At 61.0% G+C, this 51,630-nt stretch carries 46 protein-coding genes; 25 read left to right on the forward strand and 21 right to left on the reverse strand.

The features are described 5' to 3' along the window. Window positions 1–153 precede the first annotated feature (153 nt). The 5 genes from FBY04_RS29440 to FBY04_RS29460 all read right to left on the reverse strand — a co-directional run bounded on the left by FBY04_RS29440 (window position 154) and on the right by FBY04_RS29460 (window position 5,576). On the reverse strand, window positions 154–1,155 hold the full coding sequence (locus FBY04_RS29440) for a lysylphosphatidylglycerol synthase domain-containing protein (RefSeq protein ID WP_145318885.1): 1,002 nt from the start codon (window positions 1,153–1,155) through the stop codon (window positions 154–156). Beyond that, window positions 1,142–2,437 carry a cardiolipin synthase ClsB gene (gene clsB / locus FBY04_RS29445; RefSeq protein ID WP_084319656.1) on the reverse strand — a complete coding sequence of 432 codons (1,296 nt, stop codon included), beginning with the start codon at window positions 2,435–2,437 and terminating at the stop codon, window positions 1,142–1,144. The genes FBY04_RS29440 and clsB overlap by 14 nt, the downstream gene beginning before the upstream one ends. Beyond that, window positions 2,434–3,231: an endonuclease/exonuclease/phosphatase family protein gene (locus tag FBY04_RS29450; RefSeq protein WP_145318888.1), complete on the reverse strand. Its 798-nt coding sequence runs from the start codon at window positions 3,229–3,231 to the stop codon at window positions 2,434–2,436. Before FBY04_RS29450 ends, clsB begins: the two co-directional genes overlap by 4 nt. Beyond that, the gene (locus tag FBY04_RS29455; protein WP_145318891.1) at window positions 3,228–4,154 is read right to left on the reverse strand and encodes a DUF72 domain-containing protein; all 927 of its coding nucleotides are present in this window, start codon (window positions 4,152–4,154) and stop codon (window positions 3,228–3,230) included. The genes FBY04_RS29450 and FBY04_RS29455 overlap by 4 nt, the downstream gene beginning before the upstream one ends. A gap of 210 nt (window positions 4,155–4,364) precedes the next feature. Next, window positions 4,365–5,576: an MFS transporter gene (locus FBY04_RS29460; protein WP_017341055.1), complete on the reverse strand. Its 1,212-nt coding sequence runs from the start codon at window positions 5,574–5,576 to the stop codon at window positions 4,365–4,367. A 309-nt stretch (window positions 5,577–5,885) separates the two neighbouring features. Between FBY04_RS29460 and FBY04_RS29465 the strand changes: the two genes are divergently transcribed. Next, window positions 5,886–8,003, forward strand: a complete 2,118-nt coding sequence (locus FBY04_RS29465) for a mechanosensitive ion channel family protein (RefSeq protein WP_145318894.1) — start codon at window positions 5,886–5,888, stop codon at window positions 8,001–8,003. Between the two features lie 136 nt (window positions 8,004–8,139). On the opposite strand, the gene FBY04_RS29470 is transcribed toward FBY04_RS29465, so the two are convergent. Further along, window positions 8,140–12,444, reverse strand: coding sequence for a DEAD/DEAH box helicase (locus FBY04_RS29470; RefSeq protein ID WP_145318897.1), 4,305 nt, complete (start codon window positions 12,442–12,444; stop codon window positions 8,140–8,142). A 308-nt stretch (window positions 12,445–12,752) separates the two neighbouring features. Here FBY04_RS29470 and FBY04_RS29475 point away from each other — a divergent pair, with 308 nt between their 5' ends. Together FBY04_RS29475 and FBY04_RS29480 are read left to right on the forward strand one after the other, a co-directional pair. Next, window positions 12,753–13,637: a sugar nucleotide-binding protein gene (locus tag FBY04_RS29475; RefSeq protein ID WP_084319662.1), complete on the forward strand. Its 885-nt coding sequence runs from the start codon at window positions 12,753–12,755 to the stop codon at window positions 13,635–13,637. Further along, a complete protein-coding gene (locus FBY04_RS29480) occupies window positions 13,630–14,562 on the forward strand; it encodes an NAD-dependent epimerase/dehydratase family protein (protein ID WP_084319663.1) in 933 nt (310 codons plus the stop codon). The genes FBY04_RS29475 and FBY04_RS29480 overlap by 8 nt, the downstream gene beginning before the upstream one ends. A gap of 86 nt (window positions 14,563–14,648) precedes the next feature. Here FBY04_RS29480 and FBY04_RS29485 read toward each other — a convergent pair whose 3' ends face one another. The 5 genes from FBY04_RS29485 to FBY04_RS29505 form a co-directional block, all read right to left on the reverse strand. Continuing rightward, window positions 14,649–15,347, reverse strand: coding sequence for an OmpW family protein (locus tag FBY04_RS29485; RefSeq protein ID WP_145318900.1), 699 nt, complete (start codon window positions 15,345–15,347; stop codon window positions 14,649–14,651). Window positions 15,348–15,568: 221 nt separating this feature from the next. Continuing rightward, complete coding sequence (locus FBY04_RS29490; RefSeq protein ID WP_084319665.1) at window positions 15,569–16,087, reverse strand: DUF3299 domain-containing protein; 519 nt, start codon at window positions 16,085–16,087, stop codon at window positions 15,569–15,571. 11 nt (window positions 16,088–16,098) lie between these two features. After that, on the reverse strand, window positions 16,099–17,364 hold the full coding sequence (locus FBY04_RS29495) for an ABC transporter permease (RefSeq protein ID WP_145318903.1): 1,266 nt from the start codon (window positions 17,362–17,364) through the stop codon (window positions 16,099–16,101). Window position 17,365: 1 nt separating this feature from the next. Next, window positions 17,366–18,076 (reverse strand): ABC transporter ATP-binding protein, encoded by a 711-nt coding sequence (locus FBY04_RS29500; RefSeq protein ID WP_084319667.1) that lies wholly within the window; start codon window positions 18,074–18,076, stop codon window positions 17,366–17,368. Window positions 18,077–18,206: 130 nt separating this feature from the next. Then, window positions 18,207–18,785, reverse strand: coding sequence for a DUF2796 domain-containing protein (locus tag FBY04_RS29505; RefSeq protein WP_145318906.1), 579 nt, complete (start codon window positions 18,783–18,785; stop codon window positions 18,207–18,209). A gap of 134 nt (window positions 18,786–18,919) precedes the next feature. On the opposite strand from FBY04_RS29505, the gene FBY04_RS29510 reads away from it, so the two are divergent. Further along, on the forward strand, window positions 18,920–19,264 hold the full coding sequence (locus FBY04_RS29510; RefSeq protein ID WP_084319669.1) for a hypothetical protein: 345 nt from the start codon (window positions 18,920–18,922) through the stop codon (window positions 19,262–19,264). A gap of 110 nt (window positions 19,265–19,374) precedes the next feature. Here the strand turns inward: FBY04_RS29510 and trxA are convergent, their stop codons facing one another. From trxA to FBY04_RS29525, 3 genes are all read right to left on the reverse strand, one after another. Next, a complete protein-coding gene (gene trxA / locus FBY04_RS29515) occupies window positions 19,375–20,247 on the reverse strand; it encodes a thioredoxin (RefSeq protein WP_084319670.1) in 873 nt (290 codons plus the stop codon). 198 nt (window positions 20,248–20,445) lie between these two features. After that, on the reverse strand, window positions 20,446–21,102 hold the full coding sequence (locus FBY04_RS29520; protein ID WP_145318908.1) for a methyltransferase: 657 nt from the start codon (window positions 21,100–21,102) through the stop codon (window positions 20,446–20,448). Then, window positions 21,099–21,563 carry a YbaY family lipoprotein gene (locus tag FBY04_RS29525; RefSeq protein WP_084319736.1) on the reverse strand — a complete coding sequence of 155 codons (465 nt, stop codon included), beginning with the start codon at window positions 21,561–21,563 and terminating at the stop codon, window positions 21,099–21,101. Before FBY04_RS29525 ends, FBY04_RS29520 begins: the two co-directional genes overlap by 4 nt. A 128-nt stretch (window positions 21,564–21,691) precedes the next feature. Between FBY04_RS29525 and nrdR the strand changes: the two genes are divergently transcribed. From nrdR to FBY04_RS29585, 12 genes are all read left to right on the forward strand, one after another. After that, window positions 21,692–22,156, forward strand: coding sequence for a transcriptional regulator NrdR (gene nrdR, locus FBY04_RS29530; protein WP_003228656.1), 465 nt, complete (start codon window positions 21,692–21,694; stop codon window positions 22,154–22,156). After that, the gene (gene ribD / locus FBY04_RS29535; protein ID WP_084319672.1) at window positions 22,153–23,286 is read left to right on the forward strand and encodes a bifunctional diaminohydroxyphosphoribosylaminopyrimidine deaminase/5-amino-6-(5-phosphoribosylamino)uracil reductase RibD; all 1,134 of its coding nucleotides are present in this window, start codon (window positions 22,153–22,155) and stop codon (window positions 23,284–23,286) included. Before nrdR ends, ribD begins: the two co-directional genes overlap by 4 nt. Before the next feature lie 45 nt (window positions 23,287–23,331). Continuing rightward, window positions 23,332–23,994, forward strand: a complete 663-nt coding sequence (locus tag FBY04_RS29540; protein ID WP_084319673.1) for a riboflavin synthase — start codon at window positions 23,332–23,334, stop codon at window positions 23,992–23,994. Window positions 23,995–24,010: 16 nt separating this feature from the next. Then, window positions 24,011–25,102, forward strand: coding sequence for a bifunctional 3,4-dihydroxy-2-butanone-4-phosphate synthase/GTP cyclohydrolase II (ribBA, locus tag FBY04_RS29545; RefSeq protein WP_017341037.1), 1,092 nt, complete (start codon window positions 24,011–24,013; stop codon window positions 25,100–25,102). Between the two features lie 91 nt (window positions 25,103–25,193). Then, window positions 25,194–25,670 (forward strand): 6,7-dimethyl-8-ribityllumazine synthase, encoded by a 477-nt coding sequence (gene ribE, locus FBY04_RS29550; RefSeq protein WP_003228649.1) that lies wholly within the window; start codon window positions 25,194–25,196, stop codon window positions 25,668–25,670. After that, on the forward strand, window positions 25,667–26,167 hold the full coding sequence (gene nusB / locus FBY04_RS29555) for a transcription antitermination factor NusB (RefSeq protein ID WP_145318911.1): 501 nt from the start codon (window positions 25,667–25,669) through the stop codon (window positions 26,165–26,167). The genes ribE and nusB overlap by 4 nt, the downstream gene beginning before the upstream one ends. 27 nt (window positions 26,168–26,194) lie before the next feature. Beyond that, on the forward strand, window positions 26,195–27,160 hold the full coding sequence (thiL, locus tag FBY04_RS29560) for a thiamine-phosphate kinase (protein WP_084319674.1): 966 nt from the start codon (window positions 26,195–26,197) through the stop codon (window positions 27,158–27,160). Then, entirely contained in the window at window positions 27,157–27,660 is a 504-nt protein-coding gene (locus tag FBY04_RS29565; RefSeq protein ID WP_145318914.1) for a phosphatidylglycerophosphatase A, read from the forward strand. Before thiL ends, FBY04_RS29565 begins: the two co-directional genes overlap by 4 nt. Before the next feature lie 24 nt (window positions 27,661–27,684). Then, window positions 27,685–28,422, forward strand: a complete 738-nt coding sequence (locus FBY04_RS29570) for an ABC transporter substrate-binding protein (protein WP_145318917.1) — start codon at window positions 27,685–27,687, stop codon at window positions 28,420–28,422. A 252-nt stretch (window positions 28,423–28,674) separates the two neighbouring features. Continuing rightward, entirely contained in the window at window positions 28,675–29,292 is a 618-nt protein-coding gene (ribA, locus tag FBY04_RS29575) for a GTP cyclohydrolase II (RefSeq protein WP_008033730.1), read from the forward strand. Next, entirely contained in the window at window positions 29,289–29,708 is a 420-nt protein-coding gene (locus tag FBY04_RS29580; protein WP_084319676.1) for an MFS transporter, read from the forward strand. Before ribA ends, FBY04_RS29580 begins: the two co-directional genes overlap by 4 nt. After that, entirely contained in the window at window positions 29,708–30,508 is an 801-nt protein-coding gene (locus tag FBY04_RS29585; RefSeq protein WP_145318920.1) for a cobalamin-binding protein, read from the forward strand. Before FBY04_RS29580 ends, FBY04_RS29585 begins: the two co-directional genes overlap by 1 nt. A gap of 138 nt (window positions 30,509–30,646) precedes the next feature. Here the strand turns inward: FBY04_RS29585 and FBY04_RS29590 are convergent, their stop codons facing one another. From FBY04_RS29590 to FBY04_RS29605, 4 genes are all read right to left on the reverse strand, one after another. After that, window positions 30,647–32,530: a TonB-dependent receptor domain-containing protein gene (locus FBY04_RS29590; RefSeq protein WP_145318923.1), complete on the reverse strand. Its 1,884-nt coding sequence runs from the start codon at window positions 32,528–32,530 to the stop codon at window positions 30,647–30,649. Between the two features lie 116 nt (window positions 32,531–32,646). After that, window positions 32,647–34,545, reverse strand: a complete 1,899-nt coding sequence (gene dxs / locus FBY04_RS29595) for a 1-deoxy-D-xylulose-5-phosphate synthase (RefSeq protein WP_084319678.1) — start codon at window positions 34,543–34,545, stop codon at window positions 32,647–32,649. A 91-nt stretch (window positions 34,546–34,636) separates the two neighbouring features. Then, window positions 34,637–35,524 (reverse strand): (2E,6E)-farnesyl diphosphate synthase, encoded by an 888-nt coding sequence (gene ispA / locus FBY04_RS29600; RefSeq protein WP_145318926.1) that lies wholly within the window; start codon window positions 35,522–35,524, stop codon window positions 34,637–34,639. Then, entirely contained in the window at window positions 35,521–35,763 is a 243-nt protein-coding gene (locus FBY04_RS29605) for an exodeoxyribonuclease VII small subunit (protein ID WP_007970180.1), read from the reverse strand. The genes ispA and FBY04_RS29605 overlap by 4 nt, the downstream gene beginning before the upstream one ends. A gap of 890 nt (window positions 35,764–36,653) precedes the next feature. Between FBY04_RS29605 and FBY04_RS29610 the strand changes: the two genes are divergently transcribed. The 8 genes from FBY04_RS29610 (at window position 36,654) to FBY04_RS29645 (ending at window position 48,461) form a co-directional block, all read left to right on the forward strand. Continuing rightward, window positions 36,654–37,445, forward strand: coding sequence for a YfaP family protein (locus tag FBY04_RS29610; RefSeq protein WP_145318928.1), 792 nt, complete (start codon window positions 36,654–36,656; stop codon window positions 37,443–37,445). A gap of 35 nt (window positions 37,446–37,480) precedes the next feature. Continuing rightward, window positions 37,481–39,193, forward strand: coding sequence for a DUF2138 domain-containing protein (locus FBY04_RS29615; RefSeq protein WP_145318931.1), 1,713 nt, complete (start codon window positions 37,481–37,483; stop codon window positions 39,191–39,193). Continuing rightward, a complete protein-coding gene (locus tag FBY04_RS29620) occupies window positions 39,178–39,828 on the forward strand; it encodes a DUF1175 domain-containing protein (RefSeq protein WP_084319682.1) in 651 nt (216 codons plus the stop codon). The genes FBY04_RS29615 and FBY04_RS29620 overlap by 16 nt, the downstream gene beginning before the upstream one ends. Continuing rightward, window positions 39,825–44,390 (forward strand): alpha-2-macroglobulin, encoded by a 4,566-nt coding sequence (locus tag FBY04_RS29625; protein WP_145318934.1) that lies wholly within the window; start codon window positions 39,825–39,827, stop codon window positions 44,388–44,390. The genes FBY04_RS29620 and FBY04_RS29625 overlap by 4 nt, the downstream gene beginning before the upstream one ends. Window position 44,391: 1 nt before the next feature. Beyond that, window positions 44,392–46,011, forward strand: coding sequence for a DUF2300 domain-containing protein (locus tag FBY04_RS29630; RefSeq protein WP_145318938.1), 1,620 nt, complete (start codon window positions 44,392–44,394; stop codon window positions 46,009–46,011). A gap of 3 nt (window positions 46,012–46,014) precedes the next feature. Next, entirely contained in the window at window positions 46,015–46,830 is an 816-nt protein-coding gene (locus FBY04_RS29635) for a YfaP family protein (protein WP_145318940.1), read from the forward strand. A gap of 364 nt (window positions 46,831–47,194) precedes the next feature. Next, entirely contained in the window at window positions 47,195–47,473 is a 279-nt protein-coding gene (locus FBY04_RS29640) for a hypothetical protein (protein ID WP_145318943.1), read from the forward strand. A gap of 493 nt (window positions 47,474–47,966) precedes the next feature. Then, window positions 47,967–48,461, forward strand: a complete 495-nt coding sequence (locus tag FBY04_RS29645) for a GNAT family N-acetyltransferase (protein WP_144929823.1) — start codon at window positions 47,967–47,969, stop codon at window positions 48,459–48,461. Window positions 48,462–48,535: 74 nt separating this feature from the next. Here FBY04_RS29645 and FBY04_RS29650 read toward each other — a convergent pair whose 3' ends face one another. The 3 genes from FBY04_RS29650 to FBY04_RS29660 all read right to left on the reverse strand — a co-directional run bounded on the left by FBY04_RS29650 (window position 48,536) and on the right by FBY04_RS29660 (window position 50,774). Beyond that, entirely contained in the window at window positions 48,536–50,062 is a 1,527-nt protein-coding gene (locus FBY04_RS29650; RefSeq protein WP_145318946.1) for an IS66 family transposase, read from the reverse strand. A gap of 61 nt (window positions 50,063–50,123) precedes the next feature. Then, window positions 50,124–50,459 carry an IS66 family insertion sequence element accessory protein TnpB gene (gene tnpB, locus FBY04_RS32920; RefSeq protein WP_178112095.1) on the reverse strand — a complete coding sequence of 112 codons (336 nt, stop codon included), beginning with the start codon at window positions 50,457–50,459 and terminating at the stop codon, window positions 50,124–50,126. Between the two features lie 105 nt (window positions 50,460–50,564). Further along, entirely contained in the window at window positions 50,565–50,774 is a 210-nt protein-coding gene (locus tag FBY04_RS29660) for a transposase (protein ID WP_144929826.1), read from the reverse strand. 414 nt (window positions 50,775–51,188) lie between these two features. Between FBY04_RS29660 and FBY04_RS29665 the strand changes: the two genes are divergently transcribed. After that, window positions 51,189–51,539: an inovirus-type Gp2 protein gene (locus FBY04_RS29665; protein ID WP_145318949.1), complete on the forward strand. Its 351-nt coding sequence runs from the start codon at window positions 51,189–51,191 to the stop codon at window positions 51,537–51,539. The last annotated feature ends 91 nt before the right edge of the window (window positions 51,540–51,630 follow it).

Genomic DNA, 51,630 nt, shown 5'->3' on the forward strand with positions numbered 1-51,630 from the left:
ATGCGAATATTACTGATCAGACTGAATGCCATGCTGAGAGACGGCACCGAATGGCGGTGACGAATGGCAGGGTGAAGACAGTTGCTCCCACATTGCAATGCGGTCTAATGTGGGCGCGGGCTTGCTCGCGATAGCGTTTTCAAAGGCACCCAATCACTTGGGCTTTTTCGCAATCCGCAGCGACTTGGCCTTGGCCTCGACAATCAGATACATCACCAACGTAATCAGCAACGGCAAGATAAAATAAATCGCCCGATACGCCAGCAACCCCGCCACCAGGCTCCCCCGTGACACTTCATGCTGCAGCAATGCCACAAACACCGCTTCCAGCACCCCGAGCCCTGCCGGAATGTGGGTGATGACCCCGGCGATGGCGCTGATCAGCAACACCCCGAGTACCAGCGGATAATCCAGTTTGCTCGGCAGCAAGGTGAAAATCACCGCCGCCATCAGCGACCAGTTCAGTGCGCCGAGACACAGTTGCAGGATCGCCATGCGCAAGGAAGGCAGGTTGATTTCCACGCCCCGAATGGCCCACTCGCGCCGCGTGGAAAACCGACACGCCGCCAGATAACCCGCGCTCACCAGCAATAATAAAATCCCCACACCTTGTAGCGCGTCAGTGCTGAGTTTCCAACCGGGCGGCATGCGCACCAGGCCGCTGCTGAACACCGCGCCGGCAATCACCATGTAGCCGAACCAGTTCGTCGCCAGGCTCAGGCCGAGGATTTTCGCGATGTTGCTTTTGCTCACGCCGAGTCGCGAATACAGACGATAACGCATGGCGATGCCACCGACCCAGGCGCTGAGATTGAGGTTGAACGCGTAGCTGATGATGCCCACCGGCAGGATCTGCTTCCAGGTCAGGTCCTGACGAATGTAGGTGCGGCCGATCAGGTCGAAGCAGGCGTACACCAGAAAACTCACCAGCGTCAGCCCGGAGGCAATGATCAGCGTGCGCACCTTGAAGTCGGCAAGGTTGTCGAACACCTCGCTCCATTCGATGCGCTGGGCCAGCATCGTGAAGAGCACGATCAGCGCCAGGAAAAACACCATCGTCAGCGGTTTTTTCCAGCGGCTCCAGCGTGATTTTTTTATCGAGGCGGGTGTCGGGCTGTCGGCGTGAGGCGCCGGGTGCGCTTCAACGCGGTTCATGATGGTCGCCTCCATCGAGGTGGGTGAAGGGTTTCAGGCGCGGCTTGTGTGCCGGCAGCCAGCCGGCCCACGCCGGGAAGTGCCGCAGAAAGTGAAACACCAGGAAACCGACGGTCATGTGCCAGACCCGTCCGCGCGGGGATTTGTCCGCACACATGGCTTTGCAGTGGTTGTTGCTCAGCGTTTCGAGGCGTTCGAACAAGTCGCGGTTGAAGGCACGATCGCGGATCAGCACATTGGCTTCCAGGTTCATCGACAGGCTCAGCGGGTCGAGGTTGCTCGACCCGACGGTGCTCCAGTCCTCGTCCACCAGCGCGACTTTGCCGTGCAGCGGGCGCTCGCAATATTCATGAATCTGCACTCCGGCCTTGAGCAGGTAGTCATAAGTCATGCGCGCTGCCAGTTTGGCCACCATCATGTCCGGCTGACCTTGCAGAATCAGCCGCACCTCGACGCCACGGCGGGCGGCGTTGCGTATCTCGCGCAGCAGGCGATACCCGGGAAAGAAGTAAGCATTGGCGATGACTACGCGACGCTGGGCGCTGCGCAGGACTTGTCGATAAACCTCTTCGATATCGGTCTGGTGATCGCCGTTGTCGCGGTACACCAAGCGAACCTGGCCATCGTGATCGCTGAAAGCCAGTTCCGAACGCCGCTGCCGCCTTCGTTGCCACCAGTATTTGGCCCGCGCCGGACGACCACTTTGCAGCAGGGCGAAGTGATGAATGTCGGCCACCGCCGGGCCTTGCACTTCAACCGAGTAATCCTGCTTGGCCTCGGGGCCGAAGTCGGCCAGATGGTCAGCGGAAAAGTTGATCCCGCCGATGAACGCGATCGTGCCGTCGACCACCACGATCTTGCGGTGCAGGCGCCGAAACCAATTGGTGCGAATGCCGAGCCGTTTCGGCGCCGGGTCAAATATCTGAATGCGCACGCCGGCCTCGCTCAATGCGGCGAGATAGCCGGTGGTCAACTCGCCGCAGCCAAAACCGTCGAGGCTGGCGGTGACCCGCACGCCGCGTTGCGCCGCTTCGATCAGCACTTGCTGCAGTTCGTTGCCAACCTTGTCCTCGAACACGATGAAGGTTTCCAGGAGGATTTCAGTCTTGGCCTGGCGCATGGCCTCGAACACCCTCGGAAAATATGCTTCGCCATTCTCCAGCAGTTCCACCAGGTTGTTGCCCTGCCAGCCGTACTGGACGTCGACCGCGCCGGGCTCACGGATCGGCGGGTTGGTGGACACGTGTTCCACGGTGCTTTTCTCCATCGGAGCGCTGCTCATAGCTCGATCTCCACCGATAGCGGTGCGTGGTCGGAAAGGTGCGACCAAGGCCGCGTCGCCAGGACTTTCGGGTGACTGGCCTTGAGGTTGCGCACGTAGATGCGGTCCAGGCGCAAGGCCGGCAAGCGGGCCGGAAAACTGCGCGCCGGTTTGCCGTGGTGTTCGGCAAACACCTCGCGCAAACCACAAGGCTTGAGCAGTGCATCGGCGCGCTGGCGCCAGTCGTTGAAGTCGCCGGCGACGATCACCGGTGCAGCGCTCGGTAACTCTTCGAGACGCTGGGCCAGCAGCTTCAGCTGTTCATTGCGATGGGTTTCGCGCAGCCCCAGATGGACGCAAATGGCGTGCACTTCCGGGCCGTCGCCGGGCAGGCGCAATACGCAATGCAGGATGCCGCGGTTCTCGTGTCCGCTGATGGACACGTCGAGATTGTCGTGGCGAATGATCTGGAATTTCGACAGCAGCGCATTGCCGTGATCGCCCTCCGGGTACACCGCGTTGCGTCCGTAGGCGAATTGCGGCCACAGCGTGTCGGCGAGAAACTCGTACTGCGGCATCGTCGGCCAGTTGCTATAGCGCCGAGGGTGATGTTCGTGGGTACCGTGGACTTCCTGTAAAAACACCACGTCGGCGGATACGCTGCGCACCGCTTCACGCAGTTCCGGCAGGATAAAACGCCGGTTGAGCGCGGTAAAACCCTTGTGCGTGTTGACCGTCAGCACAGTGAAACGGCGCGCAGCGGCCATGGCTGGCGGTTGATCATCGGCGGCATTGAACGGCTCGGGCCCATTCATGGCAGCACCCCTTCGGCAGCAGGCACGCCGGGGGTGGTGGCGAGGCGCTTGTCGAGATGAAAATATTCGAGCAAGCGACGGGCATCGAAGGGTGCGCGGACCTTGATGTCATTGTCGAAATAGCAAAACACTTCCCGGGATTTGCGCGCCTTGGGCTTTTGCCGCGGTGCGATCAGTTGCGGGTCCGAGGGTTGTCGGCCGTGGTTCCAGGCGTCGATCCGTTCGCCCCAGCGTTCCAGCGCTTGGGCGGTGTAACCGCTGGCATAGAGTTCTTCGGCACCGTGCAGGCGCAGGTAGACGAAGTCGGCGGTGATGTCTTCGCGATACGGCCATTTTCCGGCGGTGTCAGCGATCACCAGGGCGACGTTGTGGCGTTTGAGCAGGCGCACAAACGCCGGGTCGACGAACGTGTCGTTTCTGATCTCGACGGCATGACGCAGTGGCTTTTTCTTGTACGCCTTCATGCTGGCGTGACCCTTCACATGCGAATCATGCTGGCGGGCGAGGCTGGCCGCTTCTTCAGTGTCGCGGGGCAATTGTTCTAGAAAGTGTTCGAACAGCTCGGCGTCGAATTTGAAGCTGGGCGGGAATTGCCAGAGGACAGGGCCGAGTTTTTCCTTGAGTTCCAATACCCCTGAGGCAAAGAAATTCGCCAGGGGTTTGTGGATATCCCGCAGGCGTTTGATGTGGGTGATGAAGCGCGGGGCTTTGATGCTGAAGACGAAGTCTGCCGGGGTTTCGTCGTACCACTCAGCGTAACGTTCGGGCCGTTGCAGGGCGTAAAACGATCCATTGATTTCGATGCTGTTGACCGCCCGTGACGCGAACTGCAATTCGCGCTTCTGGGTCAGCCCCTTCGGGTAGAAATCCCCCCGCCAGGGTGTGTAGCGCCAGCCTGAAATACCAATGTGGATCGCCGCCATATCGCCTCCCGCCTGATGGTCCCCGGTTGCCCCTGTCTTTTGATGACTGCGGGGCAAGCGAGAAAGTTTCGACGGGGCTACGGACGGTGCACAGCTTGAATAGACACACAGACCTGTAGGAGCCGGCTTGCTGGCGATAGCGATGGCACATTCAACACCTATGTGACTGACACACCGCTATCGCCAGCAAGCCGGCTCCTGCAGGGGGACTCAGTGGCCGGCGACGACGCGGGTCGAGCCTTCAGCCGGCTCGGCGTACACCGGGCCCAGACGATCAAGACGACCGCTCCACGCGGTCAGCGCCAGCGCCACCAGCACCACCAGACCACCAATCCACGCGGTGTGGATCAGGCCCATGTGAGCGACGATCAAACCACCGCCCCACGCGCCACCGGCAATGCCGAGGTTGAACGCGGCGATGTTCAGCCCCGACGCTACGTCCACCGCCTGCGGCGTGTGATGTTCGGCCTGACGCACCACATACACCTGCAAGCCCGGCACGTTGCCGAAAGCAACCGCGCCCCAGACCAGCACGGTGGCCAGCGCCAACCATGGGTTACCGGCGGTGAAGGTCAGCACGAACAACACGGCGGCGAGCAGGGCGAAGATGATTTTCAGGGCGCTGATCGGACCGCGTTTGTCGGCCAGTTTACCGCCCCAGATGTTGCCGACCGCCACCGAGATGCCATAGACCAGCAACACCAGGCTGACAGTGCTGGCGCTGAAACCGGAGATGTCCTGAAGAATCGGCGCCAGGAACGTAAACGCAATGAACGAGCCGCCGTAACCGACCGCTGTCATCGCATACACCAGCAGCAGACGCGGTTGCTTGAGCACCTGCAATTGCTGCAATAGCGAAGCCGGTTTGCTGTGGGCGATGTTCTTCGGCACGTAGAGCAGGCTGCCGATGAAGGCGATCACACCCAGTGCAGAGACGGCGAGGAAGGTTTCACGCCAGCCGAAATGCTGACCGATGAACGTCCCCAGCGGCACGCCGGTGACCAGCGCGACCGTCAGGCCGGTGAACATGATCGCAATCGCGCTGGCGGCTTTTTCCTTCGGCACCAGGCTGGTGGCGATGGTCGAGCCGATCGAGAAAAACACCCCGTGGGCCAGGCCAGTGACGATTCGCGCAATGATCAGCGATTCGTAACTCGGCGCTTTCCAGGCCAGCAGGTTGCCGAGGGTGAACAGCACCATCAGCGACAACAACAGCAGTTTGCGCGGGACTTTGCCGGTGAGGGCGGTCAGCACCGGGGCGCCGATGGCAACGCCCAGGGCGTAGAGGCTGACCAGCAGGCCGGCGGACGGCAGGCTGACGCCGAGGTCGGCGCCTATCGTGGGTAACAGGCCAACGATGACGAACTCGGTCGTCCCGATGGCAAAGGCGCTGAGGGTCAGCGCGAGCAAGGCAATGGGCATGGCTGCAACTCCGGTGGATTGATTGATGGAGCGCAGTGTCCGGGTTTGGGTTGTGCGGAAAAATAGAGGGGTGGGCATTTGATATTTGCCTTAGGCGCAAATATCGCCTCCGAGCGAACACGCAGTCCTTTGTAGGAGCCGGCTTGCTGGCGAAGGTGGCCACAAATGCACCGCCCTTCTTGAGGGACTCATCGCCAGCAAGCCGGCTCCTACAAGGTTGAGTGTCAGAGGAAATCGGGGTGAAAACCGAACTTGCCGGGCATTTGCCAATCAGTTCCTTACAGACCCTTTTCAAGGAGCTCCCCCGTTTTGCTCAAGTTCAAGACCGCAATATTGCTGGGAGCGTTGCTGTTTCTGGGCAGCAACGAACTGGAAGCCGCCACTGTGCCGGGACTTCCCGCCGCAGCCGAAGAGCCGGCAAAACCTGAACCGCTGGTCCAGGGCGGTTTGCTCGGGGCGATCAGTTCCAGCATCGACGACGTACAGGACAAGCTCGACCTCAACGAAAACCTGGTCGACGCCTGGCGCATACGGGCGGATCGGGCGGCGGATGAAGTCGACAAACTGGTGAATCAGCCTTCGTCTCGATCACCGATGAGCGTGGTCGGCGATTTCCTGTTGTTGTCCGGCGTCTGGCTCGGTGTGTTCGCCTTGCTCACAGTGCTCGGTGCACTGCTGGACAAACGCTTGAGTGAAGGGCGTTTTTTCCGAAAACGGCAGCGCAGCCAGGACCTGCTCGGCTACCTGCTGCCGTACACGATTCCCGCGTTGATCTGCCTGCCGCTGACGTTATACGTCAGCCATTTTCTGCCGAACTCGGTGGGCCGCGCGCTGGCCTTGTGTTTTGCCTACGCCACCAGCAGCGGCATTTTCTCCACCTCGATGTTCTTGTGCGTGATCGTCATGTTCAACACCGGGCACAAGCGCCGGGCGGTGCAGATCATTCGTGATTACTGCCCCAAACCGCTGTTTCTGATCGGCTTCCTTGCGGCGCTCAGTGACGCCTTGACCAGCCCGCAGATCGCCCGGCAACTGGGTGGCAACATCACCAGCAGCATCGCCGTGTTTACCGGCCTGTTTGCTTCAATCATCTTTGGATTACTGGTGATCCGCCTGAGGCGTCCGGTGGCGCATCTGATCCGCAACCGGGCGCTGGCGCAGCGCTTGAAACAGCCTTCATTGCAGGAATCCCTGCGGATTTTTTCAGGGCTATGGTACTGGCCGATTCTGCTGATGGTGATGGTCTCGGCGATCAACCTGATCGGCGTCGGCGAGGACAATCAGAAAGCCCTGCGCTGTGCGTTGTTCACCACCATTCTGCTGATCGCCACGGTGTTCCTCAGCACGATTTTCCAGCACCTGTTCAAGTCCGGAAAAGCCCAGGCGATCCAGCGCAGCAGTGCCTACAAGGAGCGCTTTCTCAGCTTGCTGCATGCGCTGTTGCGGATTGTCATGGCCGTGGCGTTCATCGAAATCCTCGGGCGGATCTGGGGCGTGTCACTGTTCGAGTTCGCCGAGCGCAACTCGGTGGGCCGGGCGATCAGTGAATCGCTGAGCAGCATGGGCCTGATCTTCCTGGTGACCTGGTTGCTGTGGGTGGTGCTCGATACGGCGATTCAGGAGGCACTGAAGCCGCCGATCAATAAACGCACGACACAGCCCAGTACGCGGGTAAAAACCATTCTGCCGCTGCTGCGCAACGCGATCAAAATCATCCTCGTGGTGATCTGCGCAATCACTACCATGGCCAACCTCGGGATCAACGTCGCACCGCTGTTGGCGGGTGCCGGGGTGGTCGGCCTGGCCATCGGTTTCGGCTCGCAGCAATTGGTGCAGGACGTGATCACCGGCCTGTTCATCATCATTGAAGACACGCTGTCGATTGGTGATTGGGTGGTGCTCGATTCCGGGCATGCCGGCACCGTCGAAGGCCTGACCATCCGCACCTTGCGTCTGCGCGACGGCAAAGGGTTTGTGCACTCGGTGCCGTTCGGGCAGATCAAAGCTGTGACAAACCAGTCGCGGCAATTCGCCTATGCGTTTTTCTCGGTGCAGTTCACCTACGACACCGACGTGGACAAGGCCATCGAGCTGATCCGCGAGGCGGGAGAGTCGATCCGTGAGGACGCGTTTCTCAAGTACAACCTGCAAGGGCCGCTGGATGTGTTTGGTGTCGACAAAATGGACCTCAACGGCGTGGTGCTGACGGCGCAGTTCCGTACGGTGTCGGGTGGGCAGTATGCGGTGAGCCGGGCATTTAACCAGCGCTTGAAAAAGCTTGTGGATAACAGCCCGTGGGTGCATTTCGCGCAGACTTATCCACAGCAGGTTTTGATGCCGCAGCGGGTGATGGGTGAGCCGGAAGATGACGGGGCGGTGCCAGAAAATTCGCCGGTGTTGCTGCCGGATCAGCCGCGGACTCAATGATTTTGTGTTGAAGCTGCCAGCCTCTTCGCGAGCAAGCCCGCTCCCACATTTGATCTCCCGTGGACACAAAATTCGTGTACGACAGAGATCAAATGTGGGAGCGGGCTTGCTCGCGAAGAGGCCGGCCCAGACAACATCAATGTCGGGTCAGTTTGGCGCGTATTTCGATCGTCGATTCCAACCAGAAAACCTGCTTGCCCGCGATCTCGGCAGCCGCCGGAAGACCATCGCGATACACCAGCCGATTACTCGCCAACGCCGGTACTTTCGCGCCGGGTAACAGCGTGCCCGCCAGGTTCAGCGGATCAACCCCGCACACCGCGATCAGACTCCCGTCATGCGCCCGGCGCCGCACTTCCCGCAGCAACGGAATCGCCTCGGGCAAGGCAAACTGCTCACCGGCCAGACCACTGACGAACCGCCCGCCGCGAATCTCGCCGCGGGCCTCCAGCCGATGGAATGTGCGCAGCAATTCGCGCCAGCTCGGCAACCAGTCCGCTTCGCGCTCCAGCAGGCGCCAGAACACCACGCCGTAGCGGCGCAGCAAGGTCATCGCGATGTGTTCCAGCGTTTCGTTCGGTGTGGGTGCCGGACGTTTGTTATCCCCCACCGGCGCGGGTGGTCCGCGTCGAAGCAAGGCCCAGCGCCCGGCATCGTCCATGCCGCCGATAAACGCCCCGCGTCCGCGTCGGCTGCTGCGGGCCTGGCGTTTACTCGCCGGCGTGATCAGCGCCCGCAAACCGGCAAAGCTGTCCGCGTTCACCAGCCCGGCGCCGACCAGTTCCTGCAAGGCGATTTCCAGCTCCGAGCGCAGCAGGTGAGCCTCGTGAATCAGCTCATCGAAAAACAGTGCGCCGTGCTGACTGAGGGCTTCGTAGACCTTTTGCGTTTTCGGCGACAGTTCACTGACCGATGTCTGCTCAGTCAGACTGCTCCACAACCCAACCTGACTGCGCGGCAGCAGCACGATGGGCGTGCTGCGCAACGCGGTGCTGGCGCTTTTGCTGCGCGCAGTCAGGCGCGTCCAGACCAGTTTGCCGCTGCGGCACAGGTCATCCAGCCAGCTTGTCGAATAATCTTTGATCCGCGCTGGCAGAATGTCGCTGTCCCAGGCGGAAGCAGCGGCAGGGTAGCCTTCGAATTGACCGACAATCGCTGGCAACACGGCGTTGCCCTGGCCCTGGGTCGCCGCAGAAAGATGCTGCCAGTCGAACAGAAAACGCATGAAATCCTGCAGCGCCACCGGTTCGATTTCCCGCCGCAAGCGCTTGACCGTGTAGCGATGGATCCGTGCCAGCAGGTGCCGTTCGCACCATTCTTCCTGATCGGCGCCAGGGGTAAATCGCCCGCGCAACACATAACCTTCGCGTTCAAGTTGCGCCAGCGCCTGGGTGATGTGTATCGGCGGTAATCCCAGCGGTTCGGCAATCGCGTTCAGCGGCAACGGGCCAAACGCGCTGAGCCGCGCGCGGATGACTTCCAGCACCGCCTCGTCCGGCTCCCACGCCTCATCGAACCCCGGAAGCGCCTCCAGCGACGGGACTAATTTTGCCTGTGGATAAATCGCCCGCAGACACGTCAGTCGTTCAAGCGCCAGCCACAGGGATCGCTCGGCATCGACCTGCAAACGACTGGCGCGACCGCTCTCGGCAAGTGCGTTCAGCCAATCGGGCCACTGCGGATTGGCCTGCGCCTCGGCTTCGCTGATGCACGCCAGACTCATCAGGGCCTCATGCATTTCATCAAGGCCGGTCGGCGTCGGCCAGGCCTCATCGCGCACCGCTTGAATCGCCTCGGCATCCAGTGCGCCGAGGTCGTCGGTGGATTGCGGATCGGTCCAGCGCCGGTTGAGCACAGCCTGGGTGCGGCGCTCTTCCAGCGGCGCGTCATCAAGAAAGGTGTAAGGCCGGGCGCTGAGAATTTCTGCGGCCAGCGGCGATGGCGCCGGCAGATCGCGGCTGATCAGGCGAACGTCGCCGCTTTCCATGCGCCGCAACAAGGCCAGCCAGCCTTCGCAGTCCATGGCTTCGTGCAGGCAATCGTCGAGGGTCTGTTCCACCAGTGGATGCTCGGGAATCTCGCGCTCGCCGGCGAGGTTTTCCACGCAGGCGATCTGGTCGGGGAACACGCTGGCGATCAGGTCTTCGCTTTTCATCCGCTGAATCTGCGGCGCGACTTTGCGCCCGCCGGTGTAACGCGGCAACGCGAGCGCGACCCCGGCGTTCCAGCGCCAGCGCACGCCGAACAGCGGCGCATCGAGTAATGCCTGGATCAGCAGGTGCTCGGCGCTGTTGCTGTGCAGGTAGCGCCAGACCTCATCGAGCTCGAAACTGTGGCTGGTGGACAGCGAAAGGACAATCGCGTCTTCGCTGGCAGCGGCCTGCAATTCGAAATTGAAGGTGCGGCAGAATCGCTTGCGCAAGGCCAGGCCCCACGCACGGTTGATGCGGCTGCCGAACGGCGTGTGGATGATCAGTTGCGTGCCGCCGGACTCGTCGAAAAAACGCTCCATCAGCAGCGTGTCCTGCGACGGCAGGGCCCCCAGTGTCAGGCGCGCGCGGGCGAGGTAATCCACCAGTTGTTCGGCGCTGGCGAGGTTCAGGCCGAGGGTATCGGTCAGCCAGTCGAGGGCGGGCTGCAAATTGCCGGGCGTGGCGCCGAGCAGTTCATCGAGTTGTGCTTGCAGACGTGCCACGGCGAAGGACAATTCCGCGCTGCGCCCCGGCGCTTCACCCAGCCAGAATGGAATGGTCGGCGGCTGCCCGTGAGCGTCCTCGACCCGGACCTTGCCCGTGTCGACCCGCAGGATTCGGTACGACGTATTGCCCAACTGAAAGATATCGCCGGCGATGCTTTCCACGGCGAAGTCTTCGTTGACGCTGCCGATGTTCAGCCCTTGCGGTTCCAGCAGCACGCTGTAGTCGGCGTTGTCCGGAATGGTGCCGCCGCTGGTCACGGCGGTCAGTTTGCTGCCGCGGCGACCACGCAGCGTGCGCGTCACGGCGTCGCGGTGCAGGTAGGCGCTGCGGATGCCCTGGCGACTGTTGTAGCCTTCGGCGAGCATCTGCAGCAGTGCCTGATAATGCGTTTCGTCGAGTCCGGCGTAGGGCGAGGCTTTACGGAAAACCTCCAGTAGCGCTTGCTCCTGCCATTCCTGGCAACTGACCTCGGCGATGATCTGTTGGGCCAGCACGTCCAGCGGCGCCTGAGGAATCTGCAAGGTATCGAGTTCGCCCCGACGCACGCAGTCGAGCAGGGCGGTGCATTCGATCAGGTCATCGCGGGTGATGGCGAACAAGCGTCCCTTTGGCGTGCCGCCGACCTGGTGCCCGGAACGGCCGACCCGTTGCAGAAATCCGGCAATGGAGCGCGGCGAAGATATCTGGCAGACCAGATCGACGTCGCCGATGTCGATCCCCAATTCCAGCGACGCCGTGGCGATCAACACTTGCAGGTCGCCGCGCTTGAGCCGCTGTTCGGCGTCGAGGCGAAACTCCTTGGCCAGGCTGCCATGGTGGGCGGCAACCGCTTCCTTGCCGAGACGCTCGCTCAAATGCCGGCTCAGGCGTTCGGCCAAGCGTCGGGTGTTGACGAAAATCAGCGTGGTGCGGTGTTCGCGGGCGAGGACGGCGAGGCGGTCGTAGACCCGTTCCCAGACATCATTGGCCATGACGGCGGACAACGGCACCGGTGGTACTTCGATGCCCAGATCCCGTGGGCGGGCGTGGCCGATGTCGATGATCTCGCAGTCACGGTCACGACCGACCAAAAAGCGCGAGACGGCTTCGATCGGTTTTTGTGTGGCAGACAGGCCGATGCGCATCAACGGTGCTGCGCACAACGCCTGCAGGCGTTCCAGGCTCAGGGCCAGATGACTGCCGCGTTTGCTGGCGGCGATGGCGTGGATTTCGTCGACGATGACCGTGCGCGTGGTGCCGAGCATCTGCCGGCCGGAGTCGGAACCGAGCAGCACGTAAAGGGATTCCGGGGTGGTGACCAGAATGTGCGGCGCGGTTTTGCGCATCGCCGAGCGGTCTTTTTGCGGCGTATCGCCGGTGCGCACGGCAGTAGTGATCTGCAGCTCGGGCAAACCCATCACACGTAACTGTTCAGTGATGCCGGCCAGCGGGTTTTGCAGGTTGATCTGGATGTCGTTGGACAAGGCCTTGAGTGGCGAGACGTACACCACCAGCGTTTCGTCGGGCAAACCGCCTGCGGTTTCCAGGCCACGGTGAACCAGGTCGTCGATAACGGCGAGAAACGCGGTGAGGGTTTTGCCTGAACCGGTGGGCGCAGCGATCAGGGTCGAACGGTGCTGGCGGATCAGCGGCCACGCCCGGGCCTGGGCGGTGGTGGCCGTCGGGAAGGTGCTGCTGAACCAGGCGCTGACGGCGGGGTGGAAGCCTGTCAGTGCAGCGTCCGTGGGAATGGGCAGATTCATGGAACAATTTATGCGGGTGAGGGTGGGAAGATGCAAGTACCACTCAAGACCTTTGCCGATGCTGAGGGCCTCTTCGCGAGCAAACCCGTTCCCACGGGGATTTGTGTGCGCCGCAAATCCCCTGTGGGAGCGGGCTTGCTCGCGAAGGGGGTGGCACAGGCAGCGCACATCCAAGGTATCTACACTTTACGGATGACGGTTGCGCACTAAACCCGCAAAATGCAACGATTCCGGCATCTATCGACGGCATCGCCCGCGAGCGGTGTCGATAAAGCCATTGTTCCAATCAGACTGGGCCTGCTGACTCTATGCGAATGCGCCTTATGTTACTGGGCGGCGGAAATGCCCTTGGGCAGGCGCTGATTCGCCTCGGTGCGGAAGAAGACATCGGCTTCCTCGCCCCCCGCCCACCGCAAGACGGCTGGGATGCCGCGAGCCTGACGCAACTGCTCGACGACACTCGACCGGACGCGTTGATCAACCTCGCCTACTACTTCGACTGGTTTCAGGCGGAGACGGTCAGCGAGCTGCGTCTGGCCGGGCAGGAGCGCGCCATCGAGCGTCTGGCCGAACTGTGCCAGCACCACAACATCGTTCTGCTGCAACCCTCGAGCTATCGCGTGTTCGATGGCTCCCGGGCGACCGCTTACAGCGAAAAAGACGAGCCGGTGCCGCTGGGCCTGCGTGGTCAGGCCTTGTGGCGGATCGAGCAAAGCGTGCGCGCGACCTGCCCGCAGCATGTGCTGCTGCGGTTCGGCTGGCTGCTCGATGACAGCCCCGAAGGCACCCTCGGACGTTTCCTGTCCCGCGCAGAACAACCTGACGAGCTGCTGATGGCCGATGATCGCCGTGGCAACCCGACGCCGGTGGACGACGCCGCTCGGGTAATCATTTCCGTGCTCAAGCAACTCGATTGCGCGGCGCCGCTGTGGGGCACCTACCATTACGCCGGGCACGAAGCGACCACGCCGTTGGCGCTGGGGCAGGCCATTCTCACCGAAGCCCGCGCGCTGCATCCGCTGGCCATCGAAGCGCCGACCGCCCAGGCTCACGCCGCGCGCCCGGACGCTGCCGAAGAACCGCAACATGCGGTGCTGGCCTGCAAGAAAATCCTCCACACCTTCGGGATCAAGCCCCGCGCCTGGCGTGCTGCACTCCCGGGTTTACTGGACAGGTTCTATCGCCATGGCTGACGGCCCCGTTTTAATCACCGGCGGCGCCGGTTTCATTGGCTCGCACCTGACCGACGCCTTGCTCGCCAAGGGCCATACGGTGCGGATTCTCGATGACCTGTCCACCGGCAAGCGCAGCAACCTGCCGCTGGATAACCCTGGGGTCGAGCTGATGGTCGGCGACGTCGCCGATGCGGCACTGGTCGCCAAGGCGATGGCCGGTTGCAGTGCAGTCGCGCACCTGGCGGCAGTGGCTTCGGTGCAGGCCTCGGTTGACGATCCGGTGAAGACGCACCAGAGCAACTTCATCGGCTCGTTGAATGTCTGCGAAGCCATGCGCCAGACCGGCGTCAAGCGTGTGCTGTTTGCGTCCAGCGCAGCGGTCTATGGCAATAATGGTGAAGGCGAATCGATCAACGAAGACACGCCCAAGGCACCGTTGACACCCTACGCGTCGGACAAGTTGGCCAGTGAGCATTACTTCGATTTCTACCGTCGCCAGCATGGGCTGGAACCGGTGATTTTCCGCTTCTTCAACATCTTCGGCCCACGCCAGGATCCGTCCTCGCCGTACTCCGGGGTCATCAGCATTTTCAGTGAGCGGGCGCAGAAGGGCCTGCCGATCACGGTGTTCGGCGACGGTGAGCAGACGCGGGATTTCGTGTACGTCGAGGACCTGGTCCACGTGCTGGTGCAAGCCATCGAGAAACCGCAGGTTGAAAGCGGCGCGGTCAATGTCGGCTGGAACCAGGCAACCACGCTCAAGCAAATGCTGGAAGCGCTGAAAGTGGTCGTCGGCGAGCTGCCGTCGGTGAACTACGGCCCGGCGCGTTCCGGTGATATCCGCCATTCGCGGGCGAACAACCAGCGGTTGCTGGAGCGTTTTACTTGCCCGACGCAGACACCGATGAGTGTCGGCCTGGCACGGTTGTTGGGACTTCTGTAGGCGCGAGCAAGCCCGCTCCCACAGGTGACCGGGTCGTTCAGATGAACGCGGTCTAATGTGGGAGCGGGCTTGCTCGCGAAGGCGGCTTAGAACTTGTAACCCAGACCCACCATGTAGATGAACGGATCGACATCCACATTGACCTTGGCCCGAGTGCCAGGGGCAACGGCGTTGTTTTCCACGGTCGCCTGGGTATCGATGTCGATATAGCGCACCTGGCCGTTGAGCATGATGTTGTCGGTAATCATGTAATCAGCACCGACCTGGAACGCCATGCCCCAGGAGCTTTTCGCCTTGAAGTTGCTGAAGCCGTTGGCCTCGGCTTCGCTGCCGACGTGTTCGTCGTAGATCCAGGTGTAGTTGATACCGGCGCCCACGTACGGCTGGAATGCGGACTTCGCGTCCAGTGGGTAGTACACGACGCTCAGGGTCGGCGGCAGGTGTTTCAGGGTGCCGAGTTTGCCGTTGGCCGCGCCCAGGGCAGTGCCTTTGATTTTCACGTCATGCTCGAACGGCGAGGCGGCGAGCAGCTCGATACCCCAGTGGCTGTCGAGCATGTAGGCGAAGTTCAGACCCAGTTGAGTGTCGCTGCTCATGGTGGCTTTGCCACCCAGATCGGCGCCGGCCAACGGGCCTTGATCGACCTTGACGCTGGAACTGTCGGCTTTCGGGTTGACGGTGATCGCACCGGCGCGAACGATGATGTCGCCTGCCTCGTGGGCGTAGGCGAGCGGGGCTGCGAGCGCGAGGGCAAACAGCGAAGCGCTGAGCAAAGACTTGTGCATGTGGGCTCCAAAGGACGTTGAAAATGTTCGATGTCCAATGGTACGGAGCCGTCTGGTACGGTCTTTTGATTCAGCTCAATGAAACGGTGATGGCCCCGATTTTTGCGGAACCTTTGCTGGCCCCTTCGCGAGCAAGCCCGCTCCCACAGGGATCACTTAAATCCTGTGGGAGCGGGCTTGCTCGCGAAGGCTATCTATCAAACACCCCATGACCACCGGATTCACTCCGGCAATTCATACACATAAATCTTGTCCGCCTCCATCTGATACCCCGCATCCGCCAACTCACTGGTCGACGCCTTGACCTGCAACGGCCCCTCGATCCAGTACGGCTGATACAGCTCATCGAGCTTCACGCCGACTTCGCTTTTCACATGCACGATCTGGTTCGACGGTGGTGGCGGCACATGGATGCAGGCGCCGAAATACGGCACCAGCAGAAACTCCGTGGTACGGCCTTCTTCACTCACTTCCAGCGGCACGATGTAGCCCGGCAGGCGAATGTTCTGACCGTCGAGGCTCTTCACCACCGGCGCATTGGGCATGTCCTGTTTGGCGGCGGGCGCCGACTCGGCGGACAACGCATTGCCCATCTGCGACAGGTCATGCAGGGGCGTCATGTTCGGCACTTCCGGCATGGCGTCCGGCGGAATCATTTCCGACCAGGTCAGCTCTTTCGGCTCGGCCGCCCACAACGGCAGGGCAACCAGCATCAACAGCGCAAGCAGAGCGCGGGGCATCGTTAACGTCCTCATAGTCGGATCGACAGGCCATCGGCCAGGGATTGGCGATACGCGCGCCAGGCCGGCACGCTGCCCATCAGCAGGGCGGCGATCAGGATGCCACCGAGCAGCGTCCATTCATATTCACTTGGCCACGCCAGCGGCAGATACAAGCCGTAATTGGCTTGCACATAACCCTGTGCGGCGGCGATGCACACGTAAAGCAGGGCTACGCCGACGATCACGCCCGACAGCGCCAGGGCGAACGCCTCCAGCACCAGCAACGTTGCGATGTGCCACGGCCGGGCACCCACCGAACGCAGAATCGCCATCTCGCGCCGACGTTCATTCAGGCTGGTGAGAATCGCCGTGAGCATGCCGATCAGCCCGGTCAGCACCACGAACAGCGAGACCACGAACAAGGCTTTTTCCGCCGTGCTCATCAAACTCCACAACTCTTGCAGCGCCACGCCCGGCAGGATCGCCAGCATCGGTTCACCGCGAAATTCGTTGATTTCGCGCTGCAGCGCAAAGGTCGAAATCTTGCTGTTGAGGCCGAGCATGAACGCGGTGATCGCTTGCGGCGTCAAGTCCATGTTGCGCGCCTGATCGGCACTGATCCGGCCTTGGCCCTGGGCGGGCACACCGTTGTGCCAGTCGATGTGAATCGCTTCCATGCCGCCGAGGCTGATGTGCAGCGTGCGGTCCACCGGGGTGCCGGTGCGTTTCAGAATGCCGACCACGGTGAACGGTTTGTCGTCGTGTTTGACCAGGCTGATCACCGCCACACCGTGGGCCAGCACCAGCTTGTCGCCGAGCTTGTAGTGCAGCGCATCGGCCACTTCGGCGCCGAGCACCACTTCGAACGGGTCGGTGGCGAAGGCGCGGCCTTCGGCCACTTCCAGGTGTTGTTGATGGTCGTACTGGTAATGCTCGAAGTACGCCTCGGTGGTGCCCATCACCCGATAACCGCGATGGGAATCGCCGAGGGACATCGGGATCGCCCACTTCACTTTCGGGTTGTTGGCGAAGTGTTCGAAGCTGTCCCAGCGGATGTTGTTGGTGGCGTTGCCGATGCGGAACACCGAGTACAGCAACAGGTTCACCGAGCCGGAGCGGGCGCCGACGATCAAATCGGTGCCGCTGATGGTGCTGGCGAAACTGGCCTTGGCTTCGGTGCGCACCCGTTCCACGGCCAACAGCAGGCAGACCGACAGGGCGATGGCGAACGCAGTGAGGATCGCGGTGAAGCGGCGGTTAGCCAGGCTGGCCATGGCTAGACGAAACAAATACATCTCAGACCTCGGACGGGGTGGCGGCGCGATTGAGATCGGCCAGCGACAGGTGGCGATCGAAGAGCGGCGCGAGGCTTTGGTCGTGGCTGACAAACAACAGGCTCGACCCGGCTTCACGGCATTCGGCGAACAGCAGGCGAATGAAGTTTTCGCGAGCGTCGTAATCCAGCGCGGAAGTCGGTTCGTCGGCGATCACCAGTTCCGGCTGACCGATCAAGGCACGGGCGGCGGCGACGCGTTGTTGCTGCCCGATGGACAGCGAATCGGCGCGGCGGCTGAGGATGCTTTCATCCTTCAGGCCCAAGTGGGCGAGGAGGGTGGCGGCCGCTTGATCGACGCTGCCGTGGCGCTGGATCGCCCTTTGAGCGCGCAGCTTGGAGAAGTGGCAGGGCAATTCAACGTTCTCGCGCACTGAGAGAAACGGCAGCAGGTTGAACTGCTGGAAGATGTAGCCGGTGTGATCGACCCGGAAGCGGTCACGCGCGCCGGCGCCGAGCTCGGTCAGTTCCTGGCCGAGCAGGCGAATGCTGCCGCGATCGGGTTTTTGCACGCCACCGAGCAGGCCGAGCAGGGTGGTCTTGCCGCTGCCGCTCGGGCCTTTGAGGAACAGGGTTTCACCGGGTTCCAGGCGGAAGGCCGGAATGTCCAGCAGTGGCGGGTGACCGGGCCAGCTGAAGCCCAGGTCGGACAGTTCGATGAGTGCTTGGGTCATGGCGCCGATTTCATGAGTGCTGATGACCTGTCGGAGCCGGCTTGCTGGCGATACATGCGCCGCGGTCCATGAATGAAACCGCGTTATCGTTCATCGCCAGCAAGCCGGCTCCTACAGGATCATGGTGGATTCAGAGTTTGAGGGCGGCAGCCTTGGCCGTCACTTCAACTCCTTGCTGCCCGCTCGGGCTGATCAGTTGTACCTGAATTTTCTGGGTCGCCGGGAAGGTGTTGAAAATGTTCGCCAGGTCCAGGTTTTTCAGCGCACCCGGGGCCGCGCAGGTGAATTGATAGTGCGCGTGGATTTCGCTGTGATCGTGATGATGTTCGTCTTTGGCATCGTCGTCGTGATCGTCATCGGCGTCTGGCTTGTCACCAAACAGCGGGCTTTCCAGTTCCTGGGTCGCCACCACACACCCTGCGGCTTTCGGCAGGTTGAACAGGGCCAGCGGTTTTTCCAGCTGCGCACGGACGGCGGCGACTTTGGCCTTGTCGGCATCGGTGGTGGCCGCGTGTTCGAAACCCACCAGGTTCATCGCCGGGCTTTCCAGTTCCAGCTCCAGAGTCTGGCCATCCAATGCCGCGTTCAGGCGACCGACGCCATGTTCGTGGGCGCCAAGGCTGCCGTGCTCATGGTCATGTTCATCAGCGGCGTGGGCGACAGCCAGCGGCAACAGGGCAAACGGCAAAGCGAGCAGCAGACGACGCATGGTGGGTCTCCGGAAGTAAAGTGAAGAGATTGTTATGTAATCTTATAACGTAAGTGCGGAGAGTTTGACCGCCCGCTTGGCGTTGCACAAGTCCCATGGGAGCATGTGGGTCAGAAATGTGCAGGAGCAGGCTTATGTTGCGGATACGCGGAACTGTCGGCGACTGGCCGGTAGATTTGACCCTGGAGATGGACGACGGTGACTGGGCACGGCTCGGCGCGCAGTTGCAGGTGGTCAAGCCCGAAGCCAGTGCGGTGCCGGCCAAACCGGTGAATCAGGACGATGCGCAGTGGCAGATCGCAAAGGATTTGTTGCGCAAGGCCGGGCAGTTGAGCGGGCCGGATTTGCTGGACCAACTGGAAGGACTGACCGGCAGCGCGGCGTCGGGCAAGCGCTTGTTGGTGCGCTTGCGCCATAGCGCCGAGGTGAAAGTGTCGAGCGGCGGGGATACGCCGCTCTACAGCTGGATCGAATCGTAAGCCCGAGGAGGGTCCCGATCCTGTAGGAGCCGGCTTGCTGGCGATGGCCGCGCCGCGGTGTCACTGATCAACCGCGTCTCGGCCATCGCCAGCAAGCCGGCTCCTACAGATCAATACAGCGCAGCAAACAACTTGCGGCGATACGTGGTCACCAGCGGGTGATCATTGCCCAGCAGTTCGAACACCTGCAGCAAGGTCTTGTGCGGCAAACCCTCGCTGTAGCTGCGGTTGCGGATGAACAGCTTGAGCAACGCGTCCAGCGCGGCATCGTACTGCTGACGGGCCAGTTGCTGGATCGCCAATTGATACACCGCTTCATCGTCCTGCGGATTCTTCGCCAGACGCGCCTTCAGGTCCGCGGCATCCGGCAGGTCCTTGGCCTGGCCGAGAAACTGGATCTGCGCTTTTGCGCCGGCCAGCGCAGCCTTGTGTTCATCGCTTTTCACCGCGTCGAGCACGGTCTGCGCTTCACCCAGCTCGCCGCGCTCCGTCAGGCAACGGGCATAGAGAATCAGCGCCTTGGCGTTGGTGTTGTCTTCACCCAGCAGCACTTTGAGAATGGCTTCGGCGTCGGCGAAACGACTCTCGTCGAACAGCGCCTGAGCCTGTTCGAACGGATCAGCCGCCGCCGGTGGCGGCATCTGTACGTGAGGCTCAAGCATCGCACGGACGGCGGATTCCGGCTGCGCACCGGCAAAGCCATCCACCGGCTGGCCATCCTTGAACAACACCACGGTCGGCAGGCTGCGAATGCCGAAGCGGGCAACGATGTCCTGTTCGAGGTCGCAGTTGACCTTGGCCAACAGCAACTCACCCTGATAGCTCTCGGCAATGGTCTGCAGCATCGGCATCAGCACTTTGCAGGGCGCACACCATTCGGCCCAGAAATCCACCAGCACCGGTTTGTGGAAAGAGTTCTCGATCACCGACTGGTCGAAATCAGCGGTCGTGGCGTCGAAGATGTACGGCGTTTCCTGACTCATGGGAGATCTCGTAAAAGCGTGAATGGGGCAACTATACGGCTTGGTGGGGGGTGGCCGGAAGCGGAGTGGCTGTTGGTGATGGGTTGTCTGACAGGACGCTTTCGCGAGCAAGCCCGCTCCCACATCGGATCTGCGGTGAACCGGGCTTTTATGAACGATACAAAACAAGCGTGGGAGCGGGCTTGCTCGCGAAAGCTTTTAGCCGCGTCGCGCGTGGTACAGGCTCACATGCCGAAACTCTTCCGGCTCACACAGATCCGGCAACGTCATCGCTTCCAGCATTTCGATGCGCCGATACAGCGGATGACGAAAATCCCTCACCCGCGAATCCGCCACCAGCGCCTCTCGGCCACGGCTCAAAAACTCATCGAGCAGCGGCAGGTTCGCCCGGTCATACAACACGTCGGCCACCAGAATCAGATCAAACCGGTCCGCCTCGGCGAAAAAGTCCGTCGAGTAGCTGAGTTCCACTTCATTGAGTTCGGCATTCGCCCGACACGCGGCAATCGCCAGCGGGTCCAGGTCGCAGGCCACCACTTCCAGCGCCCCGGCCTTCACGGCGGCAATCCCCGCGACCCCGGAACCGGCGCCGAAATCCAGCACGCGTTTGCCTTTGACCCACTCGGGACATTCTGCGAGATAACGGGCCACTGCGAGCCCGCTGGCCCAGCAGAAACTCCAGTACGGCGGCTCATGCAGGATCCGTCGGGTTTCTTCCGGGCTGAAGGCGCGATCCATGTTGTCGCCGTCGATCAGCCAGAGTTTCAGCTCGGTATCGGGCAATGCGACAGGGACAAGCTGCGCATCACCCAGCAGTTCACTTAACGCCTGTTGCAGGTCGAGCGGTGCAATCATGGCGCTTTGACGAATTGCAGCTGGCCCAGGGCCTGCGTGGTTGGCTGCGTGATGGTTTGCGACGGCAGGTGCAAAATCAGCTGGCCGGACTGGCTGGCGCGGCCCCGCAGTTCAACGCGGGCACCGACCGGGAAGGATTCCGGGTTGAAACGCAAATGAAACGGCAACACCTGATTGGTGCCGATCAGGCTCGAACTGGCGAGCAGTTGCTGCGGGCGGTCCTTTTCGTCGATCACCAGCAGCGCCAGTTCGACTTCGGCGCCGGCCGGCACGCCTTGCAGGGTGCCGCTCAATTCACGCTGATAGGCGGGCAGCGGGCCGAGGTTGGCGGACTCTTTAGCTTTCTTCTGCGCCGCCTGAGGGGCAGGCCCTGGCGTCGGCGGCTGGGGCTTGGGTGCATCGCTGCTACAGGCCACCAACAGGCTGAAAAGGCTGAGCAATACGAGCGGTCTGAGTGACATTAGCGGCTCCAGCAAGGTGAAATCCATGGATCGTTCTATATAGCCCGTCTGTATACCGCAAACCCTATGGCTTGTCTTGCCACCGGGATGCGCTACCATGGCCCTCCCTTTTTTTGTTGCCTGCCACCATGCACTGTCCCTTCTGCGGTGCCAACGACACCAAGGTCATCGACTCGCGTCTGGTCGCCGAGGGCGAACAGGTGCGCCGCCGGCGCGAATGCCTGGCCTGCGGCGAGCGTTTCACGACGTTCGAAACCGCTGAACTGGTGTTGCCGCGCCTGATCAAAACCGACGGCAGCCGCCAGCCGTTCGACGAAGAAAAACTGCGCGCCGGCATGCAGCGTGCGCTGGAGAAGCGCCCGGTGAGTGTCGAGCGCCTCGAATCGTCGCTGGTGCACATCAAACACAAACTGCGCGCCACCGGCGAGCGCGAGGTCAAGTCCCTCGTGGTCGGTGAACTGGTGATGGCCGAGCTGCAAAAGCTCGACGAAGTCGCCTACATTCGTTTCGCCTCCGTGTATCGGCGCTTCCAGGACCTCAACGAGTTCCGCGAAGAGATCGATCGCCTGGCCCGTGAGCCGGTGAAAGAATGACCACCTCCCCAGAACAAGCCATCCTCGACGCCCATTACATGGCCCGCGCCCTGGAACTGGCGCGCAAAGGCCATTACACGACACACCCCAACCCGCGTGTTGGCTGTGTGATCGTGAAGGACGGGCAGATTGTCGGCGAAGGCTGGCACGAGCGTACCGGCGAACCCCACGCCGAAGTCCACGCCCTGCGTGCCGCCGGCGACAAGGCCCGTGGCGCCACCGCTTACGTGACCCTCGAACCGTGCAGCCACCACGGCCGCACGCCGCCCTGCGCCGATGCACTGGTGAATGCCGGCGTCGCCCGCGTGGTCGCGGCGATGCAGGACCCGAACCCGTCGGTGGCCGGTCGCGGCATGCAGCGTCTGGCCCAGGCCGGCATCGCTATCGAAAGCGGCGTGCTGGAAGGCGAGGCGCGCAAGCTCAATCAAGGCTTCCTCAAGCGCATGGAGCATGGCTTGCCGTTCGTGCGGGTCAAGTTGGCCATGAGTCTCGACGGTCGTACGGCGATGGAAAGCGGCGAGAGCCAATGGATCACCGGCCCGGCCGCACGTTCTGCGGTGCAGCGCCTGCGCGCCCAGGCCAGTGTGGTGCTGACCGGCGCCGACACGGTGCTGGCGGACAATGCCCGCTTGACCGTGCGCGCTGACGAGTTGGGACTGGACGCCGAGCAAACCGCTTTGGCCATGAGCCGACCGCCGCTGCGCGTGCTGATCGACGGCCGTCTGCGAGTGCCGCTGGACGCGCCGTTCTTCAAGGCCGGCCCGGCATTGGTCGCCACCTGCATGGCAATCGAAGAGCAATACGCCAACGGTCCGGAATGCCTGATTGTGGCGGGCGACGATGGTTTGGTTGACCTGCGCAAGTTGCTGGTCGAACTGGCCAATCGCGGGGTCAACGAGGTGCTGGTCGAAGCAGGCCCGCGTCTGGCCGGGGCTTTCGCCCAGCAAGGCTTGGTGGATGAGTTCCAGATTTTCATCGCCGGCAAGTTCCTCGGTTCTTCCGCCCGCCCATTGCTGGACTGGCCGCTGGCGCAGATGAAAGACGCGCCCGAGCTCAAAATCACCGAAATCCGCGCGGTTGGCGATGACTGGCGAGTCATTGCCATTCCTGCGCCAGCGGCGAGCGTATAATTCCGGCCTGCGCCACGCGACGGCCCTGTTCTCGAGGAGGACTTCATGTTTACCGGCATCATCGAATCCATCGGCAGTATTCGTGCATTGACCCCAAAAGGCGGAGATGTGCGGGTCCATGTAGAAACCGGCAAGCTCGATCTGAGCGACGTCAAACTGGGCGACAGCATCGCGGTCAACGGCGTGTGCCTGACAGCCGTTGAATTGCCAGGCAACGGCTTTGCGGCGGACGTCAGCCGCGAAACCCTCGACTGCACCGCCATGAACGACCTGAAAAGCGGCAGCCCGGTCAATCTGGAAAAAGCCCTGACCCCGACCACTCGCCTTGGCGGGCACCTGGTCAGCGGTCACGTTGATGGCGTGGGCGAGGTCGTTGCCCGCACCGAGAACGCACGCGCCGTTGAGTTCCGCATCCGTGCACCGAAAGAGTTGGCCAAGTACATCGCCCACAAAGGCTCGATCACCGTCGACGGCACCAGCCTGACCGTGAACGCGGTCGATGGCGCCGAGTTCCTGCTGACGATCATTCCGCACACCCTGAGCGAAACCATCATGGCGTCGTACCAGCCAGGTCGCCGGGTGAATCTGGAAGTGGACTTGCTGGCACGTTATCTGGAGCGCCTGTTGCTGGGCGACAAGGCTGCAGAGCCAGCCTCCAGTAACATTACCGAAAGCTTTCTGGCCGCCAACGGCTACCTAAAATCCTGACCCAAGGGGGTGCCTTGTGGCGCTCAATAGCATCGAAGAACTGGTTGAAGACATCCGCCAAGGCAAGATGGTCATCCTCATGGATGACGAAGACCGCGAGAACGAAGGCGACCTGATCATGGCCGCCGAGTGCTGCCAGCCTGAACACATCAACTTCATGGCCAAGCACGCCCGTGGCCTGATCTGCATGCCGATGAGCCGCGAACGCTGCGAACTGCTGAAGCTGCCGCTGATGGCTCCGCGCAACGGTTCCGGTTTCGGCACCAAGTTCACCGTCTCCATCGAAGCCGCCACCGGCGTGACCACCGGCATCTCCGCCGCCGACCGTGCGCGCACCGTGCAGGCCGCTGCCGCGAAAGACGCCAAGGCTGAAGACATCGTCAGCCCTGGCCACATCTTCCCGCTGATGGCGCAAGCCGGTGGCACCCTGGCTCGCGCCGGCCACACTGAAGCGGCTTGCGACCTCGCGCGCATGGCCGGTTTCGAGCCGAGCGGCGTGATCTGCGAAGTGATGAACGACGACGGCACCATGTCCCGTCGCGCCGAACTGGAAGCGTTCGCCGCCGAGCACAACATCAAGATCGGCACCATCGCCGACCTGATTCACTACCGGATGATCCACGAACGTACCGTTCAGCGGATTGCCGAGCAGCCGCTGGACAGCGAACTGGGCCAATTCAACCTGGTGACCTATCGTGATTCCGTGGAAGGCGACGTGCACATGGCCCTGACCCTGGGCAACGTGTGCGCCGAAGAACCGACCCTGGTTCGCGTGCACAACATGGACCCGCTGCGCGACCTGTTGATGGTCAAGCAGCCTGGCCGCTGGAGCCTGCGTGCCGCCATGGCCGCGGTTGCCGAGGCTGGCAGCGGTGTGGTGCTGTTGCTCGGTCACCCGCTCGATGGCGACGTGTTGCTGGCGCACATCCGTGAAACAGCGGAGCACGCACCGGTGAAAAAACCGACCACCTACAGCATTGTCGGTGCCGGTTCGCAGATCCTCCGGGACCTGGGCGTACGCAAAATGCGCCTGATGAGTGCGCCGATGAAATTTAATGCGATATCCGGTTTCGATCTGGAAGTTGTAGAATACGTGCCCTCCGAATAATGACCGGTTGTTTCCGGCCCTGTATTCGCGGTTCAAATATCACTGAGGGACGCGTAGAAGACGCGTCCCGGCTCTTTAAGAGATCTAACGAATGACCCTGAAGACCATCGAAGGTACCTTCATCGCCCCTAAAGGCCGCTACGCTCTGGTAGTAGGCCGTTTCAACAGCTTCGTCGTTGAAAGCCTGGTCAGCGGTGCAGTTGATGCCCTGGTTCGCCATGGCGTGAGCGAAAGCGACATCACCATCATCCGTGCGCCTGGCGCCTTCGAAATCCCGCTGGTTGCGCAGAAAGTCGCTCAGAAGGGCGAGTTCGCAGCCATCATCGCTCTGGGCGCGGTCATTCGTGGCGGTACTCCGCATTTTGAATACGTGGCGGGCGAATGCACCAAAGGCCTGGCCCAGGTGTCCATGGAGTTCGGCGTTCCGGTCGCTTTCGGCGTGCTGACCGTTGACTCCATCGAGCAAGCCATCGAACGTTCCGGCACCAAGGCCGGTAACAAAGGTGCCGAAGCTGCCCTGTCCGCTCTGGAAATGGTCAGCCTGCTGGCGCAGTTGGAGGCCAAGTGATTAGCGACGAAAGCGATCGTTTCAACCCGCGCGATCCAAAGCCTGCGGATGCCGGCAAGCCATCGAAAAGCGTCAAGCGTCGCGAAGCCCGTCAGCTTGCGACTCAGGCGCTGTACCAGTGGCACATGGCCAAGCAGTCGCTGAACGAGATCGAAGCGCAGTTCCGGGTCGATAACGATTTCAGCGATGTCGACGGTGCCTACTTCCGTGAAATCCTCCACGGGGTTCCCGCGCAGAAGGACAGGATCGATGCCGCGCTCACGCCTTGCCTGGACCTGACCATCGAAGAGCTGGACCCGGTTGAACTGGCGGTATTGCGCCTGTCCACCTGGGAACTGCTCGAGCGCGTCGACGTGCCGTACCGCGTTGTGATCAACGAAGGGATCGAACTGGCGAAAGTCTTCGGTTCCACCGACGGCCACAAGTTCGTCAACGGTGTACTCGACAAGCTGGCCCCGCGTCTGCGTGAAGCTGAAGTGAAGGCGTTCAAGCGCTGATTGGCGCTTGGACTCTTTGTCTCAGCCATGGGCGAGTTTGAGCTGATCCGCAATTTTTTCGCCGCCGCGCCTTGTGCGCAGGGCGGCGAAGGCGTTGCCCTCGGGATCGGCGATGACTGCGCCTTGCTCGCTGTTCCTTCTGGGGAACAGTTGGCGATTTCCACCGACACGCTGGTTGCCGGCGTGCACTTCGCAGACCCTTGCGACCCGTTTCTGCTCGGTCAGCGCTCGCTGGCCGTGGCCGTCAGTGATCTGGCTGCCATGGGCGCCACCCCCATTGCCTTTACCCTTGCCCTGACCTTGCCTTCGGCGACTGCCGATTGGCTGCAAGCGTATGCCCGTGGTTTGAGCCTCATGGCGCAACGCTGCGGTGTGGCGCTGGTGGGTGGCGATACCACTCGTGGGCCGTTGAGCCTGACCATGACCGTGTTCGGGCGTGTGCCGAGCGGTTTGGCGCTGACCCGCAGCGGTGCGCAGGTCGGCGATTTGTTGTGTGTCGGCGGTGAGCTGGGCAACGCCGCCGGGGCCTTGCCGCTGGTGCTTGGTCAGCGAACCGCCGAAGCCGTCATCGCCGATCCGTTGCTGGCACATTACTGGGCGCCGCAACCGCAACTCGCGTTGGGTCAGGCATTGCGTGGCAAGGCGACGTCGGCACTGGACATCTCCGATGGCCTGCTCGCCGACTGCGGGCACATCGCGCTGGCGTCGAGGGTCGGCATTGAGGTTGAACGGGACCGCTTGCCGCTGTCCAAGGCTTTAGTGGCTTTCCTCGGTCAATCGGGCGCCGAACACTCCGCACTGAGCGGCGGAGACGATTACGTGCTGGCTTTTACCTTGCCGTCCGTCGAATTGCCGCAACTGGTGGCCGATGGCTGGCCGATCCATGTGGTCGGGCGTGTGGTGACGGGGCAGGGCGTCGTGCTTCTGGATGCTGCCGGGCAAGACATCACCCCGCAAAAACGGGGCTATCAACATTTTCGGGAGACACCGTGACAGATCATCCCAAACAGGTTCCGGCGGAATTCGTACCGCCGTCGGTCTGGCGCAATCCATGGCATTTCCTGGCGTTCGGCTTCGGTTCGGGCACCTTGCCAAAGGCGCCGGGCACTTGGGGGTCGTTGGTTGCGCTACCCTTTATTCCGTTGTGGCAGATGCTGCCCGACTGGGGCTACTGGCTGATGCTGGGCATCACCATGCTGTTCGGCTTCTGGCTGTGCGGCGAAGTGGCCGACGATTTGCGGGTGCACGACCACGAAGGCATCGTCTGGGACGAAATGGTCGGGATGTGGATCACCCTGTGGCTGGTGCCGGAAGGCTGGTACTGGTTGCTCGCGGGTTTTTTGGTGTTCCGCTTCTTCGACATTCTCAAGCCGTGGCCGATTCACTGGATTGACCGCCATGTGCACGGTGGCGTCGGGATCATGCTCGACGACGTATTGGCCGGGGTGTTCGCATGGTTGGCGATGCAGGGGCTGGTATGGATTTTCGCCTGATGCCTGGCGGAGCAGGGGGCTAGGATGGCTCGACGCTGGTTGGCTGTAATGGGTTTCGCCCTGTTTGCTTCGCTCGCGCAGGCGGGGGAGGCAGTGACAACGCCATCAGTGATCCATCTGGCCAGCGAAGGCTGGGAAGGCTACACCGCCGCCGATGGCCATGGCCTGGGTTGGGACGTGTTGCGGGAAGTTTTCGAGCCGGCCGGCGTCAAACTGAACATTCGCACCGAACCTTATATCCGTGCCATCGGGCTGGCCCAGCGGGGAGAAGTGGACGCCTGTGTCGGCGGTTATCGCGACGAGGTCAGCGATCTGCTGTATCCGCGCTGGAATTACGACACCGATCACATCTATGCCCTGGGGCTGGCGAGTAACCCGGCACCGACTCTGGAGACCCTGGGCAATTATCGACTGGCCTGGGTCCGCGGCTACGATTTCCAGAATTACCTGCCCAGCATTAACCGCTATAAAGAAGTCGCTCGGCGCACCGGCATTCTGTCGATGCTGACCTACAATCGCGCCGACTACTACATTGATGCGCTGACCGAAATTGATGACATGGTCCGCCGGGCCACGGATCCGTCCCTGTTCCGGCGCACGCATATTGCAGAACTGCCGCTGTACCTGTGTTTTGCCGATACGCCCAAGGCGCGGAAGTTGATGGCGCTGTTTGACCAGCGAATGGAGGTGCTGGTCAAAAGCGGCCGGCTGAAACCGATCTTCGAACGCTGGAAACAGCCGTACCCGTTCGATCGGAATTGAGCGCAGATACCGCGGTACACCGCGAACTTCGTAGGCGCCGGTTTGCTGGCGATGGCGTCCATTCAGGCGATAAATATGCAGGCTGAACCTCCGCTATCGCCAGCAAGCCGGCTCCTACAGGTTCTTATGCGGGGGCGGTGATCAAACTTTTAGATCGTTATGCTCCATAATTCAGCCTAAGCGTCTGTAGGAACGTGCTGTTACAATGCCGCGTCTGCGAATCTCCAGTACTTATTGATCAGGAGCACACCGGTGCCTGTCGTTTTTGTCGCCGCTTCCAAGCTGCCAACGCCTTTTGCGCAATTCACCATGCACGGCTTTCTCGATGAAGAAAACGGGCGCGAGCACGTTGTGCTGAGCCTCGGTGAGTTCGACGACGGTGCGCCGGTACTCGGTCGCTTGCACTCCGAATGCCTGACCGGCGATGCCTTGTTCAGCCAGCGCTGCGACTGCGGCTCGCAACTCGAGGCCGCCTTGCAGGCCATCGCCCGTGAAGGCCGTGGCGTGTTGCTGTACCTGCGTCAGGAAGGCCGCGGCATTGGCCTGCTGAACAAGATCCGCGCCTATGAATTGCAGGACGGCGGCGCCGATACCGTTGAAGCCAACGAACGTCTGGGCTTTGCCGCCGACCAGCGCGACTACGCCATGTGCCTGCCGATGCTTGAGCATCTGGGCGTGAAATCCCTGCGTCTGATGACCAACAATCCACGCAAGGTCAAAGCCCTGACCGACATGGGCATTGTGGTTGCCGAGCGCGTGCCGCTGCATACCGGCCACAATCCGCACAACAAACTCTACCTGGCCACCAAGGCCAGCAAGCTTGACCACATGATGGGCAACGAGCACCAGGGCGAGGTAGACCGGGCGTGACCCGCGGTCAGGTGCGGCGGCGACTGTCCGTCAACTGGTGGCAATACCTGGCGCTGGCCTTGTTGCCGCTGTTCGTGATCAACGGCGTATTTGGCCAGGGCGAGGCGCTTCTGCCCGTATTGGCGATGCCGTTGTTCATCGCCGGTGTGGCGTCGATGTTTGTCAGCCTGAAGTTTTTCGGTGGCTACAAACACGCGCTGATCGCCACCCAGAAAGCCCTCGATACACCTGAAGAGCCTGCCGCGTGGATTATCCTGGCTGCCAAGCGCCGTGCTGCGTTTCTGGCCGCCGCTTTACCGGCGTGGATCGGTGCGTTGGCCGTCTTCGTCGGGCTCGAAGCGGTGCCGTTGGTGTTGTTGGCGTTGTCGACGACGGTGCTGTTCTACCTCTACCGTATTCCGCGTCAACTCGGCTGATGTGCCGCATCGGGCTGGCGGTTTTGCTGCTGGCCGTCAGCGGCCTGGCCTCTGCAGTCGAACGCGTCGTCAGTCTCGCGCCGTCTCTGTCTGAAATCGTTGTTGAACTGGGTTCGGCTGATCTTCTGGTCGGTGTGCTCGATGCGGGTGATCGTCCTGCTGAACTCAAAGACCTTCCTTCCGTTGGCCGCTACGGCCAGTTGGACATGGAGCGGCTGCTCAGCCTGAAACCCGATTTGCTGCTGCTCTGGCCCGGCAGTGTCGGCCCGGCTCAGCGTGAGCAACTTAAGCGATTGAACATTCCCACCTACGTCGCTGACCCCCACAATCTTGAACAACTGACCACGCAAATCGAGGCGATCGCCCTGCAGTTGGGCCGTCCCGAACGTGGCGTTTCATTGGCCAGCAATCTGCGTCAGCGCCTCGATTCACTGCGCCAACGCTATCGACGGGATGAACCGTTGCGAGTGTTTTATCAGGTCTGGGATCGTCCGCTGTACACCGTCGGCGGCGGGCAGATCATCAGCGATGCGCTGCAAGTGTGCGGCGCGCGCAATGTGTTTGCTGATCTGACGCTACCGGCGCCGCAGGTCAGCGTGGAAGCGGTATTGCAGCGTAACCCCGAGGTGATTTTGGCCGGTGATCAGGCGCAGTTGGAGGCGTGGAAGGCCTGGCCGCAGGTGGCTGCGGTGGCGCAGGGGCGATTGCGGATGGTGACGGATAAAGGGCTGGAGCGGCCGAGTGGGCAGATGATCGAGGCGACGGCCAGGCTGTGCCAAGTCATCGCGCCCGACCGTTAAGACCGAGGTGCGGCCATCGCGAGCAAGCCCGCTCCCACATTTGATCTTCAGTGGGCACAGGATTTGTGTGCGGCCGAGATCAAATGTGGGAGCGGGCTTGCTCGCGAAGAGGCCTGCTCAGACACCCTGAATTTCAGATCAGATCTTCGGCGTCCAGGTCACCCCAAACATCCACGCCCGACCTTCCTCGCGATACCCGAACTGACCGCCGTCATGACTGTACAACGCCCGGCTGTACTCCTTGTCCAGCAGGTTATCAACCTTCAGCTCAAACTTGATCTCACGATTCAGCTCCCAACTGCTGCGCAATCCCAGCAGCGCGTATCCGCCTAACGGCTGCTGATTGTTCTCATCGTCATAACTGCTGCTCACCGCTTGCCAACTGGCGCCGACACCCAGTCGATCGAACTGCCGATCCAGATCCAGGCTCAACGTCCGCCGTGCGCGACGCGCCAGGGTGTGGCCACTGTCGCGATCCCGCGGGTCGATGATCGCTACGCCAAGAGCGCTCTGCCAGCCGAACAGTTCTTGCTTCAACGCCGCTTCAAATCCGTTGATCCGCGCCGAGGCGACGTTCTGCGGGCGGTCGTTGCTGCCGAAGATGATCGCGTCCTTGAGGTCGGTACGATACAGCGACGCTTCGAGGCGACTGGTATCGGTCAGCTGACTGCGCCATTGCAGCTCGTAGCTCTTCGAGGTTTCAGGCTTCAGGTCCGGATTGCTGAAATCCGGGTAATACAAGTCATTGAACGTCGGTGCGCGAAAGCCTTCGCTGTAGGTCAGCAGCACGTCGTTGTCCGGGTTCAACGGCAAGGTGAACGTGCCGCTCCAGCTGTTCTGGCTGCCGAACTGCTGGTTCTGGTCTCGGCGCAGGCCCAGTTCCGTGGAGAAACTGTCTGCCTGATAGCGATGCTGGATAAACGCCGCGCGGTTCCAGCGGCTGTCCTCGTCGAACGCTGTGCTGCTGTTGATGCGGTCTTCGTACCAGTCACCGCCGAGGATCAGGCTGTTGCGCGCGTCGAGCGCCAGGTCGTTCTGCCAGTTCAGCGAGTCGCGGTAAGTGTTGAACACGCCGCGTTCGTCGCTGAGCTTGTCGAGGGATTTTTCGCGGTTTTCGCCGTGGCCGAATTCGACGCGGGTTTTCCACAGGTCGTTGATGCGCGCATCGACGTAACTGCTGAGGCTACTCACCGTGAACTCGTTGTAAGGCTGCTGCTGGGCCGATTTGAAGGTGGTGCTGTCGAAGCGGCCGAACGGATTGTCGAATGCGCTTTTGCCGCGGTTATCCAGAAGGTTGGCGCCGATTTCGATGTCATCGGTGAGGGCGTGACTCAGGCTCAGACTCAACGACTTGTTGCGATACTCATCGTGATCGCCATCGCTCGGGTACGACTCGTGGGTGCGATTGATCCCGGCGGTTTCATCGAGGCTGGCGCCCAGGTTGAAGCGGGTTTGCTCATTGCCCCCGGACACGCCGAGGCTGCGCTCCCAGGTCTGGTGGCTGCCGAAGCCCACATGCAGACGCGGTTGCAGGCCTTGTTCGGTGCCTCGGCGGGTGAAAATCTGGATCACCCCGCCAATCGCATCGCTGCCGTAAATCACCGAACGGGAGCCGCGCAGCACTTCCACGCGCTCGACCTGTTCGATGTTGAGGTGTTGCAGGTTGCTGTCGCCGGAAGTCGAGTTGCCGATGCGTTGACCATCCACCAGCACCAGACTTTGCGCCGATTTCGTCCCGCGGATGTAAATCCCCGGCAGGCTCCCGCGCCCACCTGTTTGCCCGACTTGCACGCCCGGCACACGACGCAGCAGGTCCGTGACGCTGTCGGGTTGCAAACGGTCGATGTCTTCGCGGGTGAACACGGTATTGGCGGCGCTGCTGTCGTTGCGGGCCTCGACCTGGCGGTTGGCGCTGATCAGCACGTCGGGCAGCTTCAGGGCCTGGTTGCGTTCGAAAGTGTCAGCCAGGAGTGGGCCGGACGGCAGAAGCGTCAACGTCAGGGCGAGGGGGGAGAAATTCATGATTTTTTCGTAGAAGCGCAGAAGTACACGGTCCCTGTAGGCGCCGGCTTGCTGGCGATGGCGTCCTTGAAAACGCCATCGCCAGCAAGCCGGCTCCTACAGGTGTGAAATCGGGTTTACAAGGCCAGCAGTTGCAGGCGTTCGCGGATCGACGCTTCGATCCCTGCTTCATCCAGCCCACACTCGGCCAGCATTTGCGCAGGCTTGGCGTGTTCGACATACACATCCGGCAAGCCCAGGTGCAGCATCGACTTGAGGATGTTTTCCCGGGCGAGGAATTCACTGACCGCACCACCGGCACCGCCCATGATCGCGTTTTCTTCGATGGTCACCAGCAGCTCATGGCTGCCGGCAATCTCGCGAACCAGCGCTTCATCCAGCGGTTTGACGAAACGCATGTCGACCACAGTGGCATCCAGCGTCTCGGCGACTTTCAGCGCTTCGGCCAGTTGCACGCCAAACACCAGCAGGGCGACTTTGCTGCCCTGGCGGCGAACCACGCCTTTGCCGATTTCGATCGGTTGCAGGTCTTTCTCGATCGTTGCGTTCGGACCGTTGCCGCGTGGGTAACGCACCGCCGCCGGGCCGTTGTACAGGTGGCCGGTGGTGAGCATTTTGCGCAGCTCGTTTTCATCGCTCGGGGTCATCACCAGCATGCCGGGGATGCAGCGCAGGAACGACAGATCGAAGCTGCCCGCGTGCGTCGGGCCGTCTTCGCCCACCAGACCTGCGCGGTCGATGGCGAACAATACGTCGAGGTTTTGCACCGCGACGTCATGAATCAATTGGTCGTAGCCGCGCTGCAGGAACGTCGAGTAAATCGCCACAACCGGCTTTGCGCCTTCGCAGGCCATGCCGGCCGCGAGGGTCACGGCGTGTTGCTCGGCAATGGCCACGTCGAAATAGCGCAGCGGAAAACGCTCGCTGAACGCCACCAGATCGGAGCCTTCCTTCATGGCCGGCGTAATACCGACCAGGCGTGGATCAGACGCGGCCATGTCGCACAGCCATTCACCGAACACGCCGGAATACTTCGGCCCGCCCGCTTTTTTCGGTGCGGCGGCCGGTGCGTCGACAGGTTCGAGTTTGGTGATCGCGTGGTAACCGATCGGGTCGACTTCCGCGGGGGCGAAGCCTTTGCCTTTCTTGGTGACGACGTGGAGGAATTGCGGGCCTTTCAGATCGCGCATGTTGCGCAGGGTGGCGATCAGGGTCGGCAGGTCGTGGCCATCGATCGGGCCGATGTAGTTCCAGCCCAGTTCTTCGAACAGCGTGCCGGGGACCAGCATGCCTTTGGCGTATTCTTCGGTGCGGCGGGCGATTTCCCAGGCGCCGGGCAGGCGCGACAGGACCTTTTTGCTGCCTTCGCGCATGCTCGCGTAGGTGCGGCTGGAAAGGATTTTCGCCAGGTAATTCGACAGGCCACCGACGTTGCGCGAGATCGACATGTCGTTGTCGTTGAGGATCACCAACATGTTGGCGTCCACTTCCGGCGCGTGGTTCAGCGCCTCGAACGCCATGCCGGCGGTCAACGCGCCGTCGCCGATCACCGCAATCGCCTTGCGATCACTGTTTTGCAGGCGGGCGGCAATGGCCATGCCCAGGGCTGCGCTGATCGAGGTGCTGGAGTGACCGACGCCAAAGGTGTCGTACTCGCTCTCGGAACGACGCGGGAAGGCGGCGACGCCGTCCTTCTGACGCAGGGTGCCCATGCGCTCGCGACGGCCGGTGAGGATTTTGTGCGGATAAGCCTGATGACCCACGTCCCACACCAGCCGGTCGTCCGGGGTGTCGAAGACGTAATGCAACGCGATGGTCAGCTCGATGACGCCCAGGCCGGCACCGAAATGCCCGCCGGTCTGACCGACCGTGTAGAGCAATTCCAGGCGCAACTCATCGGCCAGGGTTTCCAGCTCGGCTTCGCCTAACCGGCGCAGGCCGTCCGGCGTGTTGGCACGGTCGAGCAGGGGCGTGGTCGGGCGCTTGCGGGGAATCTCATGAAACGTCGTGGGCATCAGGCGAATCGTTATAGGTATAAAAGATGCGGCAGTTTACCTGATGCATCGCCCCCTGCCCACGCGTTGGTCTTTTTTGGCGGATACGCCGTCAGTTGCGGCGGTCGACGATATAACGTGCCAGATCGCGCAACGGCTCGGCGGCCGCGTCAAACGGTCGCAGCGCGTGCAGGGCCTGGTCGCGCAGTTCCAGGGCGTAGGCCTTGGCTGCATCGAGGCCAAGCAGGGCCGGGTACGTCGGCTTGTCGCGAGCGATGTCGGCGCCCTGGCGTTTGCCGAGGGTTTCGGTATCGCTTTCGACGTCGAGAATGTCGTCCTGCACCTGGAACGCCAGGCCGATGGCCTGTGCATACGCCTGCAAGGACTTCAGTTCGTCCTTCTCGGCACGGCCACTGGCGAGGGCGCCGAGTTTGACGCTGACCTCGATCAGCGCGCCGGTCTTGTGCCGGTGCATGGTCTCGAGGGCTTTTTGATCGAGTTTCAGACCGACCGAACCGAGGTCGATGGCTTGGCCGCCGACCATGCCGGCCGGACCTGCCGCCAGCGCCAGTGCGCTGACCATTTGCAGGCGAATTTCTGCGTCCGACGAGCTCAGGCGCGGGTCGAGCAGGGCGCTGAAGGCCAGGCTCTGCAAGCCGTCGCCGGCGAGAATCGCGCAGGCTTCGTCGAATTTCTTGTGGGTGGTCGGCTGGCCGCGACGCAGATCGTCGTCGTCCATCGCCGGCAGGTCGTCGTGAACCAGCGAGTAAGCGTGGATCAGCTCCACCGCGCAGGCCGCGCCGTTGGCTTGCTCAGCCTTGCCGCCCAGCGCTTCGCAGGCGGCGTAGGCGAGCAGCGGACGCACGCGTTTGCCGCCGTTCATCACGCTGTAGCGCATGGCTTCGTACAGCCGCGCGAGTTCAGGGCTTGGCGCGTTGAACAAGGTTTCCAGTGCCGCATTGACGCGGGCCTGGCTGGTCGCCGAATACGCTGCAATCATTCTGGTTGATCCGCGTCAAAGGGTTCCTCGGCCAACTCGCCATCACGTTCGAGCAGCACTTGAACCTTTTGCTCGGCCTGGGCCAGCGCTGCCTGGCAATCGCGGGTCAGACCGATGCCTTGCTCGAAAGCCGCCAGCGAGTCTTCCAGCGACAGTTCGCCGTTCTCCAGTCGCTCCACCAGCGTTTGCAGGTCGGCGAGGGATTGTTCGAAATCCAGTGCAGCTTTTTTGCGGGCCATGGCGGCGATTTCCGGTTGACGTTAAACCGGCGCGACACTAGCAGACATGGGGGTTATGGGCAAATGAGGGCATTGTCTGCTGCGCGTTTGGTCGGGTGTATATCCGTTTTTGCGGTAACGGCTTCTATGTGGTTCCGTCCTTACGGCGGGTTACTTTGAAAAGCGCCAAGTAACCAAGCGCTTTTGCCCCTTTCGTTCGGTGCCTCGAGGGGACGTGCACCTCAAGATCAAAAGCGGAAGGCGAGCTAACGCTCGGGCTGATGAGTGGTGAAAATCAAAAGCAAACGCGATTCCCTGTAGGAGCCGGCTTGCTGGCGATAGCGTCCGTCCAGTCAATAAATTTGTTGGATGACCCACCGCCATCGCCAGCAAGCCGGCTCCTACAGGGGGATGTGTACGATCATAGAAACAGGTCGGCTGGCAGGCCGCCTCGCTTTGCCTTTTGTTTTTGATCTTGATCTGCACCGTACGTCAGGGGCGCAGGCGTTTGGTTACTTTGCGCTTTTCAAAGTAACCCGCCGTAAGGGCGGAACCCATAGCGGCCGTTACCGCAGTAATGGATGTGTACACCCTCAAAAACAAGTGGCCTGACGCTCAGCCATCGCTAGCAAGCCAGCTCCTACAGGGGGGCCGGGTACACCCGCAGTACAGGATTATTCGGCTCATTTTGTGAGCCGAATAAGGCCGCTATTCGGCTCACGCCTCGCTTTCACCGTGATTCCCGCCACAAATAAAGATGTGTCTGATTGTTAAAAACCCGCCAAATGGCTAACCTTCGCGCCTTCAACGACCCAATAGTCACGGGTCTTTCTGACGAAACGCAGTATTTGGATCTGTAACGCGCCGAGGATCAGGCGCAAGGTTTCGTTATGCATGGCAGGAGGCGTCACATGCGTTCATTTTTTCTATGCCTGATAGGGTGGGTCTGCGCAATCGCAGCCTGGGCCGAGCCGACGGCAGAGCTGTCGGAACCGGTGGGCGGCTGGCGCTACAGCGGCCTGCTCGATCGAAGCGAAAACCCCCAAGTCGCCTATCCCACACCGCCCATCGACCGGGGCGTGCAGCGCAATCGCACGATGATTCAAGGCCAGCTCAAGGCCATCGGCACGCAACGCGGGCCGCACACGCTGGCAGTCAACGGCAATCCACTGAACCTCTACACCGACGACCAGGGGCGTTTCGCCCGGCCGTATGCATTCGGTGCCGGCTCCAACAGCGTCGAAGTGCGCAGTGTCGAAGGCAAATCCCTCAAGCGCGTCCAATTCTACGAAGCCAACAACCTGCGCACCCCGGCGCGGATTCGCGTGGTACTGGGTTGGGACGATCCGAAAGCCGAGCTCGACCTGCACATCGTCACGCCCGACGGCCAGCATGCGTTCTGGGCTCGCCCGGCGATGAACAACGGCGGAGGCCTGGACCCGGACGGCGTCGACGGTCCCGGTCCGGAAATGTTCACCATGACCGCCCCGCTGCATGGCACCTATCTGGTTTACGTGAACTATTGGGGCAACTTCGGCAGTGGCGGCTATAACTTCGATGAGACCAGCAACCAGAACGAGGTGATCACCTCGCAAATCAATCTGGTGCTCAATGAAAACACCGTCGACGAAAAACGCGAGACCTTCATCGTGCCCCTGCGCGCGATCGGTGACCTGCTGCTGGTCAAGACTTTCAACTATTAAGCATCCCGCACCACGGATGAATTGGGCTTTGTGAAATGAGCGATAACACTGTGACTCCGGCCGCGGCCGCACCCGCTGCCAAACCTTCCCGTCGCTGGCCGGCGCTGCTGGTCGGGTTATGCCTGGTGGCTGGCGTGGCGGCTGGACTTGGCTGGTTCATGCACAAACCCAAGGCGCCGCCCGCAGAGTTGGCCAGCGACAAACTGGGCATGAGCCGCCCGGACGGCTTGCTCGAAACCCATTCCTTGAGCCAGTTGCCCAAGGACTTGCTGGCGGTGCCGTTCCTCAAGGAAACCCTCACCGAAGATTTCGTCTTCTATTACGAAGCCCATGCCGATCGCCTCGGCTTGATCGGCAGTCTGCGGCGGATCATCTACGAGCATGACCTGAAGTTGCAGGACAGCCTGATCGAACAGCTTTTCGATCAACCGGCGGATGTGGCGCTGTGGCGGGGGGCGGATGGTCGTCTGAAAGATTTTTTGCTGGTGATGGATCGCGGTGGTCTGGCCAAGGTGCTGGAACCGCTGGCGAAAGTGGCGCTGGATGATTCGCAGCTGACCCAGCTCAGTGAAATCAAGGTCGGTGGCGATGTGGTGCCGCTGTATCAACTGACCTACAACAACAGCAAAGCGTTGGTGTTCGCCTCCTATGGCGACAAGTTGGTGGTGCTGTCCAACCCTTCGAAGCTGTATGACACCGGCCACGGCTCGACTGACGAGCGCGGCATGGTGTCGACCCAAGCGCTGGAAGCATTGCTCAGCGGCCAGAAACTGTTCCCTGAAGCCTTCGGCCTGCCACCCCGTGCCCCTGAAGTGAAACAACGCCTGTCGGTCAATTCCAGCGTTCTGGCCATGGGTTACCAGCGTTTCATCCCGAACTTCGCCGGCCTGCGCTTCGATATGGACGACAAGGGCTGGCACAGCTTTCTCGCCATGGACGAACTGGAAAACCAGCCGGACTTCGATTTCAAACCGATCTGGCAAGCCATGCCGATGGGCGCCAGCGCTTGCGTAGCGCTGCCACTGGCTGCCGAACAACAGAAACCATTGCTGGTGAAACTCGGCGCCGAAGAAACCGTGGCCCAGGCCCTGACCGAACACATGGCCGGTGCCGCCGGCCTATGCTGGTACGCCGATTCGCGGCTGTACACGCCGCTGCTGGTGGCCAGCCTGAATGATGACGGCAGCGCCAAACTCGACGGCGACCTGGGCAACCTGTTCAACTCGATGGTCGGCGCTTATGAAGGCAACGTCGAAGAACACGCGTTCCCGGTGGTGGAAAAACAGGAAGGCGAAAACCACCAGTGGCAGCGCCAGGTCAGCTCTAACTTTGGCCCCTACAAAGCCAAGGATGCCGAGAACCCGGACGCGATCACCGGCAAGGCGTTCATGAAAGTCAGCCTGGCGCGCCACGGTTCGACGCTGCTGTTTTCCCTTGACGACAAGCTGGTTGAAAAAGCCATCGGCACCCTCGACAAACGCTTCCCGCCGATGGCCGATGTGGTGCCCAAAGACCTGCTGATGCCGGTCTACTTCGGCCCGGATTCCATGGCGCAACTGATGCAGCAGGAAACCCTCGACAGCCTGCCGCAGGACATGGAGCCGGTGTTCTACAACGCCGCGCAAACCTACCTGATCCCGAAACTGCGCAAGCTCGGCGGCTACGGAAAATACGCGCTGACGTTGCCGGAAGGCAGCGAGCCTGACGGCCATTGGCAATGGCTGCCGCTGGAATGGAAAGCCCTGTGACCGCACTTATCCGAGGCCTCGGCCTGCTGGCGATGTTGCTGGGCAGTCGCGCATTTGCCAGCGACGCTGCGCCGCTCGACCCGCAGCAATCCCAAGTGTTCCGTGCCTGGTTCGTGCGCATCGCCCAGGAGCAACTGACCCAGGGCCCGAGCCCGCGCTGGTATCAGCAGGACTGCGCCGGGCTTGTGCGTTTCGCCGCCAACGAAGCGCTGAAAGTCCACGACGATAAATGGCTGCGCAGCAATGGCCTGTCCAACCGCTACCTGCCGCCGGAACTGCAACTGAGCGAGGCCCAACGCAGCCTCGCCCAGCAATGGCAGCAGGGCGGCGGCAAGGTCGGGCCGTACGTCAACGCGATCAAACTGATTCAGTTCAACAGCCATCTGGTGGGCCGCGACCTGGCGCAAGCCCGGCCCGGTGACCTGATGTTTTTCGATCAGGGCGACGACCAGCACCTGATGATCTGGATGGGCCGCTACATCGCCTATCACACCGGCACTACCACCCCCACTGACAACGGCATGCGATCCGCGAGCCTGCAGCAACTCATGACATGGAAGGACACCCGATGGATACCCGACGCAGCCAACCCCAACTTCATCGGCGTCTATCGACTGAACTTTCTCTCCCAATGACCGGTGCCCGCATGCTGCGCTTTCTGTCTCTACTGTTGGTATTGGTGCTGCCTTTTTCGGCCGTGAATGCCGAAGACACTGTCGAGCCGAGCGGCTACACGCCGGTGGCCGGTGAAAGCTTTTTCCTGCTGGCCGACAGCAGTTTCGCCAGCGACGAACAGGCGATGGTGCGTCTCGAAGCACCGGGCCGCGACTATCGCCGTTTCCGCATGGAACCTTACGGCGGCGCCGACATTCGCGTGTACCGCATCGACAAGCCGCTGGATTTCCTCAAGCGCCAGAAGAACCTGCACCGCGTGGTCAGCGACGGCCAGTTCAAGGGCGAAGGCCTGTCGAATACCCTCGCGTACCTGTGGGACAACTGGTACCGCAAATCCCGTCGCGTGATGCAGCGGGCGTTTTCCTACGAGTCGCGCAAACAAGTCACCGAGGAAGTGCCGGAACTGAAGATGGGTACCGCCATCGCCGCGCCAACGCCTTATGACGCCCAGCCGCAATTCGCATTGATTCCGGGCCTGCCGGTGGTCAGTCAGTTCCGTTATCCACTGTGGCAAGCCAAACCGATCCAGCCGCCAGAAGGCGTGAATCTGGCCGGTTCTTCCAGCGAGTTCGTCACTGTCGCGCCGGGCAACGTCTACATCCCGCTGGGCAATCTGAAACCGGGCCTGTATCTGGTGGAAGCGTTGATCGGCAAGTACCGCGCGACCACCATGGTCTTCGTCTCCAACACCGTGGCCGTGAGCAAGATTGCCGGTGATGAACTGCTGGTCTGGGCCGCGCGCAAACACGAAGGCAGTTCAGTGCCGAAAGTGAATGTGCTGTGGACCGATGGCCTCGGCGTGATGAGCAGCGGCGCCACCGATGCCGATGGTTTATTGCGCCTGAAACACGTCAGCCCCGAGCGTTCGTTCGTGATCGGCGAGGACGAAGAGGGCGGGGTGTTTGTCTCCGAGAACTTCTATTACGACAGCGAAATCTACGACACCAAACTCTATGCGTTCACCGACCGGCCGCTGTATCGGCCGGGGGATTGGGTGTCGCTGAAAATCGTCGGTCGCGAGTTCAAGAATGCCCGGGATTCCGTGGCGCCAACCGCTGCCGACGTCAATGTGACGGTGCTCGATGCCACGGGCACCGCGCTGCAAACGCTTGCGCTGAAACTCGATTCCAAGGCCGGCACCCAAGGTCGTTTCCAGTTGCCGGACAACGCCGTGGCCGGTGGTTATGAATTGCGTTTCAGCTACAAGGATCAGGCCTACAGCAGCGCCTTCCGCGTGGCTGAATACATCAAGCCGCACTTCGAAATCTCATTGAACCTGGCCAAGCAGGATTACCGCACCGGCGAACCGGTGAAAGGCAATCTGGTGTTGCTGTACCCCGACGGAAAACCGGTGGTCGATGCCAAATTGACCCTGAGCCTGCGCGCCCAGCAACTGTCGATGGTCGATAACGAGCTGCAATACCTCGGGCAATTCCCGGTGGAACTGACCAGCACCGAACTGACCACCGATTCCAAAGGCAACGCGACCCTCGACCTGCCGGCCGCCGAAAAACCGAGCCGTTACATGCTCACCGTTTTCGCCAGCGATGGCGCGGCGTACCGGGTCAGGACCACCAAGGAGATCCTCATCGATCGGGGCGCGGCGAGTTTCAGCCTGCGTGCGCCGCAGCGCTTCAGTGCGGTGGGCGACAAGGTTGCGTTCAGCTATGTGAATGAAGGTGGCAGCGAGCAGAGCAAAGCGGTCACGCCGAGCAGTTACCGCTGGGTGCGTCTGGAAGACCAGAGCACCGGCGAAGGCAAACTCGCTGCGAGCGATAAAAGCTTCACGTTGGCCTTTGAGCGTCCCGGCACCTACAACCTGACATTGAAGGATGAGCAGGGTCGCGTGGTCGGTGCGGCCGGTCATTCGGTCACCGGTGACGGCGTCAAAGCCGTGCCCGGCACCGTGGAAATCGTCCTCGACAAACCCGAGTACAAGGCGGGCGACGAAGCTCTTGCGCTGATCACTTTCCCGGAGCCCGTCAGCGATGCGTTGCTGTCGCTGGAACGCGACAAAGTCGAGGCCACAGCGCTGCTGTCCAAGGGCGGCGACTGGCTGAAGATGGAAAAACTCAGCGACACCCAATACCGCGCACGCATTCCAGTGAAGGACAATTTCGCGCCGAACCTGACGTTCTCGGTGCTGTACACCAAGGGCGGTCAATACAGCTTCCAGAATGCCGGGATCAAGGTGATTGCGCCGCAGATCGACGTGGTCATCGCCACCGACAAAGAGGCATATCAACCGGGTGATACCGTGTCCGTCGACCTCACCACCCAGTTCGCCGGCAAGCCTATTCCGGCGCACCTGACGGTCAGCGTGGTCGATGAAATGGTCTACGCGCTGCAACCGGAAGTCGCGCCGACCATCGACCAGTTCTTCTACCACCCGCGCCGCAACAACGTGCGCACCAGCGCCAGTCTGTCGTTCATCAGCTACGACGTCGCGTTGCCGGGCAGCCCTGGTGCACCGGGCAAAGCCAATCGCAGCGAACGCGGCGTGAAAGTGCTGGAGCGGCCGCGTCGTGAAGACGTCGACACCGCCGCATGGCAGCCGGAATTGATCACCGATGCCAACGGCAAAACCCGCTTCACCTTCAAGATGCCGGACTCGCTGACCCGCTGGCGCATCACCGCGCGAGCCATCGCCGATGACGGTCAGGTCGGGCAGAAAAAGCAGTTCGTGCGTTCGGAAAAACCGCTGTACCTGAAGTGGAGTGGCCCGAGCAAATTCCGCACGGGCGACAAACCGGATCTCGGTGTATTTGCCTTCAGTCAGGCGGAAAAACCGGTCAAGGCTGAGCTGGTGATTCACTACGCTGGCGCCGAACAGCGGGTGCCGGTGACGCTGAACAACGGCATCAACTACATCGCTCTGCCGGCGTTTGCCTTGGCCACTGGCGAGTGGACCGCTGAGCTGGTGCAGGACGGCAAAACCGCTGACGCGCTGGCCGTGCGCCTGACCGCGACCGGCGAAGGCTGGCAGGTCACCCAAAGCCAAAGCCTGGACGTGGCCAGCGGAGATACACCGCTGAGCTTGCCGGCGGACGCAACGAACATTCGCCTGCGTCTGGATGACAGTCCGCAAGCGCTGTTCCGCTCGGCGCTCGATGATTTGCTGAGCTATCCGTACGGCGGCGTCGAGCAGACGGCCAGTCGTTTGCTGCCATTGAGCATCGCGTACCCGACCTTGTCGTCGAATCCGCAGATCCGCGATCGCCTGCGCCTGATCATGCAGAACAGCCGTCTGCGCCTGGTGCAAATGGCCGGCCCATCCGCGAGTTTCACCTGGTGGGGCATGGACGGTGAGCCGGATGCGTTCCTCACCGCGTACGCCTACTACGCCGACTGGCACGCCAGCAAAGCGCTGGAGCTGAGCCTGCCGCCGGAGCATTGGCAGCGGGTGCTGGAGGTCTATTCGAAACAGGCGAAAAACACACCACTGCTGCAACGGGCGTTGATCCTGTCGTTCGCCAAACAGATGCAATTGCCGGTGAATACCTTGCTCAGCGGTTTGATGGATGACCTGGCGAAAGCGGGCGAAGGCAATGCGGCGAACCTGATGGAGGATGGCGAAGACAGCATCGTCATGAGCGATCCGGATTCGGCGCTCGGGTTGGCGGCGGCGCGGACGTTGACGGCATCGTTGGCTCGTCAGTCCAAGGTGACCTTGCCCGAGGCGTTCAATCGTCAATTGCCGGATGCGCAACAGCGTCTGGCGGTGAGTTCCCAGCCATTTGCCGAAGCGCTGAACCTGTCGCTGCAAGCCTTCGATCAGGCTCACGCACAAGCCTTGTTGCAACGTCTGTTGCCACAGCAATCGACCCTGGAACGCGCGTTGGCGCTGACCTGGTTGCAACGCAGCATTGAGCAGGCTTCGCCGACCATTGCACTGGCTCCGGGTGAGGGCTGGAAGAAAAACTACGGTGACACCGGCGAGATGTACTGGACGTGGCAGGGCGCTGCGCCGGTGCCCGCCGTATTGTCGCTGGCCGGGACGCAAGAACGCCCGTTGCGGGCAGCGTTGAGTTTTCAGACCCGGCAACCGCCGATTGATCCGATGGCCGTGACCATCACCCGTCGCCTGTCGCGTCTGGTGCCGGGTGACGAAGCTTTCACGTTCAAACTGGAAGCGGTCGGCACCAAGCCGTTGTCCAGCGACAGCCTGTATCTGGACGAAGTGATCATCACCAGCAAAGCCGCCAAACCGCTGCGCTACGGGATGATCGAAGTGCCGTTGCCTCCGGGCGCGGACGTCGAGCGCACCACGTGGGGCATCAAGTTGATGGGCAAGGCCGGCACTGAACCGACGGCGCTGGAGAAGGCGCGCTTCGAACCGGGGCAGATGGCTTACGCGATTCCGGTGGATGCCCTGAGCGGCGAATTGCGTCTGCGTCATCTGGTGCGCTTCTCGCAAAAAGGCCAGTTCAACCTGCCGCCGGTGCGTTTCACTCAGGTCTACGCGCCGCAGCATCAGGCCCAGGAACAGAAACCGGCGCTTGGTCGGGTCACGGTCAACTGACATGACCCGACGTTTGGTTTGGTGGCTGCTGTGTTTGATCCCTGCGCTGGCGACAGCGCAGGACGAGCCGTTGCGGCTGGGCTTCAAGGGTGAATTGCTGTCGCTGAGCCGGACCCAGGTGATTTCTCGCGAGCCGTTGCCTGACGCCTTGCAGACACCGTTGGGCAGTGTGTGGAAGTTGTTTGTCTACGGCTGGCTGGTGGACACCGGTGCCCGAGAGCCGGCGTATGAATGTCGCGGGCAGTCGAAAGAAGACGTTTATTGCTGCACCGCGGGCGGCAAGATTGAGCGTGATCAGGCGTTGGTGAAGTCCTGCGGTTTGTATTTTGAGCCTGCGCGATTGAGTATTTCCGGTGCTGATTGGCGCACGTATTGGCAGGCACGGCAGGCGCCGGAGTGGTTGCTGGATTTGCCTTCGTTGCAGCCATCCACGCGGGTTTCGGTGGTGGAGTTGCTGCGAATGCTTGCCGTAATGCCCGCGCAGGATCAGGCGCGGCGGGTGTTGCTGGACGTGGTGCTGAATGCGGCCGACGGCAATGTCGTAGGCGAACTCGGTGGCCGGTTGCGGGTGAAAACCTGGAGCTGGTTGGGTGATCAGGATCCGTCGTCGCGTCAGGGTGGGTTTGCCGGCTGGACAGTGGATGGCACGCCGGTCTGGGCCGGTGGGCGGGGGACCAGTCAAATGGTTCTGCGCAATTACGGTCAGGCGTTGGCTTCGGTGTTGCCGGTGGATTGGCCTGTGGATGCGGGGCGTTGCGTCGAGGTCGGGTTGTTTTCTCGTTATCCGATCGGACGCGTTTTGGCGGGGGATCGGGCTGTTACTTCCGGGCCGCTGCAGGGCGACTTTCGCGTCGAATTCACCAATGGCAATCAACTGGATATCCACAGCGACGGTGAGCTGTTTTTGGTGGGCGACAAACTGGTCGCACGCCTGGACCGAGAAGAGTACGTCGCCCGCGTCCTGCAACGCGAAGCCAAACCTGAACCCGCCGAAGCTGCCAAAGCCCTGGCCATCGCGATAAGAACCTATCTGCTGCAAAACGCCACCCGCAACGGCGACTGCCTGAGCATCGACGACAGCAGCAGCCGCCAACGCGTCGCGCCACGCCCGGCCACCGCCGAATCACGCAACATCGCCGCGTGGACCAGCGACCTCGTCCTCGCCGGCAGCACCGTCACCTACCACTCCGACCAGCCTGGCCCGGACAAACTCTCCTGGCAGCACGCCGTCGAACAGGCCAGCGCCGGCCAACGCTACGACGCCATCCTGCTGCACGCCTATCCGCGCGCGAGCCTCAGCCGCTGGGACAACCCGGTCGCCTCCTGCGAACCCCTGCCCGCCGCGCAAGACTGGTTGCAAACCCAGCGCCGCGGCTGGCGTGCGCGGTTGGAAAGCGAGGTCGGCTACAACGAAGTCAACACGTTCGCCGTCTGCCGTCTGGCCTTCGGCCGCCCGTACGTCGACCGCGAGCGTCAGCGCATCTACGTGCGCGGCGTGCTGTCGCTGCAAGATCGCCTCGACCTTACCCACGAATACCTGCACCTGGCCTTCGAAGCACACCCAAACGGCCAGGATGAAACCTACATTGAAGGGCTCGCCCGCCACCTCTTGCTGGAATAGGCCATGAAACTCCGTTATCCACAGGTCTTCCTGTTCCTTTGTTCTGTTTGCGTGTTGCCGACGGTTTCTGCGGCTGAAAGCGCCGTCAAACCCGACACCCCCGTCGGCGGCTGGCGCACCGGTGCGGTCGAAGGCGAAGGCGAAAACTTCCGCCAGACCGTCAACTACCCGGCTTCCTCGGTGAACACGCCGGCAGGACAGGCCAACACCGCACGCATCACCGGCCAGATCAAAGCCACCCCCAAGTCCACTGAACCGGGCCGATTGATCGTCAACGGCGTCAGCATGCCGCTGAAAATCGATCCCGCTGGCCGCTTCGATCGACCGTTCTCGTTTCCCAACGGCAGCAACAGCGTCGAAGTCCGCAGCCCCGATGGTCAGCAGCGCCATCGCACGCAATTCCTCAACACCCGCGGTGGTGCGACACCGGCCAAGTTGCGGGTGTTGCTGGCCTGGGACAGCGACGGTACGGATCTGGACTTGCACCTCATCACGCCCGATGGCGCGCACGTCTGGTATGGCGAACGCGCAGTCGCCAATGGTGCTGCTTTAGATGTGGACGTCACGACGGGGTACGGCCCGGAGATTTTCGCCATGCCCGCGCCGATCAAAGGGCAGTACCTCGTATACGTGAACTACTTCGGGGGCGGCTATCGGAGTGATGAGGACGGGCAAGAGGACGCGGTTCAACCACTGACGACGGGGCAGGTGACGGTGATTACGGAGGAAGGGACGCCGAACGAGAAAATGGAGACTTTTCTGGTGCCGATGCGGGCGGTGGGGGAGTTGACGTTGGTTAAGGGGTTTAGTTATCCGTGAGGCTGCGAACGAAATACTTGTGCAAGCACCTCTTGCACATTTTGCGTTCTACCATCAGCACCGCTGACACTCGTAAGGAAACTTTTCGACAGGCATTAAAAAGCCGGCTTGTGGGCGGCGTTATTGTTTAGATATGGCCTTATTTTACTGGGTTTTTCTGGTTTTTGAGATTTTGTCCCCCCATTTGTCCCCCCATCGAGACGGTTCGTAAGGGGAATTCGTCGGGTCACCCTACCTAGGTATTGAATGCTTTCTGCGACGCCTATGCAATCCAGGCGTCGTAGGGCTCCGGTCTCAGCGGTTGATCTAATCAGATTAACGAGCAACACTCGGGCACCGTTAAAGCAGGTACAAGGAGGTTCGGGTGTCGATCATTCAAGAAATCTATTCGTGGTCCCAAAACCTGCCGGCCTGGCAGCAGGACGCAATTGCTCGACTTTACGCTAGTCGAACGCTAACTCAGGCAGATAAGGACCATCTGTTTGCCTTGGCCAAAGCGGCACATGGAATTGACGATCCTGAAAATCGACAGCCCAGCAAGCTCGCTGCTGGCCAAGTCGCCGCCCCACCTGTACCTGATCGACTAGTACAAATCGGAGCGATAAAGCAGCTTTCGAATGTTAATGCTGTCGGCGCTGATTGAAAACTGACCCATTTGCCGACGCAAGACTGATCCAACTCAAAGCCAGTACACATCCAGCACAGACAACGTTCGTGAGGAGTCAGACTGAACCTGGGCGGAAGGCGCAGATTCTGCGATCGAAGAAGCGGAGACGCTGTTGTTGAAGGCAACGAAGCTACTGCCGAAGTCAAGCAAGAAGGCTCCTTGAATCGAGAGCGACTTGGATGCGCGATGTGTCGAATGCAGCAATGAACCTGTACATTGCTCAGCTTGATGGCAATGCTTCTATCGAGTGGCTAAGTTCAGGCAAAACGTGTGGAGCATTGACCCGCGCCGTCAGCTTTTCGTAACCGTCCGGGAAACACGCCTTCCTGAGCCATCGCCCTTAGTGCCGAGGTTCGAAAGGTGTTGACTGGACGCTTATTCAAGGCTCAGCAGCAGCTGATTATCGCGCTTCTTGCCAAAACATAACGGAACGGGCATTGTTAGGGCTTTGATCGAACACTGGAGAGCTATGACCATGAATGACATCAGCATTGATCGGTATGCGCCAGGCGACGAGAAAGGTGTAATGGCTTTGATCGTGCCTATCCAACGTGAGGAGTTCGGAATTGCGATTTCAGCTGAGGATCAGCCAGACTTGATGCAAATCCAGTCGTTCTACCAGACCGGCACCGGTGACTTTTGGGTAGCCCGGAGACAGGGTGCAGTGATCGGAACGATTGGTCTGAAGGACATTGGCAATGGCGAAGTCGCTTTACGCAAGATGTTCGTTGCAGCGCCTTGGCGAGGGCGGGAATTTGGTGTGGCCAAGCAGATGCTTGAACTCCTGATTGAAGCCTCGAAAGCGCGTGGCGTAAAGCGGATTTATTTAGGTACCACGGAGAGGTTTCTAGCTGCCCATCGCTTCTATGAAAAGCACGGCTTCGAGCTGATAGAACAGCAGGATCTGCCAGCCGGTTTTCCTTTGATGGTGGTTGATACGCGGTTTTATGCGTTGGTGTTGTAAGCCTCCTGGCTCATGATCGGCGTTATGGCCGCATGAAAATATGCGGCTAGTGAAGGCATGCAAACCTTGCGCAGTTAAACAGGCGTCCACTTATGAGGCAGCAGTTCGTCAATATCACTCGCCCGCTGCGTTGGCAGGCGCGTGAGAATGTCCTTCAGATAGGCATACGGATCATGCCCGTTGAGCCGCGCAGACTGGATCAAGCTCATGATCGCCGCCGCCCGTTTACCTCTGCGTAGCGACCCTGCGAAGAGCCAATTCTTGCGTCCAAGAGCCCATGGCCGGATCTGGTTCTCGCACCAATTATTATCAATGGGTACGGCCCCGTCCTTGAGGTAGCGCGACAGAGCTGCCCAGCGTTTCAGGCTGTAATCCAGTGCTCTGCTGATAGCCGAACCTTCGGGCACGCAATCACGCTGGGCGATCATCCAAGCATGCAGCATATCCATCACCGGCACGGCTTTTTCTTGCCGTATTCGGCGGCGTAAATCCGGCTCCAAATGGTGGATTTCACGTTCGATTTCGTACAGCAGTTGGATGTAGCGCAGGGCCTGCTCGGCGAGCATGCTCTTGTTGGTGGCGTGCAGTTCGAAGAACTTGCGCCGCGCGTGAGCCATGCAGCCGATCTCGGTCACGCCGAGTTCGAAGCTGGCCTTGTAGCCACCGAAATCATCACAGACTAGCTTGCCCTTCCAGTCTTGCAGGAAGTTGCGAGCATGCTCACCGGCGCGGCTGGGGCTGAAGTCATAAATGACCGCCGCTGTTTCGCAGAACTGGCCGGTGGCATAGGCCCAAACATAAGAGCGATGGGTTTTCTTTGAACCCGGAACGAGCATCTGTACCGGCGTTTCATCGGCATGAATTACCTGCTGACCGAGCACCACATCGCGCAGTGCATCGACCAGAGGCTGCAACTGCACGCCAGTAACACCAACCCATTGGGCCAAGGTTGAGCGTGGAATTGCCAAACCAGCTCGACCGAAAATCGACTCCTGGCGGTAAAGCGGCAGGTGGTCAGCAAACTTGGCGATCATGACGTGGGCCAGCAAACCGGCGGTCGGGATGCCCTTGTCGATGACCTGCGCCGGAACCGGCGCCTGGATCAGAGTTTCACAGTCATCACAGACCCATTTGCCACGAACATGGCGCTCGACGGTAAACACGCCGGGCGTGTAGTCCAGCTTCTCGCTGACGTCCTCACCGATACGCTTGAGTGCGCAGCCACATGGGCAGTGAGTGTTGTCCGGTTCGTGATGGATCAACGTGCGTGGAAAATCTGCCGGCAAGGCGGTGCGCTTGGGTTTTTGCTTTTTCTCGGTCGGCGTTGGCGCTGTTTGCAAGGCTTGAAGCTCAGCCTCGATCGCCGCGATATCGGTATCGATCAGGTCATCGAGCAAGCTGGCCTGCTCAGGATTCATCTGCTCGCTGCGCTTGGCAAACTTCAAGCGCTTGAGCTGCGCGATCTCGTGGGTCAGCTTCTCGATAACTGTTTGGTCGCGGTGGATCTTCTTGCCCATGGTGTCGACTTGCGACAGCAACTGCGCTGCCAAGGCACGCAGTTGGTCAGGGGACATTTGGTCGAGATTGGGCGAAGAAATCATGCCGTGGATTTTGCCAGAGCGGGCAGTTCGCGGCGATAGACCGATAGGCTAATGGCAACCGTTAAATCAGTGTGATCGCGCCGCCAGCTCCGACACGTTGCCATGGCAGACCCAGCACTAGGGCCTGAAGTTGCTCGGCATCCAACTCGAGATCAGAACCATGGCGAATACCTGGCCAGTGAAATTTGCCTTGATTCAACCTGCGCGCAGCCAGCCAGATGCCAAACCCGTCATGCACCAGCACTTTCATGCGAGTGGCGCGACGATTGGCGAACAGATAGGCGCAGTGCGGCTTCGCCGCACCGAACACCGCGATCACCTTGGCTAATGCGGTCTCGGTGCCTGCGCGCATGTCCATCGGCTCGGTGGCGAGCCAGATGGCATCGATGCGGATCACTGGGTAAGCCCACGGACAAAGCGGGCGCATCCTTCAGGATCGGAGGTCGGCCATTTCACCGTGATCGATTGCTCGCCAAGCGGCAGCTCAATGATCGCCGACGTTTCAGCCTGCCGTTTTGGCGTGGCTCTCAATGGAACAAAAGCCGGCAGCGCCGCTGGCGGCTGATCCCCGGAAGAGCGGCATCCACTTTCGAATAACGTTGGCGTTGATGCCGTGGCTGATGGCAACGCCAGATAGGGTCGCACCTGGTTGCAGGCATTCCTGAACAATCTGAGCCTTGAACAGTTTCGGGTAAGAGCTTCGTTGGCGCATGGAAATCCTGACGTTAAGGGCTATCGCGTCCGCTTAAAAATACGCGGACACCATCGTCCTTAATGCTGGAGTTCGGAAGGTGTGTTCGCCGGCCCCTTACTTTCAACGATTGTCGAGCGCCGAAATGGCGTCAACTTTGGTCACAACAAACACCGCTAATTCAAAAACGGTAGTGATAATTTCCTGGAGTAAATTTATTAAATAAATTGGCAAAAATTCCCGTGTTTGCGGGGGCTTTTGCTCTCGATTCCCTATGAATACTGAAGATGTGATACTCGGGTAATAGGTACTACGCTTTCATCTCTTAGGTTTCAATATATCCAGCCAGTATTCTGGCAAGTATCCAGCAACGTTAATGGTTAAATAATACTAATCCGCATTCCGTATGAGCCTACTTCAACAGGACATACTGTAATGAGCGTTTCATTTAATCCTAAACGTATCCCCGGAAACACGAACCTTCGCTATTGGTACGACTACACCTATGATGGTTACCCCCTCATGGTGGATGCCGGTCCATTTGTTGAGCAGTACTTGGAAAAGCTTTATCAAACCATGCAATACGCGTTGGTTGATTATTCTCGCGTATTCGCTTTCAGATTTGATTTGAGAATACCGCATGGAAAACCTTTACCTAGCGATGCACTGACCAATCAGATGATTCGGAGATTTAAGACATCGCTGGATGAGCAGATTCTTTGGGATCGTCAACGAGCTCGAAACCGCAATAGGTCAGCCCATGATTCCAAGGTCAGGATGTTCTGAATCGCCCCGGGTTTTCTAGACACTCTCCAGGCTCGCTGCGTAACGCTTTTCAAACTCTACCGGTGACAGCTGATTGTTGAAACTGTGACGT

It is taken from the genome of Pseudomonas sp. SJZ080 (assembly GCF_007828295.1).
Taxonomy (GTDB): Bacteria; Pseudomonadota; Gammaproteobacteria; order Pseudomonadales; family Pseudomonadaceae; genus Aquipseudomonas; species Aquipseudomonas migulae_A.

Excerpts from the sequence above, each read along its gene's own strand:
- FBY04_RS29440 (WP_145318885.1), bottom strand. The coding sequence starts at position 1,155 with ATGAACCGCGTTGAAGCGCACCCGGCGCCTCACGCCGACAGCCCGACA.
- clsB (WP_084319656.1), bottom strand. The coding sequence starts at position 2,437 with ATGAGCAGCGCTCCGATGGAGAAAAGCACCGTGGAACACGTGTCCACC.
- FBY04_RS29450 (WP_145318888.1), bottom strand. The coding sequence starts at position 3,231 with ATGAATGGGCCCGAGCCGTTCAATGCCGCCGATGATCAACCGCCAGCC.
- FBY04_RS29455 (WP_145318891.1), bottom strand. The coding sequence starts at position 4,154 with ATGGCGGCGATCCACATTGGTATTTCAGGCTGGCGCTACACACCCTGG.
- FBY04_RS29460 (WP_017341055.1), bottom strand. The coding sequence starts at position 5,576 with ATGCCCATTGCCTTGCTCGCGCTGACCCTCAGCGCCTTTGCCATCGGG.
- FBY04_RS29470 (WP_145318897.1), bottom strand. The coding sequence starts at position 12,444 with ATGAATCTGCCCATTCCCACGGACGCTGCACTGACAGGCTTCCACCCC.
- FBY04_RS29475 (WP_084319662.1), top strand. The coding sequence starts at position 12,753 with ATGCGAATGCGCCTTATGTTACTGGGCGGCGGAAATGCCCTTGGGCAG.
- FBY04_RS29480 (WP_084319663.1), top strand. The coding sequence starts at position 13,630 with ATGGCTGACGGCCCCGTTTTAATCACCGGCGGCGCCGGTTTCATTGGC.
- FBY04_RS29485 (WP_145318900.1), bottom strand. The coding sequence starts at position 15,347 with ATGCACAAGTCTTTGCTCAGCGCTTCGCTGTTTGCCCTCGCGCTCGCA.
- FBY04_RS29490 (WP_084319665.1), bottom strand. The coding sequence starts at position 16,087 with ATGCCCCGCGCTCTGCTTGCGCTGTTGATGCTGGTTGCCCTGCCGTTG.
- FBY04_RS29495 (WP_145318903.1), bottom strand. The coding sequence starts at position 17,364 with ATGTATTTGTTTCGTCTAGCCATGGCCAGCCTGGCTAACCGCCGCTTC.
- FBY04_RS29500 (WP_084319667.1), bottom strand. The coding sequence starts at position 18,076 with ATGACCCAAGCACTCATCGAACTGTCCGACCTGGGCTTCAGCTGGCCC.
- FBY04_RS29505 (WP_145318906.1), bottom strand. The coding sequence starts at position 18,785 with ATGCGTCGTCTGCTGCTCGCTTTGCCGTTTGCCCTGTTGCCGCTGGCT.
- FBY04_RS29510 (WP_084319669.1), top strand. The coding sequence starts at position 18,920 with ATGTTGCGGATACGCGGAACTGTCGGCGACTGGCCGGTAGATTTGACC.
- trxA (WP_084319670.1), bottom strand. The coding sequence starts at position 20,247 with ATGAGTCAGGAAACGCCGTACATCTTCGACGCCACGACCGCTGATTTC.
- FBY04_RS29520 (WP_145318908.1), bottom strand. The coding sequence starts at position 21,102 with ATGATTGCACCGCTCGACCTGCAACAGGCGTTAAGTGAACTGCTGGGT.
- FBY04_RS29525 (WP_084319736.1), bottom strand. The coding sequence starts at position 21,563 with ATGTCACTCAGACCGCTCGTATTGCTCAGCCTTTTCAGCCTGTTGGTG.
- nrdR (WP_003228656.1), top strand. The coding sequence starts at position 21,692 with ATGCACTGTCCCTTCTGCGGTGCCAACGACACCAAGGTCATCGACTCG.
- ribD (WP_084319672.1), top strand. The coding sequence starts at position 22,153 with ATGACCACCTCCCCAGAACAAGCCATCCTCGACGCCCATTACATGGCC.
- FBY04_RS29540 (WP_084319673.1), top strand. The coding sequence starts at position 23,332 with ATGTTTACCGGCATCATCGAATCCATCGGCAGTATTCGTGCATTGACC.
- ribE (WP_003228649.1), top strand. The coding sequence starts at position 25,194 with ATGACCCTGAAGACCATCGAAGGTACCTTCATCGCCCCTAAAGGCCGC.
- thiL (WP_084319674.1), top strand. The coding sequence starts at position 26,195 with ATGGGCGAGTTTGAGCTGATCCGCAATTTTTTCGCCGCCGCGCCTTGT.
- FBY04_RS29570 (WP_145318917.1), top strand. The coding sequence starts at position 27,685 with ATGGCTCGACGCTGGTTGGCTGTAATGGGTTTCGCCCTGTTTGCTTCG.
- FBY04_RS29585 (WP_145318920.1), top strand. The coding sequence starts at position 29,708 with ATGTGCCGCATCGGGCTGGCGGTTTTGCTGCTGGCCGTCAGCGGCCTG.
- FBY04_RS29590 (WP_145318923.1), bottom strand. The coding sequence starts at position 32,530 with ATGAATTTCTCCCCCCTCGCCCTGACGTTGACGCTTCTGCCGTCCGGC.
- dxs (WP_084319678.1), bottom strand. The coding sequence starts at position 34,545 with ATGCCCACGACGTTTCATGAGATTCCCCGCAAGCGCCCGACCACGCCC.
- ispA (WP_145318926.1), bottom strand. The coding sequence starts at position 35,524 with ATGATTGCAGCGTATTCGGCGACCAGCCAGGCCCGCGTCAATGCGGCA.
- FBY04_RS29605 (WP_007970180.1), bottom strand. The coding sequence starts at position 35,763 with ATGGCCCGCAAAAAAGCTGCACTGGATTTCGAACAATCCCTCGCCGAC.
- FBY04_RS29610 (WP_145318928.1), top strand. The coding sequence starts at position 36,654 with ATGCGTTCATTTTTTCTATGCCTGATAGGGTGGGTCTGCGCAATCGCA.
- FBY04_RS29615 (WP_145318931.1), top strand. The coding sequence starts at position 37,481 with ATGAGCGATAACACTGTGACTCCGGCCGCGGCCGCACCCGCTGCCAAA.
- FBY04_RS29620 (WP_084319682.1), top strand. The coding sequence starts at position 39,178 with ATGGAAAGCCCTGTGACCGCACTTATCCGAGGCCTCGGCCTGCTGGCG.
- FBY04_RS29625 (WP_145318934.1), top strand. The coding sequence starts at position 39,825 with ATGACCGGTGCCCGCATGCTGCGCTTTCTGTCTCTACTGTTGGTATTG.
- FBY04_RS29630 (WP_145318938.1), top strand. The coding sequence starts at position 44,392 with ATGACCCGACGTTTGGTTTGGTGGCTGCTGTGTTTGATCCCTGCGCTG.
- FBY04_RS29635 (WP_145318940.1), top strand. The coding sequence starts at position 46,015 with ATGAAACTCCGTTATCCACAGGTCTTCCTGTTCCTTTGTTCTGTTTGC.
- FBY04_RS29645 (WP_144929823.1), top strand. The coding sequence starts at position 47,967 with ATGACCATGAATGACATCAGCATTGATCGGTATGCGCCAGGCGACGAG.
- FBY04_RS29650 (WP_145318946.1), bottom strand. The coding sequence starts at position 50,062 with ATGATTTCTTCGCCCAATCTCGACCAAATGTCCCCTGACCAACTGCGT.
- FBY04_RS29660 (WP_144929826.1), bottom strand. The coding sequence starts at position 50,774 with ATGCGCCAACGAAGCTCTTACCCGAAACTGTTCAAGGCTCAGATTGTT.
- FBY04_RS29665 (WP_145318949.1), top strand. The coding sequence starts at position 51,189 with ATGAGCGTTTCATTTAATCCTAAACGTATCCCCGGAAACACGAACCTT.